At 52.3% G+C, this 57,671-nt stretch carries 54 protein-coding genes and 1 other RNA gene (2 of these 55 running past the window's edge); 29 read left to right on the top strand and 26 right to left on the bottom strand.

The window, feature by feature from the left end; all coding sequences use genetic code 11:
• The 5 genes from EDM54_RS03070 to EDM54_RS03050 form a co-directional block, all read right to left on the bottom strand.
• Nucleotides 1-1,187 carry the 5' portion of a S8 family peptidase gene (locus EDM54_RS03070; protein ID WP_122957753.1) on the bottom strand. 211 nt of this gene lie to the left of the window's left edge, so the window shows 1,187 of its 1,398 coding nt (coding positions 1-1,187); it begins with the start codon at nt 1,185-1,187; its stop codon lies off the left edge, out of view.
• Between the two features lie 145 nt (nt 1,188-1,332).
• Nucleotides 1,333-2,106: a Cof-type HAD-IIB family hydrolase gene (locus EDM54_RS03065; protein ID WP_122957752.1), complete on the bottom strand. Its 774-nt coding sequence runs from the start codon at nt 2,104-2,106 to the stop codon at nt 1,333-1,335.
• A 112-nt stretch (nt 2,107-2,218) separates the two neighbouring features.
• The gene (locus tag EDM54_RS03060) at nt 2,219-3,334 is read right to left on the bottom strand and encodes an ABC transporter ATP-binding protein (protein WP_003387467.1); all 1,116 of its coding nucleotides are present in this window, start codon (nt 3,332-3,334) and stop codon (nt 2,219-2,221) included.
• A 106-nt stretch (nt 3,335-3,440) separates the two neighbouring features.
• On the bottom strand, nt 3,441-4,439 hold the full coding sequence (locus EDM54_RS03055; RefSeq protein WP_031931736.1) for a PucR family transcriptional regulator: 999 nt from the start codon (nt 4,437-4,439) through the stop codon (nt 3,441-3,443).
• A 40-nt stretch (nt 4,440-4,479) separates the two neighbouring features.
• On the bottom strand, nt 4,480-5,430 hold the full coding sequence (locus EDM54_RS03050; RefSeq protein WP_003387465.1) for a metallophosphoesterase: 951 nt from the start codon (nt 5,428-5,430) through the stop codon (nt 4,480-4,482).
• 163 nt (nt 5,431-5,593) lie between these two features.
• On the opposite strand from EDM54_RS03050, the gene acsA reads away from it, so the two are divergent.
• On the top strand, nt 5,594-7,309 hold the full coding sequence (acsA, locus tag EDM54_RS03045) for an acetate--CoA ligase (protein ID WP_003387464.1): 1,716 nt from the start codon (nt 5,594-5,596) through the stop codon (nt 7,307-7,309).
• Between the two features lie 105 nt (nt 7,310-7,414).
• On the opposite strand, the gene EDM54_RS03040 is transcribed toward acsA, so the two are convergent.
• From EDM54_RS03040 to EDM54_RS03025, 4 genes are all read right to left on the bottom strand, one after another.
• Nucleotides 7,415-8,512, bottom strand: a complete 1,098-nt coding sequence (locus tag EDM54_RS03040; RefSeq protein WP_122957751.1) for a cation diffusion facilitator family transporter — start codon at nt 8,510-8,512, stop codon at nt 7,415-7,417.
• A 34-nt stretch (nt 8,513-8,546) separates the two neighbouring features.
• Nucleotides 8,547-9,596, bottom strand: a complete 1,050-nt coding sequence (locus tag EDM54_RS03035) for a flavin-containing monooxygenase (RefSeq protein ID WP_122957750.1) — start codon at nt 9,594-9,596, stop codon at nt 8,547-8,549.
• 164 nt (nt 9,597-9,760) lie between these two features.
• Nucleotides 9,761-11,137, bottom strand: a complete 1,377-nt coding sequence (locus EDM54_RS03030; protein ID WP_024985130.1) for a hypothetical protein — start codon at nt 11,135-11,137, stop codon at nt 9,761-9,763.
• Between the two features lie 225 nt (nt 11,138-11,362).
• Nucleotides 11,363-11,698, bottom strand: coding sequence for an ArsR/SmtB family transcription factor (locus tag EDM54_RS03025; RefSeq protein ID WP_051994747.1), 336 nt, complete (start codon nt 11,696-11,698; stop codon nt 11,363-11,365).
• A gap of 220 nt (nt 11,699-11,918) precedes the next feature.
• Between EDM54_RS03025 and EDM54_RS03020 the strand changes: the two genes are divergently transcribed.
• Nucleotides 11,919-12,923, top strand: coding sequence for a permease (locus tag EDM54_RS03020; protein ID WP_122957749.1), 1,005 nt, complete (start codon nt 11,919-11,921; stop codon nt 12,921-12,923).
• 11 nt (nt 12,924-12,934) lie between these two features.
• Nucleotides 12,935-14,035, top strand: coding sequence for a TIGR03943 family putative permease subunit (locus tag EDM54_RS03015; protein ID WP_024985132.1), 1,101 nt, complete (start codon nt 12,935-12,937; stop codon nt 14,033-14,035).
• A gap of 211 nt (nt 14,036-14,246) precedes the next feature.
• Here EDM54_RS03015 and EDM54_RS03010 read toward each other — a convergent pair whose 3' ends face one another.
• The 6 genes from EDM54_RS03010 to EDM54_RS02985 all read right to left on the bottom strand — a co-directional run bounded on the left by EDM54_RS03010 (nt 14,247) and on the right by EDM54_RS02985 (nt 19,954).
• A complete protein-coding gene (locus EDM54_RS03010; protein ID WP_003387455.1) occupies nt 14,247-15,128 on the bottom strand; it encodes a metal ABC transporter permease in 882 nt (293 codons plus the stop codon).
• Entirely contained in the window at nt 15,125-16,480 is a 1,356-nt protein-coding gene (locus tag EDM54_RS03005; protein ID WP_024985133.1) for a metal ABC transporter permease, read from the bottom strand. The genes EDM54_RS03010 and EDM54_RS03005 overlap by 4 nt, the downstream gene beginning before the upstream one ends.
• Nucleotides 16,477-17,268 carry a metal ABC transporter ATP-binding protein gene (locus tag EDM54_RS03000; RefSeq protein ID WP_003387453.1) on the bottom strand — a complete coding sequence of 264 codons (792 nt, stop codon included), beginning with the start codon at nt 17,266-17,268 and terminating at the stop codon, nt 16,477-16,479. Before EDM54_RS03000 ends, EDM54_RS03005 begins: the two co-directional genes overlap by 4 nt.
• Nucleotides 17,269-17,295: 27 nt before the next feature.
• On the bottom strand, nt 17,296-18,258 hold the full coding sequence (locus tag EDM54_RS02995) for a metal ABC transporter solute-binding protein, Zn/Mn family (protein ID WP_003387451.1): 963 nt from the start codon (nt 18,256-18,258) through the stop codon (nt 17,296-17,298).
• Nucleotides 18,259-18,485: 227 nt separating this feature from the next.
• Nucleotides 18,486-19,148 carry a response regulator gene (locus EDM54_RS02990; RefSeq protein WP_003387450.1) on the bottom strand — a complete coding sequence of 221 codons (663 nt, stop codon included), beginning with the start codon at nt 19,146-19,148 and terminating at the stop codon, nt 18,486-18,488.
• Nucleotides 19,145-19,954: a sensor histidine kinase gene (locus EDM54_RS02985; RefSeq protein WP_003387449.1), complete on the bottom strand. Its 810-nt coding sequence runs from the start codon at nt 19,952-19,954 to the stop codon at nt 19,145-19,147. Before EDM54_RS02985 ends, EDM54_RS02990 begins: the two co-directional genes overlap by 4 nt.
• Before the next feature lie 106 nt (nt 19,955-20,060).
• On the opposite strand from EDM54_RS02985, the gene thiD reads away from it, so the two are divergent.
• Nucleotides 20,061-20,855, top strand: a complete 795-nt coding sequence (gene thiD / locus EDM54_RS02980) for a bifunctional hydroxymethylpyrimidine kinase/phosphomethylpyrimidine kinase (RefSeq protein ID WP_122957748.1) — start codon at nt 20,061-20,063, stop codon at nt 20,853-20,855.
• A 134-nt stretch (nt 20,856-20,989) separates the two neighbouring features.
• Here the strand turns inward: thiD and EDM54_RS02975 are convergent, their stop codons facing one another.
• Both EDM54_RS02975 and EDM54_RS02970 read right to left on the bottom strand, forming a co-directional pair.
• The gene (locus tag EDM54_RS02975) at nt 20,990-22,417 is read right to left on the bottom strand and encodes a DUF4179 domain-containing protein (RefSeq protein WP_081607732.1); all 1,428 of its coding nucleotides are present in this window, start codon (nt 22,415-22,417) and stop codon (nt 20,990-20,992) included.
• Between the two features lie 4 nt (nt 22,418-22,421).
• The gene (locus EDM54_RS02970) at nt 22,422-22,937 is read right to left on the bottom strand and encodes a sigma-70 family RNA polymerase sigma factor (RefSeq protein ID WP_003387446.1); all 516 of its coding nucleotides are present in this window, start codon (nt 22,935-22,937) and stop codon (nt 22,422-22,424) included.
• Nucleotides 22,938-23,079: 142 nt separating this feature from the next.
• On the opposite strand from EDM54_RS02970, the gene EDM54_RS02965 reads away from it, so the two are divergent.
• The 10 genes from EDM54_RS02965 to EDM54_RS02920 all read left to right on the top strand — a co-directional run bounded on the left by EDM54_RS02965 (nt 23,080) and on the right by EDM54_RS02920 (nt 30,955).
• On the top strand, nt 23,080-23,289 hold the full coding sequence (locus tag EDM54_RS02965) for a hypothetical protein (RefSeq protein WP_003387444.1): 210 nt from the start codon (nt 23,080-23,082) through the stop codon (nt 23,287-23,289).
• Nucleotides 23,290-23,372: 83 nt separating this feature from the next.
• Complete coding sequence (gene splB, locus EDM54_RS02960) at nt 23,373-24,446, top strand: spore photoproduct lyase (protein ID WP_003387443.1); 1,074 nt, start codon at nt 23,373-23,375, stop codon at nt 24,444-24,446.
• Between the two features lie 290 nt (nt 24,447-24,736).
• On the top strand, nt 24,737-25,372 hold the full coding sequence (locus EDM54_RS02955; RefSeq protein WP_024985136.1) for a deoxynucleoside kinase: 636 nt from the start codon (nt 24,737-24,739) through the stop codon (nt 25,370-25,372).
• Nucleotides 25,373-25,417: 45 nt separating this feature from the next.
• Nucleotides 25,418-26,104, top strand: a complete 687-nt coding sequence (locus tag EDM54_RS02950; RefSeq protein ID WP_003387441.1) for a deoxynucleoside kinase — start codon at nt 25,418-25,420, stop codon at nt 26,102-26,104.
• A 113-nt stretch (nt 26,105-26,217) separates the two neighbouring features.
• A complete protein-coding gene (locus tag EDM54_RS02945) occupies nt 26,218-27,930 on the top strand; it encodes a hypothetical protein (RefSeq protein WP_003387440.1) in 1,713 nt (570 codons plus the stop codon).
• A gap of 103 nt (nt 27,931-28,033) precedes the next feature.
• Nucleotides 28,034-28,771, top strand: coding sequence for a class I SAM-dependent methyltransferase (locus EDM54_RS02940; RefSeq protein ID WP_024985137.1), 738 nt, complete (start codon nt 28,034-28,036; stop codon nt 28,769-28,771).
• 88 nt (nt 28,772-28,859) lie between these two features.
• Nucleotides 28,860-29,144 (top strand): 4a-hydroxytetrahydrobiopterin dehydratase, encoded by a 285-nt coding sequence (locus EDM54_RS02935; protein WP_003387438.1) that lies wholly within the window; start codon nt 28,860-28,862, stop codon nt 29,142-29,144.
• Nucleotides 29,145-29,244: 100 nt separating this feature from the next.
• Nucleotides 29,245-29,565, top strand: a complete 321-nt coding sequence (locus tag EDM54_RS02930) for a hypothetical protein (RefSeq protein WP_003387437.1) — start codon at nt 29,245-29,247, stop codon at nt 29,563-29,565.
• Complete coding sequence (locus EDM54_RS02925) at nt 29,562-30,335, top strand: DUF3109 family protein (protein ID WP_024985138.1); 774 nt, start codon at nt 29,562-29,564, stop codon at nt 30,333-30,335. Before EDM54_RS02930 ends, EDM54_RS02925 begins: the two co-directional genes overlap by 4 nt.
• A gap of 110 nt (nt 30,336-30,445) precedes the next feature.
• A complete protein-coding gene (locus EDM54_RS02920) occupies nt 30,446-30,955 on the top strand; it encodes an acyl-CoA thioesterase (protein WP_122957747.1) in 510 nt (169 codons plus the stop codon).
• Between the two features lie 43 nt (nt 30,956-30,998).
• On the opposite strand, the gene EDM54_RS02915 is transcribed toward EDM54_RS02920, so the two are convergent.
• The gene (locus EDM54_RS02915) at nt 30,999-31,415 is read right to left on the bottom strand and encodes a thiol-disulfide oxidoreductase DCC family protein (protein ID WP_003387433.1); all 417 of its coding nucleotides are present in this window, start codon (nt 31,413-31,415) and stop codon (nt 30,999-31,001) included.
• A gap of 94 nt (nt 31,416-31,509) precedes the next feature.
• Nucleotides 31,510-33,021 carry a histidine ammonia-lyase gene (gene hutH / locus EDM54_RS02910; protein WP_003387432.1) on the bottom strand — a complete coding sequence of 504 codons (1,512 nt, stop codon included), beginning with the start codon at nt 33,019-33,021 and terminating at the stop codon, nt 31,510-31,512.
• A 333-nt stretch (nt 33,022-33,354) separates the two neighbouring features.
• Between hutH and EDM54_RS02905 the strand changes: the two genes are divergently transcribed.
• Nucleotides 33,355-33,930, top strand: a complete 576-nt coding sequence (locus EDM54_RS02905) for a hypothetical protein (RefSeq protein ID WP_003387431.1) — start codon at nt 33,355-33,357, stop codon at nt 33,928-33,930.
• Nucleotides 33,931-34,278: 348 nt separating this feature from the next.
• Here the strand turns inward: EDM54_RS02905 and uvsE are convergent, their stop codons facing one another.
• Nucleotides 34,279-35,205 (bottom strand): UV DNA damage repair endonuclease UvsE, encoded by a 927-nt coding sequence (gene uvsE / locus EDM54_RS02900; protein ID WP_122957746.1) that lies wholly within the window; start codon nt 35,203-35,205, stop codon nt 34,279-34,281.
• A 124-nt stretch (nt 35,206-35,329) separates the two neighbouring features.
• Here uvsE and EDM54_RS02895 point away from each other — a divergent pair, with 124 nt between their 5' ends.
• The 6 genes from EDM54_RS02895 to EDM54_RS02870 all read left to right on the top strand — a co-directional run bounded on the left by EDM54_RS02895 (nt 35,330) and on the right by EDM54_RS02870 (nt 43,633).
• Nucleotides 35,330-35,674, top strand: coding sequence for a carboxymuconolactone decarboxylase family protein (locus tag EDM54_RS02895; protein ID WP_003387429.1), 345 nt, complete (start codon nt 35,330-35,332; stop codon nt 35,672-35,674).
• Nucleotides 35,675-35,791: 117 nt separating this feature from the next.
• Entirely contained in the window at nt 35,792-38,218 is a 2,427-nt protein-coding gene (locus EDM54_RS02890; RefSeq protein ID WP_003387428.1) for an EAL domain-containing protein, read from the top strand.
• A 206-nt stretch (nt 38,219-38,424) separates the two neighbouring features.
• On the top strand, nt 38,425-39,354 hold the full coding sequence (locus EDM54_RS02885) for a GGDEF domain-containing protein (RefSeq protein WP_170208358.1): 930 nt from the start codon (nt 38,425-38,427) through the stop codon (nt 39,352-39,354).
• 71 nt (nt 39,355-39,425) lie between these two features.
• Nucleotides 39,426-41,978, top strand: a complete 2,553-nt coding sequence (locus tag EDM54_RS02880; RefSeq protein WP_081607726.1) for a bifunctional diguanylate cyclase/phosphodiesterase — start codon at nt 39,426-39,428, stop codon at nt 41,976-41,978.
• Nucleotides 41,979-42,055: 77 nt separating this feature from the next.
• Nucleotides 42,056-42,859, top strand: a complete 804-nt coding sequence (locus EDM54_RS02875) for an ABC transporter ATP-binding protein (protein WP_003387424.1) — start codon at nt 42,056-42,058, stop codon at nt 42,857-42,859.
• 84 nt (nt 42,860-42,943) lie between these two features.
• Nucleotides 42,944-43,633 carry an MBL fold metallo-hydrolase gene (locus EDM54_RS02870; protein ID WP_003387423.1) on the top strand — a complete coding sequence of 230 codons (690 nt, stop codon included), beginning with the start codon at nt 42,944-42,946 and terminating at the stop codon, nt 43,631-43,633.
• 82 nt (nt 43,634-43,715) lie between these two features.
• On the opposite strand, the gene EDM54_RS02865 is transcribed toward EDM54_RS02870, so the two are convergent.
• Both EDM54_RS02865 and EDM54_RS02860 read right to left on the bottom strand, forming a co-directional pair.
• Entirely contained in the window at nt 43,716-44,402 is a 687-nt protein-coding gene (locus EDM54_RS02865) for a tetratricopeptide repeat protein (protein WP_003387422.1), read from the bottom strand.
• 76 nt (nt 44,403-44,478) lie between these two features.
• The gene (locus EDM54_RS02860; protein ID WP_122957744.1) at nt 44,479-46,518 is read right to left on the bottom strand and encodes a beta-propeller domain-containing protein; all 2,040 of its coding nucleotides are present in this window, start codon (nt 46,516-46,518) and stop codon (nt 44,479-44,481) included.
• A gap of 191 nt (nt 46,519-46,709) precedes the next feature.
• Between EDM54_RS02860 and EDM54_RS02855 the strand changes: the two genes are divergently transcribed.
• From EDM54_RS02855 to EDM54_RS02835, 5 genes are all read left to right on the top strand, one after another.
• Nucleotides 46,710-48,239 (top strand): fumarate hydratase, encoded by a 1,530-nt coding sequence (locus EDM54_RS02855; protein ID WP_122957743.1) that lies wholly within the window; start codon nt 46,710-46,712, stop codon nt 48,237-48,239.
• A gap of 205 nt (nt 48,240-48,444) precedes the next feature.
• On the top strand, nt 48,445-49,245 hold the full coding sequence (locus EDM54_RS02850; RefSeq protein WP_003387419.1) for a HipA family kinase: 801 nt from the start codon (nt 48,445-48,447) through the stop codon (nt 49,243-49,245).
• A gap of 157 nt (nt 49,246-49,402) precedes the next feature.
• Entirely contained in the window at nt 49,403-49,714 is a 312-nt protein-coding gene (locus EDM54_RS02845; protein WP_003387418.1) for a LysM peptidoglycan-binding domain-containing protein, read from the top strand.
• Nucleotides 49,715-49,861: 147 nt separating this feature from the next.
• Nucleotides 49,862-50,656, top strand: a complete 795-nt coding sequence (locus EDM54_RS02840; protein ID WP_122957741.1) for a carbon-nitrogen family hydrolase — start codon at nt 49,862-49,864, stop codon at nt 50,654-50,656.
• A 98-nt stretch (nt 50,657-50,754) separates the two neighbouring features.
• Nucleotides 50,755-50,943, top strand: coding sequence for a hypothetical protein (locus tag EDM54_RS02835; RefSeq protein WP_003387416.1), 189 nt, complete (start codon nt 50,755-50,757; stop codon nt 50,941-50,943).
• A gap of 72 nt (nt 50,944-51,015) precedes the next feature.
• Here EDM54_RS02835 and EDM54_RS02830 read toward each other — a convergent pair whose 3' ends face one another.
• Both EDM54_RS02830 and yfkAB read right to left on the bottom strand, forming a co-directional pair.
• Nucleotides 51,016-51,270 carry an alpha/beta-type small acid-soluble spore protein gene (locus tag EDM54_RS02830; RefSeq protein WP_003387415.1) on the bottom strand — a complete coding sequence of 85 codons (255 nt, stop codon included), beginning with the start codon at nt 51,268-51,270 and terminating at the stop codon, nt 51,016-51,018.
• 28 nt (nt 51,271-51,298) lie between these two features.
• Nucleotides 51,299-52,414, bottom strand: coding sequence for a radical SAM/CxCxxxxC motif protein YfkAB (gene yfkAB, locus EDM54_RS02825; RefSeq protein WP_039071079.1), 1,116 nt, complete (start codon nt 52,412-52,414; stop codon nt 51,299-51,301).
• Between the two features lie 76 nt (nt 52,415-52,490).
• Here yfkAB and EDM54_RS02820 point away from each other — a divergent pair, with 76 nt between their 5' ends.
• Nucleotides 52,491-53,177 (top strand): DUF1385 domain-containing protein, encoded by a 687-nt coding sequence (locus EDM54_RS02820; RefSeq protein WP_122957740.1) that lies wholly within the window; start codon nt 52,491-52,493, stop codon nt 53,175-53,177.
• A gap of 20 nt (nt 53,178-53,197) precedes the next feature.
• Here the strand turns inward: EDM54_RS02820 and EDM54_RS02815 are convergent, their stop codons facing one another.
• On the bottom strand, nt 53,198-53,728 hold the full coding sequence (locus EDM54_RS02815; RefSeq protein WP_039071080.1) for a gamma carbonic anhydrase: 531 nt from the start codon (nt 53,726-53,728) through the stop codon (nt 53,198-53,200).
• 160 nt (nt 53,729-53,888) lie between these two features.
• On the opposite strand from EDM54_RS02815, the gene rnpB reads away from it, so the two are divergent.
• An RNA gene (gene rnpB / locus EDM54_RS02810) (RNase P RNA component class B) lies at nt 53,889-54,274 on the top strand.
• A 72-nt stretch (nt 54,275-54,346) separates the two neighbouring features.
• Here rnpB and asnB read toward each other — a convergent pair.
• Nucleotides 54,347-56,200, bottom strand: a complete 1,854-nt coding sequence (gene asnB, locus EDM54_RS02805; protein ID WP_024985149.1) for an asparagine synthase (glutamine-hydrolyzing) — start codon at nt 56,198-56,200, stop codon at nt 54,347-54,349.
• Nucleotides 56,201-56,351: 151 nt separating this feature from the next.
• Here asnB and EDM54_RS02800 point away from each other — a divergent pair, with 151 nt between their 5' ends.
• Nucleotides 56,352-57,671 carry the 5' portion of a LytS/YhcK type 5TM receptor domain-containing protein gene (locus EDM54_RS02800; RefSeq protein ID WP_122957739.1) on the top strand. 432 nt of this gene lie beyond the right edge of the window, so 1,320 of the gene's 1,752 nt are visible here — the first part of the coding sequence; its start codon is at nt 56,352-56,354; the stop codon falls past the right edge of the window.

Below are 57,671 nucleotides of genomic sequence, written 5' to 3'. Positions count from 1 at the left end.
TTCATACCCGGACGGACAGAGCGGAGGAGCGAGGCCAACGCGGTGACGTGCGGACACGCCATTGAGGTGCCGGAAAGCACAGCGTAGTCGCTATAGATATAGGTACTGGGAATGTCTACACCGGGCGCAGCGACATCGACTTGAGCGCCAAAATTGGAAAAGTCGGCCCGTTCCCGATTGTGGTCAACAGCCGCTACAGACAGGACTTCCTTGTAAGAAGCGGGGTAACTGGGCTGTTCGCTGGCGTCATTGCCGGATGCGGCGACGAGGATGACATTTCGTTCAAAAGCGTATCGACAAGCCTCCTGCAGCGCGGCAGACGGGGTGTAGTTGCCGACACTCAGATTAATCACGTCGGCTCCATGGTCAGTAGCCCAGTATATGCCTTGGGCGATGTCAAATGCGGAGCCGGAGCCGTCCGCCCCGATTGCCTTGATCGGCATGAGCTTGCTGTTCCAGGACATCCCGGCAATCCCGTCAGCATTGTTTGTCCGGGCGGCGATTACTCCTGCCACATGGGTGCCGTGGCCGTTGTCGTCTTCAGGCGTATTGTTGTCTTCCAGCACATTGTAGCCTTCTACCAGCTTGTCCTGAAACTCGGGGTGCGTCATATCAATTCCCGTGTCAACGATGGCGACAACCACCTTGTTGCTGCCCCTGGTGATATTCCAGCTGTCCTCCATCCCGATCATCGGCAGATTCCACTGGTATTCCCGGTAGTAGGTATCGTTTGGAACGCGGTTTGGCAGCAGCAGATAGTTGGGCTCCGCATAGACGGAGTCGGGATGTTCGGCCAGCTTCTTCATCAAGTCTTTGGTCGAAAGCGAGCGAGATTTGATAATCATGGCTTGGCCGTAATCGCGTTTCACTTTTCCATCCAAGGAGGCGAGCAGCTTGTCGATCGTTTTCTGATCGGGGCGAGGGTGGAACCGCACGACAACTTCGTGTTCGACATAGTGACTCTTATCCTGTTCATTGTGGTGCAAGGTTTTGATATGGGCGCTCTTCTCCAAGTCTCGACGGACGTCTCGCACTTGTTCGATATAGTTGATCCTCGGGATGCTGGTGTTGACCGAGGTAAGGCGGGGGTGAGGCTCGCGCATTTCCTGATTCTGGTGCCAGGTCAGTGGGATGACCGCCAGGCCGACCAACGCGAGGGCTACGAAAATCGGGGGCAAGGCTCGCAAAAAAACTCACTCCCTCCATGCTTTTATAGATATAGCGTGTGCACGGAAGGAGTGATTATGAAGAAAAAAAGCTGACAGTTTATAGAAAGTCCTCTTTTTGTTTGCAAAAACGATCCAGCGGGCAAGCTCGTCCAACTGACCGGGATCAGATCAGCTTCAGCTGGCGAAGACCGTGGAAAATGCCGTCTGCATCCACATGCCGTGTGACCAGATTTGCCAACGGCTTTACATCTTCATGGGCATTCCCCATCGCGACGCCCATCCCTACAAAGGAAAGCATTTCCTTGTCATTCAATCCATCGCCAAAGGCAACCGCATCCTCAGGTGCCAGACCGTAATGGCGCAGCACTGCTTCAATGCCTCTAGCCTTGGAGCCGTTGGGCGGCAAGACATCGAGAACATTCGGATGCCAACGGATGAATGTGACCGGATGAGCTCGCTCCAGATATTCTTTTGCTTCCGTTTCCTTGCAGTACAAAAATGCTTGATAGATCGGCGTCTGCTCCCAGTATCGCTCATGGTAGCCAGGGGGAGACAGCTGTAAATAATGAAAAGAATCGATGACGTCCGGGTGGTCAGCCTTGTTTGCATAGCAAGTGTCAGCTCCCAAAAAAACCATCGGGTGCTGATTCGATTCTGCATGTGCTTCCAGAGCTTCCAGGGTAGCCGTGCTCATCGGCGTATGGTGAATACGTTTTCCCTCGACAACGACATAGGAGCCGTTGAAACTGACAAAGGTGTCGATATCCAATTCATCTGCGATCGGGGCCAGGTGGTAAGGGGCTCGTCCGGTTGCGATCGCGACGCGCACACCGTTCGCTTTCAACCTGCGGATAGCGGCTTTTGTATTCGGGGGAATGGTGTGCGCTGTGTTCAGCAAAGTGCCGTCAATGTCAAAAAAGACGATTTTGTATGGCATTCTCTCTCTTCCTCTCCAATACGCAGCATGCGCAATCTCGTTGTCTGCTTCCATTTGCGGACATAATAAAGAAAAGGAATGCCGGCGGGGACATTCCTTTTGCCACTCAAACCTAGAATACCGCCAATTCTGTCTCGCTGTCAAATACGTGGCACTTGGACAAATCCATGCCCAGCTTGACAGACATGCGCGGTTTAAAGCCTTCGCGGGCATCGACGCGGGCAACCATCTGGGTTTCGCCCACGTTGGTAAAGTAAACATACAGCTCCGATCCCATATTTTCCACTACATCAATGACAGCCTCGATGGAACTGTCAAACGGATTGGCTTCAATAAATTGATTGTCGCTGTATATATCCTCCGGACGGATGCCAAAGGTGACCTCTTTGTTGACATAGCCGCGCTCTTTCAAAAGCTTGGCTTTGTCCTCAGGGAAGCTGACATGGATGTGGGGGGCGTCGAAAACGAGGCGGCCCTCCTTTTCAGTAATGCGTCCTTTGATAAAATTCATCGCAGGCGACCCGATAAAGCTGGCGACAAATTGATTGACAGGGTAGTTGTATATGTCTGTGGGGGTAGCCACTTGCTGGATCAGGCCATCCTTCATCACGACGATCCGGTCGCCCATGGTCATCGCTTCAGTCTGGTCATGGGTAACGTAAATAATGGTCGTATTGAGCCGTTGGTGCAGCTTCAGGATTTCCGTGCGCATCTGCACCCGCAGCTTGGCGTCAAGGTTGGACAACGGCTCGTCCATCAAAAACACCTGCGGCTCGCGGACGATCGCGCGTCCCAGTGCGACACGCTGGCGCTGCCCGCCGGAAAGCGCTTTCGGCTTGCGGTCCAAAAGGTGGGAAATGTCGAGGATCCGAGCGGCTTCCTGTATCCGTTTGTCAATTTCCGCTTTGGAAAATTTGCGCAGCTTCAAACCAAAGGCCATGTTTTCGTACACGTTCATATGAGGGTAGAGGGCGTAGCTTTGAAAGACCATGGCGATGTCCCGGTCTTTTGGTGCGACATCATTGACACGCCGGTCCCCGATGTACAGGTCGCCCTCCGATATCTCCTCCAGGCCCGCAATCATCCGCAGAGTTGTAGATTTCCCGCAGCCGGATGGTCCGACGAGAACAAGGAATTCCCTGTCTTCGATTTCAAGATGAAAATCATTAACAGCAATGACATTGTTTCCGAATTTTTTGTAAATGTGCTGCAAGCTAACTTTAGCCACGAACGGCACCTCCCCGGAATATACATGCTGTCTGATACGTATGGTATCCATATCGTACCAGCAACAGAAAGAGGTGCTCTATGGTCAAATTGCACGAATTGTTTGGTTATTTTTGACGAAAGAGCAGAAGAAGCTGCAGCAGAACGGCTTCGGTGAACTGCCGCGGGTCCAGTCCGGTCTGTTCGGTAAGCTTGTCCAACCGGTACAGCAGCGTATTTCGGTGGAGAAAAAGCTGCCGGGCTGTCTCGCTGACATTCAGGTGCCTGGCAAAAAACGTTTCCAGCGTCTCAACCTGCTCCGCATTCAACTGAGGCAGAGGGATCATCTCTTCGATGGCCTTTTGCAGAGACTCCGTTGTCTCCGGGCCAAGCATCATCACCCAGCGCTCCAGCGGAAATTGGCGTACGCTGGCAACCATTGTTTTTGGCCGGAATTTACGCAAGGCACTGGACAGGGTTAAAGCCCGCGTCAGAGCGTCCCCCAGCTGTGGCGGCTGCCCGACTGGCTCGCCGACGATAACCCGCACATTTTCCATGCATTCCGTCGAGAACAGGTCATGCAAGCCGGATGCCCACTCCAAGCCCGTTTCCTCGTCGAGCTTTGAGCCAAGAGCAGACAAAGGGACTGCCAGCAACAGGTAGGGGAAAGGCAGGGGAAACTGGGAGAGGGAAGCCCCCTTGAAAAAATCCGGCAGGATCGGAGCAAGGGAATGCCATGAAAAGCCTTCCCGGCACTGCTCCAGCAAAAAAGGAACCCGCGGCTCTTGCCAATGCAGTTGTTTTGCCAACCCGGCAGGAGGGGGAGTAGGCGCTCCCAAAGCGATCTCGTGTAACCAGTTCGCAAGCTGTGACTGGTCCGAGGCGGCCTGCAGCTTCTCCGAAAACATGAGGGAGAGGAGCGCTCGCGGAACGCCTTCCCACGCTGTGCTCGGAATCATCACGATGCTGCATTGGCCGCTCGAGCTTGCTTGGGCGACGATCTCCCAGCCTTCCTCTTCCAGTCGCAGCGACTCCGCCCTGATCTGTTCTACGGTACCGCACAAATAGGAAATAGGCAGGTTTGTCGCCTGCCGGATTTTATCGACTTCGTATTTCCAATCGTTCATCTCCGCACCCCGTCTTTTTATCCGTTGGCCTCATTATACCTTAATCGAGAGCCAGGGTGGGAGCAGCTTCTGCTGCAGGTACCTTCTTTACAGCTTGGATGTCCTCTGCCGCATGCACCGTCTCAGAATTCACTTCGTGAGACTGAGCCAGGGCGAAATACGATGCAGGCGCGAGGGTGTGCAAAGCGATCTCGGGACGCGAGCGCAGGCGAATGTTCAACCCGGTCTGTCCCACGCCCTCGCTGATGTAGAAGGGACGGCCGTCGAACTGATGCAAGCCTTTCACCATGTTGAGCTTTGGCAGTTTCCCCATCTTTGCCAAATGGTATGGCTTGGGCCAGTGAATCTGCCCGCCATGAAAATGGCCTGCGAGCAAATAGTCGTACGGATAGTCCTTCATTTCCAGGACGAGGTTGGGGTCATGCGTCAATACAAGTCGCAGTCCCTCTTCGGGAACGCCGTTGAACGCCTTTTTCAGATCGCTGTGGCGGGTAGCGTAGTCGTCAACTCCGATAATGTGCAGCGGTTGGCCATACGCATTTACCGTTACGTGCTCGTTGATCAGGACCTTGCAGCCGATCCGTCTCAGCTCCGCTATTAGCTGGGCCAGTTTTGGAGAGGAGAGGACATAGTCGTGGTTGCCCAGAACAACGTAAGTGCCGAGACGGGGCTGAAGCGACATGACGGTTTCCACGTAGCGGACGGCTTTGGGGATATTTTTCTCGCGATCGAGCAGGTCCCCTGTGATCGCGATCAAGTCGACGTTGCGAGCAGCATAGTCACGGGCGATCTGCTCCGCCTTGATCGAAAGGTTTTCCATATGCAAATCGGAAAGGTGCAAAATGGAAAGCGGCAAATGCCGTTCTGCGTTTGGCACTCGTTCCGACTGTTTCAGTGCAATATCGACAAATGTGGTGTTTACTTTAAACGTATTGCGGTAGGCACGGGCAAAGAGGACAGCAATCAGCAAAAAAAAGAAAATCCAGGTCATCCCGGATCTCACCTCCGCATTATGATTTGTACGTCTATTATACCGGATAAAAGATTCGATAGGGGAAGTAGGTTTTTGGTAGGAGGAATTTGTCAAGAAGTGAAGAAATATTATGAAAGTTGAAAGAAAAAGATCCTTCAGCCACACAAGGAGAGTGAGAGGTATGAAAGTGGAAATGATTCCAACTACGGAAGGACAAAGCAACCTGACGAATTATGAGGAAGCATATGCCAACTTTGATTGGTCCGAAGTGGAAAAGCAGTTTACCTGGTACGAAACGGGAAAGGTAAACATGGCTTACGAAGCACTTGATCGACATCTTTTGACAGAACGTAGGGATAAAACAGCTCTGTTGTTCAGCGACGCAACGAGAAATGAAAGCTATACGTTTGCCCAGTTGAGCGAGTTGTCCAACAAATTCGGGAATGTGCTGCGCAATCTGGGAATTAAAAAGGGAGACCGCGTATTCGTCTTTATGCCGCGTTCCCCGGAATTGTATGTAAGCTTTTTTGGCATTTTGAAGCTCGGCGCTATCGTCGGGCCGCTCTTTGAAGCTTTTATGGAGGCTGCCGTCCGTGACCGCTTGGAGGACAGTGAAGCAGTCGCCATCGTCACGACTCCAGCCTTGCTGCCTCGCATTCCTGTAAAAGACCTGCCACATCTGAAGCACGTGATCGTAGTAGGGGCGGATGACTCGCTGGGTGAAGGGCTGATCAGCTTTGAAAAAGCGATGAGCGAAGCTTCCTCCGACCTGGAGATCGAATGGGTCGACCGGGAAGACGGCATGATTCTGCACTACACCTCCGGTTCTACAGGGAAGCCGAAAGGGGTCCTGCATGTACACAACGCGATGATTCAGCATCTGCAGACAGGAAAATGGATTCTCGATTTTCAGGAGGGAGACATCTACTGGTGTGCAGCGGACCCAGGCTGGGTAACGGGAACCGCTTACGGCATTTTCTCCCCATGGCTGAACGGCGTCACCAACGTCGTGCGGGGTGGACGATTTACGCCGGAGGCTTGGTACAAGACAATCGAGCAGTACAAGGTGTCGATTTGGTACAGTGCGCCTACAGCTTTCCGCATGATGATGGGTGCGGGCGATGAGCTCGTCAAGCAGTTTGACCTGTCGTCCCTGCGGCACGTCCTGAGCGTCGGCGAGCCGCTCAATCCGGAAGTCGTTCATTGGGGAATGCGGGTCTTCCAGAGACGGATTCACGACAACTGGTGGATGACCGAGACAGGCGGACAAATCATCTCCAACTACCGCTGCATGCCGATCAAGCCTGGTTCGATGGGCAAGCCGTTCCCGGGCATCTACGCGGCGATTCTCGATGATCACGGAAATGAACTGCCGCCCAATCGCATGGGGAATCTGGCCGTCCGCGCCGGCTGGCCGTCAATGATGCGGCAAATCTGGAAAAACCCGGCCAAGTATGAGGAGTATTTCCGCTTTCCGGGCTGGTATGTATCCGGCGACTCTGCTTACAAAGACGAGGATGGCTATTTCTGGTTCCAGGGCCGGGTAGACGATGTAATCAACACCTCCGGCGAACGGGTCGGTCCGTTTGAAGTAGAGAGCAAGCTGGTGGAGCATCCGGCGGTTGCTGAAGCAGGCGTGATCGGCAAGCCCGATCCGGTGCGTGGGGAAATTATTAAAGCGTTCATTTCGCTGCGGGCCGGCTACGAGCCAAGCGAGGAATTGATGGAAGAAATCCGCAAGTTTGTAAAAGAAGGGCTGGCTGCGCATGCGGCCCCGAGAGAAATCGAGTTCCGCGACAAACTGCCGAAAACCCGCTCCGGCAAAATCATGCGCCGAGTGCTGAAGGCTTGGGAGCTTGGACTTCCAACCGGCGATCTGTCCACGCTGGAAGATTAAGAAGCGCAAGCTTGCCTGCATCGCCCGACAATACGAAAAAACTCCTGACAATCGCGTCAGGAGTTTTTTGCTTTCCAGTTTTTTGCGATCCGTGGAAAGAAGGACTCAGGAAGTAGCTTTTGGATTATCGTGATGATGACTACGGCTGTGACCAGGAGCAGAGCCGTGGTCATCATGATCGGAGGGTGCGTGGCTGTGAACATGTCCGTGATTGCCCCCATGATCATGCCCGTGAACATTTGCCCATGGCTGCTTTTTCTGGTGGTTGTCGCCGTGATTTTCGCAAGCCAGCTCTGCGTGTCTGATCGAGGAGTTTTCCACCTGGATCGTCGTATGCGGAATGCCAAATTCATCGTGCAAAATGCGGATGGCTTCATTCAAGATCGGGTAGCTTGGCAAGCTGTCGTGAACGGTCAAGTGGCAGGTGAGCGAATCAAAGCCTGACGTGACTGTCCAGACGTGAAGATCATGGACCTCTTGAACGCCGCTTATTTGCTCCAAGCGTTCTTTTATTTTTCTCGTGTCAATCCGTGATGGGACTGCCTCCATTAAAATGTTGACCGATTCTTTTGTGACGCGCCAGGCGCTGAACATGATCAGGACAGCTACGATGATGCTGATCAGCGGGTCGGCCAAATACCAGTCAAACCACATCATCAAAAGGCCGCCGATAATGGCCCCGACAGAACCGAGCAGGTCGCCGAGCACATGCAAGAAGGCACTGCGAACGTTGACGTTATTTTTATAGTCGCCCCGCATCAGTACGAACGCAGCGGCGATATTGGCGAAAAGGCCGATGGCGGCGATCGCAACCATGGTGCCGCTGGCCACCTCAGGCGGATCCCACAGCCGCTGGTAGGCCTCCCACAGGATGACAAGCGAGATGACGACCAGTGTCACCCCGTTGACTAGAGCAGCGAGGATTTCAAATCGGTGCAGACCGTACGTTCTTTCGGCAGAAGGCGGGCGGGAAGCCATGATGAATGCAAGCAGGCTTAACAACAGAGCCATTGCGTCACTTAGCATGTGACCGGCATCTGACAGGAGGGCAAGGCTGTTGGTCATGAATCCGCCGATTACCTCGACGACAAGAAAGACGGTGATGATGGACAGGGCAATTCCGAGAGCGCGTTTGCTTGCGCCCTTTCCATGGTGATGGTGCGAGTGGTCGTGGGAATCGCCGTGGTGGTGATGGAAACCCATAAGATACGCCTCCTCTGTCAATGAGAGCATGAAATTAGTAATTGCAAATCCGCTCGATCAAGTACGCCGCGTCCAAGCCAACTCCCCCGAGCAAGGCAGAAGAGCGGCGATACTGCCAGGGCAGCCCCAGAAAATAAATGCCTTTTGCGGGAGAAACTCCACGAGTATGCAGGGGTTGACCCTTGGGATCGAGAACTCCCGGAACTTTTATCCAATCGTAGCGGGAATAAAAGCCTGTACTCCATATCACATTGGCTATGTCAGTGCGGCTGCCGTCTGCAAAAACTGCGGTTCGTCCCGACAAAGCGACGGTGCGTTCCTTTAGCTGGAGAGTTCCGGCCTTTTCCCATTTGCGCAGTTCACGCCTGTAGCCAAAGATCGGGTCTGGTTTTGATTGTAGCCATTTTCCCAAGCTTGAGGTTATCGGTGCCGTCAACAGGCCTGTAGCCTGAAAGTACCAGAACATGGGCTTCCCGAACAGGGAACGGGGAAGAAACATCCTCTTTTGCCCCATGGAGAGGTAAACGGTTCGATGGGAAGCAAGCTCTGCGGCGATTTGCGCACCGGAATTGCCGGAGCCGACGACGAGCACCGGCCCGTCTTGAAGCTGCGTTTCGTTTTTATAGTGAGCTGTATGGAGCTGCACAATATCATCGGCTGCCTGCGTATGCATCAGCGGAATGTTCGGAACCTGAAAGGGCCCGGTTGCAATGACGATCTGTCGGGCGCTATAAGTGCCGTCCGAGGTTTCCACGCGATAACCCAAGCCGGTTGGGATTAGGGTCTGTACTTCCGTATCGAGCTGAATCGGGAGAGAATGATGCGCAGCATACCGCTCCAGATAGTCGGCAACCTCATCCTTTGCAGGAAGGCCGCTCCGTTCGCCGGGAAAAGGAAGTCCGGGAAGATCGCTTTGTTTGCGCGGGGTGAACAGCACCAACGAATCATAACGCTCTCTCCATACATCCCCAATCCGCTTATGTTTGTCTATCAGGAGGCAGGATATTCCTTTTTTGACCAAGTAGTATCCCATCGCCAAACCGGCTTGGCCGGCTCCTACGACGATAACCTCGTATGTTTTCATGCAAAAACCTCGTTTCTTAGGGGAAAGCTCCCATTTTAAAGGTTCCAGATGAAGTACCGCATGCTGTTAGGAAAAGTATACCAAAAACAAAACAATAATCAAGCATATATTTGAATGATGAGAATAAAAAAATGGCCGCCAGGTTTCAGCGGCCCAGCAAAAGCTTATCCAGCGACTGATTGAGCAGCGGGGAACCGATAGGCGCGATGACGCGTAAGGTCGCCTCGATGCTTGACGTAGAGTGGTCCCCATGCAGGGTTGGCATCGTGCATCTCCTTGAGCAAGGCGAGCATGCCGGCAAAAATCGCTTCGATGTTTGCGTTTTTCTCCAGAGAAGCAGTGACGGAAGCCGCCACGACATGCGCGGCATACATCCCTGAAACGTAGCATTCATGCAGCTTTGACTCTGAGTGGATATGTGCCCGGATTTGGCTTGCGATGCGCTCATCTTCGTTATGCCAGTTCTGGATTTGTCCGAGTGAATGCTGTTCGAGGCTATTGAGACGTGATTCTGTTATCGCTTGAGCGACGACAGCAGCAGATTTCCGGGCAGTTTTGGCATCGACTGTCTGCCTTCCGAGCTGGATGGTAGTCAAATCCTTGTCGGTCTCGGCGGAAATCGCCTCTGCCCACGCTTCCGCCTGGTCAAATTGAAGCAGGCGAACGGTTTCGGCAGCAAGATAGCCGCGCAAAATATCGGCAGGATGGGAATCGTACTCAGGCCCCGTGTTTCGCAAGGTCGGCGTCCCGTTCCATGCACCGTTCAGCCCCCGGAAATAGCCGATCAGGCCGATACCGGCTGCGGGTCCCATGTTGAGGATTCCCAGTACATCGGAAGCGGTCTCATCCACTCGTTGCGACCAATAATTGGCCAATCCCAAGGTGAAATTTTGCTTCAACAATTGCTCGCGAATTTTTTGCGCCAGTTCTTTCAATAGGCCTGTGTCTGCGTGAAGAATGTCATGCCCCGCGGTTTCGTGGCTCAGCGCAGACCATCCGAGCAGGCCCCGTTTGGCATGAGAGGGCGGGAGATTGACAATGCCTGTTTCAAGGCCAAAGTGAGAGGCGGCCGCAATGGTCCACGTATAAGGACCGTATTCAGGCCGTCCCCACTTGACCAGCGGAGCTGTCACACTGAGGTCGGGAGGCTTGATTCCATTTCGGTCGGATGCACTTAGAAAGCCGTCATACAAGTCGCTGACCACTTCCTGGAAGGCATCGGTAGCGCGGTCTTCATAGCCTTCTCCGTTTTGGAGAATGGCCTGTGCGATGTCGAGCAGCAAACCGGCAGCCTGCTCCCGGTTGGGATCGCGGCGAAGCAGCTCGGCAAAGCCTTTTTCGGAAAGCTCGTCCAGTGCCTTGATGAAGGGCTGGTAGACGCGATCCTGATAGAGTGGCGGGAGCTTTTCCCGTGCGGCGACTAATCGAGTATACAGTTGTTGAAAGTCCGTAGGGTCTTCAGGTCCTCGGTTGTTGTCCAAGGCTGCCTCCATCACGTCTTTAATGCACAGATCCATATTCCCGATATCCGGTTGATTCATAGATGACGCCTCCTTTTGTCAAGAGTTTGCTCTAGACCAGTCAGCAACGTCAAACGGTGAATCTATATCGTGGGAAAAGCCGACCACCTCCTTTCCATGCAGTACACGGTAATCTGAAAACATAAAAGTGGAAGAAGACTGGCGTGAATGACAAGAAAGTTGTTGGCGGGATGATGGAAGTGCCCGGAGCAGGGGGAGAAAGGGGAAGGGCTCCGGGATATCAGGTCAGTTTTGTCTTCGTTCGGCTGCATGCTCAACGCCAGAGAGAATCAGATGGCGGACATGATCATCATCGAGGGAGTAGTAGACCAGCTTGCCCTCTTTCCGGTAACGAGCCAGCCCCATATTGCGCAAGAGGCGCAGATGGTGAGAGGTATTGGCGATCGTACCCTCTATCACGTTTGCTACATCACAGACGCATAGCTCCCCTTCGAGGGCGAGGGCGTATATTATTTTCGCTCTCGTATCGTCAGCAAGCGCTTTAAAGATGGTCGCTACGCCGTCGGTTTCCTGCATGCGCGGCTTCAAACGGTTTACCTTGGCTTCATCGACACTTTGCATTTCACATATGTGGGCGTCTTTTCCGAGCGTATCATCAGATGGCACGTCATCACCTCCCTGTTTAGGTATTATAAAACGGATTGAGCTGGAAAAAAAGTACAGGTATGCAATTCGTGCAAGCAATCTCTTTTTTACATTTCCCAATAGGTGGAATTGTTGTAAAGAATGCATATAATGAGTAAGGACAAGCAATTTTGAAGCTGGATTGGAGGAACGAGCTGTGCTGGCAAAGATACGGGGGCTGTCTCTGGAAATCATGGGGGCTCTTTTGTTGGGAACGTTTGTCGTCTTGTTGCTGGGCAGAGGTGGAAGTGGCGAGTCCGGCTTGCTTGGCTTTCTTCAATCCCCGAGCTTGCTTGATGTAAAAACACTTTTTCTCAGCATTCTTCTGGAAGCCATCCCGTTTGTATTGTTGGGAGTTTTCTTTTCCGCCTTTATTCAGACGTTTGTATCGGAAGAGCAGGTAAGGCGCTGGACGCCTCGGCATCCGCTTGCGGCGATTCCTTTTGCGGGCCTTTTGGGAATCCTTTTTCCCGTCTGCGAGTGTGCGATCATTCCGGTCGTCCGGCGATTGATTCAAAAAGGGATGCCGGTTCATGTGGGCATTGTCTTCCTGCTGGCAGGGCCTGTCGTCAACCCGGTCGTATTTACATCGACGGTGGTTGCTTTTCAACGCTTTCCTGATCTGGCCTACTACCGGGTCTTGGCCGCTTTTCTCGTCGCCGTGATCACCGGTGTGCTGATATTTTTGACCGTCAAAAAGAATCCGCTCCGGCTCGGTGTGGAGCAAGAGATTCGCCATGAGACGGCACATGCGGAAGCGGTCCGCGGCAAGCTCGGTGCTACGCTGAACCACGCGGTCGACGAATTTTTTGATATGGGCAAATACTTGCTGTTTGGCGCCCTGATCAGCTCAGTACTGCAAGTCTGGATCAGTCGGGAGACGTTGCTGTCTATCGGACAAACACCGTTTACTTCCCATTTGGTCATGATGGGCATGGCGTATGTGTTCTCGCTCTGTTCGGAAGCGGATGCCTTTATCGCGGCTTCCTTCGCAAATACGTTTCATGCCAGCTCGCTGTTGGCTTTTCTAGTCTACGGGCCGATGCTTGACTTGAAAAGCACGATGATGCTGTTTGGCTCGTTTCGATTCGGCTTTGTCGTCAAGCTGCTATTGACTGTGACGCTGCTGGTGCTTGCCGTCACATTGCTCATACCAGTGTAGGGGGGAGACAGATGGATGCGAATGCTGTAAAACGTCATTATTGGGTGCGCAGCTTTCTGTTGGCCGGATTTACGGTGCTGCTCGCGGAGCTGATCTGGTCGGGAAGCCTCAGTCAGTATCTGGCTCCGCGCCTGCATATGCTGAGCTATGTCACGCTCGGGGTTTTTTGCCTGCTTACGATTGCCAGTATCCGCCAGGCTGTCATTGGACCTACAGCCTATGAGTGTGACTGCGAGGACGCCCACAAGCTCCCTCGCAACCGCTGGATTTCGATTGTTGTGTACTCCTTGTTTGCTTTGCCGCTCTTGATGGGGTTTGTGATGCCGGACAAGATTCTCGGCAGCTCTTTGGCGGAAAAGCGGGGTGTTACGCTCTTGACAGGGGAAAGCCATTGGGTAAAGAAAGTCACCGTTGCTGCGCCTTTATCAGAGGAAGGTGCAGGAGGGGAGAGCGGAAGCGGTCGGTTGCCGGAGTCGTCCGGAACAGGCCAGAAAGCGAATGCCGCTGCAATTACAGGAGAAGCTGGGGATGCATCCAGCTCTAGGCAGGAGGTGGAAGTCGTCCCGATTGACTCGAATTCATCCGGAACAAACAGCATCGAGTCGAAAAATACGGACACAGGTCACGCTTCTGGCAATACAGCCGCAACAGACGAGGAACTACGCGCCTTGTTCAACCCTGAACAATTTGGCGGTTTTTATACCGATTTGGCAGTCAAGATGTACAAACAACCGGTAATTCTGCTGGATGACAAGCTGTTTCTCGACGGCTTGACGACGATGGATTTGTTCTCCAAGGAATTTGCCGGCAAAGAAGTGCAAACAATGGGCTTTGTGTACCGGGAGGCAGGATTTTCACCGGAGCAATTCGTCGTCGCCCGGTTCTCTGTTTCTTGCTGCACCGCAGATGCGACAGTCTTTGGCATTCTGGTCGAAGTGCCGGAGGCCAGCAAGTGGAAAACGGACAGCTGGGTGCAGGTTCGGGGAAAGCTGGAGTTGAGAAAAGTAAACGAGTACGACATGCTCGTGTTGAAGGCATCGAAGGTAGAAAAGGTAGAGGCGCCGAAGGACCCGTATGTCTATTACAATTTTGAAACGGCTCCCTCGCCTTGATCAGACTAGTTAACGCACCGAAGCGGGGAGCTTTTGCCGAAAAGAAAAAAGAAGCTGACGGTATCTGCCGTCAGCTATTTTTATGGCCCTAGACTTTGGGTAACTCAAGAAGTGGTTACACCAAAAAACATAGGCTCTTCCGAAAACAGGTCAGCGTTTCGGGGAACTGAATGAGAAAAGTCATGGGAACGACAACGACTCAATTCCCGGATCAATTGGTGCCCAAGCGCATCCTGCGGCGGGCCAGCATCCGGATAACCATCCCGTGGCGCGGCGAGAAGAGGAACGCCAGCAAAAACAAAAGACCGGAGACGGCTGTCATCGATCCGGCGATCGAGCTGTCCATCCAGGAGGCGAGCAGATAGCCAAATACCGAGCAGAGAACGCCAACCCCCATACTGATAAAAAGCATGACGTGCAGCTTTTCCGTCAATAGGTATGCCGTCGCGCTGGGCACGACCAGCATCGCCACTACCAGGATGGCCCCTACGCTCTCAAACGCTGCCACGGTTGTAAAGGAGACCAGTGTCATCAGCAGGTAGTGGAAAAATACGACGGGAATGCCGATCGCGGCAGCAAGGGCGGGATCAAAGCTGCACAGCTTGAACTGCTTGAAGAAAAGGCCGACAAGCAGCAGGCTGAGCAGAAACACACCGCCAATTCCCCAAGCGGCACGCGGGCCCATGTCGATTCCGCCCCACTGCCATGTATCCCACGGGACATAAGCGATTTCTCCGTACAGGACGCAGTCCAGATCGAGATCGACCTGCGCGGTGTACAAGGAGACTAGCACGACGCCTACAGAAAACAGAGCGGTAAACGTTACGCCAATGGCAGCGTCCGCTTTCACGCCGTTTTGACTGAGAAGCTGCACGATAAAGACGGTCAACAGGCCGACGACAGCAGCACCGATCAGCATCGGCAAAATATCGCGGCTCCCGCTCAGCAAAAAGGCAATCACAATGCCGGGAAGGATCGAGTGGCTGATCGCATCCCCGAGCATCGCCATTCTGCGAAGGATCAGAAAGCAGCCCAGAAAACCGCATGAAGCAGCGACCAATGCCCCGGTCAAAATGATCCAGAACGTATTCATAGTGACAATCCTCCCTGCTCGCGGGCGTACAAGCGGCTTATGGCCTGTGTGCCTTCCGTCAGCTTCGGCGTCAAATCATACGCTTCGAGCTGGGCCAGCATCTTCTCCAGCATTTCTTCAGTCAACTGCGGTGCCAGCTCTTCCTGAGATTGATCAATGTGAACGTGATGATACTCATTTTGGTTCATGTGGTACAGGTCCCACAGCCTTTGGTTCAGCACAAGCAGATAGGAGTTTTTCAACCCATCCGGTGTAAACGTCCAGGTTGAACTTCCATCCGCCTTGGCACGTTCGGCCACGATTTTTTGCCGAACCATCTCTGCCAAAGCGCTTTTCACCTGGGACAAGCTTTTTCCGCTTTTCAAAGCGAGCTCGGCCGAACCGATTCCGAGGTAGACACCTCCCGGACGAGAGCTGCCTGCTTGCTCCTCCAAACACTCGTACAAGGCCTGCTGAACATCCTCGATCAGAACCTTGCGCCGCAGCTTGAAAAAACGGAAAAGACGCGCCAGCACCCCTCTGCGGGGAGAGAACAGGATCGAAAGGACAAAAAAGCAGGTTGCGGAAAGGACGATAGTCGGGCCGGTAGGCAGGTTTTCCTGCTGGGTGCTGATCAATGTACCAAGCACGCCGCTAAGCGCACCGAATACTCCCGACAACACGACCATTCTGCTCAGCTTATCCGTCCAGTATCGAGCGGTCACGGCAGGGGCGATCAACATGGCGGCGACGAGGACGACTCCGACTGCCTGCAAGCCGATCACGACTGACATCAGCAGCATCAGCATGAGCAATCCGTCCAAGAGGCCCATCGGATAGCCAAGGCCGCGGCCAAATCCCGGGTCAAAGGAAAGCAGGGTGAACTCCTTGAAGAGGATCGCCGTCAGCCCGATCAGTACACTGGCCACGATCATGATCGTCACCACATCGCTTTTCACCAACGAAGCAGCTTGCCCGAACAAAAATTTGTCAAGACCGCTCTGATTTCCGCTGGCGCTGTGCTGGATGAACGTCAAAAGCACGATGCCGATGCCGAAAAAAACGGACAGGACGATGGCCAGTGAAGTATCCTCCTTGATCCGGCTGTAGCGGGAGATGGCCGTAATGCTGTAGCTGGCCAACAAACCGGCTACTCCGGCTCCGATGAGAAACAGTCCGATCGATTTGGAGCCAGTCAAAAGAAAGATCATGCATACACCGGGCAACGCGGCGTGGGCAAGAGCATCGCCGACGAGCGAACGCCCCCGCAGAAAGGCAAAGCAGCCGAGAATCCCGCTGCTTGTGCCGAGCAGGATGCATCCCATCAAAACCCATTGCGTATTGGGGTCTTGAAGGGCGAGAAGGAGATTCATGTTGCATCCGCCTCCCCGGACGTTTTGTCGTTGGTGAGGAGAACCTGGGTCCCCAGCACTTGCAAGCGGCCGCCATACGTTTTTTGCAGGTTTTCAGCCGTGAAGATCTCTTTGACGGGACCTGCGGCGATCACGCGTCTGTTCAACAGGATGACCCAGTCAAAGTACTCATCGACCGTCTGGAGGTCGTGATGGACGACCAGAACGGTTTTTTGCTGTTTTTTCAGATCGTTCAGAAGCTGAATGATAGCCCTCTCGGTGGCAGCATCAACGCCTGCGAACGGTTCGTCCATGAAGTAGAGCTGGGCTTCCTGGGCAAGAGCGCGGGCGAGGAAAACCCGCTGCTGCTGGCCGCCGGACAATTGGCTGATCTGGCGGTCGGCATAATCCGCCATTCCCACTTTTTTCAGGCAATCCAGGGCAAACTGCCGGTCAGCTTTGCCGGGACGCCGGAACCACCCCAATCGTCCGTATCTTCCCATCAAGACTACGTCGAGAGCGTCTGTAGGAAAATCCCAGTCTACCGACTCGCGTTGGGGGACGTAGCCCACCGATCTGCGCTGCTGGGAAAACGGCTTTCCATACACCTCCGCAGTGCCCGAAGCGGTCGGAATCAAGCCTTGAACCGCTTTGATAAACGTAGACTTTCCCGCTCCATTTGGTCCGATGATGCCGATCAGTTTTCCTTCCGGGACCGAAAGATTTACATTACGCAGTACCGGCTTTTTCTGATAGGCGACGGTCATATCGCGTACCAGCAGAGGTACAGCTCCAGTCTGGCTGCTCATCTGTCTTCCTCCTTTAGAAAAGTTAGTTTATTTTAAAGCGTTCACAATCGTATCGACGTTGTGGCGAACCATCCCGATGTAGTTGCCCTCCGGTGTGCCGGGCTCTCCCATGGCGTCCGAAAACAGCTCGCCGCCAATGGCTACAGTGTGATTTTTCGCAGCTGCACCTTGCACTACTGCTTCGATAGAGCGCTTGGGAACGGACGATTCCACAAAGACGGCTTTGATTTTGCGTTCAACCAGCGTATCTACAAGCGTCTGCACATCCTTCAGGCCATACTCGGAAGCGGTGCTGATTCCTTGCAGCCCCATCACCTCTACGTCATAGCCGCGACCGAAGTATTGGAAAGCGTCGTGCGCCGTGACCAAAACGCGCTGTTCTTTCGGGATCGAGCCGAGCTGCTCCCGTGCGTAATCATCAAGTTCTTTCAACTCTTGCAAATATCGCTCCGCGTTGGCCTGATAGCTCGATGCGTGAGCAGCGTCAAACGCGGCGAGATCGTCCCGTACCTGCTCGACAGCCTTCATCCATAGCGAGACGTCAAACCAGACGTGCGGGTCGGGGCTTTCAGGAGCAGCAGGGTCAGCCAGCAGATGCTCCCTTGTCAAACTGGCGGTAACCGCTTTTACCGGCTTCTTCGCACTCATTTTCTCGAAGATTTCGACCATTTTCCCCTCGAGATGCAGCCCGGAGTAGAAGATGATATCGGCCTGGTCAATCCGCTTGATATCTCCTTCGGACGCTTTGTACAGGTGAGGATCGACCCCGGCGCCCATCAATTGTGTCACCTCGACATGTTCGCCGCCCACTTCTTTTACAATATCGGCGACCATGCCTGTCGTTGCCGTGACTTTCCAGACAGTCTCACCAGCAGCCGGCTTTGTTGCCGGCTCCTCCTTTGTCCCGCAGCCGGTCAATAGAAAAGCAGCTGTCAAGACAGAGTAAAACGTTCCTTTCAGCACTCTTTGATATGTAGTCTTAGCACTCAAAAGTTGTCCCTCCTCAAATATTTTATCCTTAGACATAAATGTTTCCCTCGTGCAACTTTAACACAAAAAAATGGCACAGCGCAACACTATTTTCTCAGGACAAAAATGTTTCGCTTGTACAAGTTTTTTGATCCTGGAATACACGTGCTGTTGCTGTAACCATAATACACACGCAAGGGACAGCAGAGCGTGCCCGCTGGCCCTATCGCTTTCACCTGGCTGGGCAGCTAACGCTCGTCGCTTTGCCTGAGCATCAGATGATGCCTTACGGCGTAGGCTGCGAGCTGGACGCGATTGACCAGTTGCAGCTTTTCAAGAATGTTCTTGATGTGATTTTTTACGGTATTTTCTGCGATGATCAGGGCGTCGCTGATTTCCCGGTTTGTTTTGCCTGCGCCGACGTACATCACGATTTCGCGTTCGCGCGGAGTCAACACGTCGGGGACAGGCTCATTCATGCTTTCTTCCTGCCGGAAGCGGGTAAACAAGCGCGCGGCCATTTCTCTTGAGAGCTCGCTGTCTTCACCGAGAAGGGCGTGCAAATAGGTGATCCAGTCGTCCGGCTCCAGGTTTTTCAAAAGATAGCCTTGGGCCCCAAATTGTATGGCTGTGATCAGATCTCCCACATCATCAGAGATGCTGAGAATGACAACTTTTATATGCGGGTATGCCTTTTTTACCTCTCGCGTTGCCTCCAGACCAGTCCAACGCGGCATGTTGATATCCATCAGCACCAGGTCCGGCTGCAGTGCTCCGCACATTTGATAGGCTTCTTCGCCATTGGTCGCTTCACCGATGACGTAAAAGGAAGGGTCTTGCTCCAGGAGACTGCGGATAGCCAGCCTCGCCATATGGTGATCATCTGCAATCAGAACGCGGTACGCATTCACGCTTTGTTACCTCCTCGATCGAACACCAGGCGGATGGAAGTGCCGCCCTCCGTTCTCTGTGTAATTTCGATAGTGGAGCCCAGCTGCTTGGCTCGTTCCCGAACCATTTTAAGGCCGTATTTTTTCGCTTCATGCTCGTCCAGGCTGATTCCGATGCCGTCGTCTTCGACAGACAGACACCAATTGTCTGCACGTAACGCTTTTAATGTCAGCCAAGCGTGTCTGGCCCCTGCATGCTTTTGAATATTGGCAAAGGTCTCTTGGACAATGCCAAATAGCTGAACTTCTTCGGCAGGGGAAAAGAAGCCGTCAGGCACTTCGATCTGGTGAGTGACATCAACGCCGGAGAGGGCGCTCCACTGTGCCAGCCAGTTTTCCAGCCGCTGGGTCAGGCTGCTGCCTTCTTCGGGGAGAGAGCGCAGGTTGAAAATGGCGTGGCGTACGTCATTGTCAATCGCGGAGACTGCAGCGCGGGCGTCCTCCAATTGGCCCTGCTTCAGCTTGACGTTGAGGAAGAACAGTGATTGGGCAATACCGTCATGCAGCTCTCTGGCCAGCCGTTCCCGCTCTTCGTAGACGGCGCGGCGAGCTTGTTCCTCCACGATCCGGGCATTCATCCGGTCAATCTTGCGGAACATCCAGGTAGCGAAGAGAAAGGAGAGCAGCAGAGTCAATATTGTGATGTAGACATTGCCTGTTTCCATGGATAAATAAGGCAGCAAAAAGTCGTGGCGTACAAATTCAAAACCGCCGATGACGATTGGCGGGAGCAGTACAGTCAACCAGTATAAGACACGGTACGTCATAGTTACATCCCTTTCCTTTGACCAGATGGTACATTCCCAGTATACCGGAGGAGACGGGCTGATGATATACTCATAACAGAAGACAGAGAGGATAGGAGGAGCAGACGTGAACCGACTTGCAAAAGCGATGACAATCGCAGGATCGGACAGCGGAGGAGGAGCGGGGATTCAGGCTGATCTGAAAACCTTCCACCAATTCGGCGTTTACGGGACAAGCGCTATCACAGCGGTTACCGTGCAAAATACATTGGGTGTAACATGCGTGTATCCGCTGCCGACGGAAGCGGTAGCCCAGCAGATGCATGAAGTGCTCCGGGATATCGGGACGGACGCAGCGAAGACAGGGATGCTGTTTAACGCGGAGATCATTGAAGCAGTCTCCCGGGAAATCAGCCATTTTGACGTAAAAAAGCTGGTCGTAGACCCGGTCATGATCGCCAAGGGGGGAGCGAAGCTGCTGCAGGATGAGGCGATTGCGGCCCTCAAGCGCTTTTTGCTTCCACTGGCAGAGGTCATCACTCCCAACCTGCCGGAAGCCGAGTTCTTGAGCGGGCTGCGCATCGAAACCCCGGAGCAAATGCGCGAAGCGGCTAGAGCGATCCACCAGATGGGCCCGCGCCATGTGATGATGAAAGGGGGCCATCTTCAAGGGGATGCCATCGTGGATATCCTCTATGACGGCCGGGATTTTTTTGAAATGGAGCATGAACGGGTACCGACCCGTCATACGCATGGGACAGGCTGCACGTTTTCGGCGGCGCTTACTGCCGAGCTGGCGAAAGGCACGCCGCTCGTCGAAGCGGTGGACCGGGCCAACCGGTTTATCGTGGAAGCGATCAGAACGGCACCGCAGATCGGCGGCGGTCATGGGCCGACCAATCACTGGGCGGCTGTGAAATAAAAACAACGGATTTTGCAACAATTGGCAGGGGAAACAAAGCAAGAAAGCCCGCAGCAAAACCTAGATGCAAGAGGGTGCATCGGGGTCCTGCTGCGGGCATTTTGTGCTGGTGCAAAAGGTTCCCAACTGTTGCTTTACTTTATCTCGATCGGAATGGACAGATCCCCCTTCAATCTGGTCGGGTAGTAGTTGAGCGTAAATTTGTACGTGCTGGGGGTGCCCTTGCGAGCCGGTTCCGTACGCTTGAACAAGACGCCATATCTTTGAATGGTTTCGGTTTCTGATGGGGTGGAAGTCCCTTGGACAAATTCGTATCGATTTCCCAGATCGTCTGTCAGCTCTGAAATGTGCGAGCCGTACTCGTGGAAGTCCTGCTCATCGACGCGAAGGTGATAGTCCATGCCGACTACGTCATCATTCTGCCTAAGCGCTTCCAGCGATAGCCTGTCATCCGGCGCTTTCAATAGCACCTTGTTCTTTGCGTCGATTACCACGACCAGCTTGTCTTTGTCCAATGCCTGGATGCCGCTTGCTTTCAGATAGAGTTGCTGAGGAGTGTCGAAATAGTTGCTCTCCAGATGGTAGATCACCTCGTACTCGCCATTTTTATGGGAAGGAATGCCATTCCCCCAAAAGGCAAAGGTTTGTCCCTTTTCATCCACCAGCCGCAAATTGTCGAAACCGAAGATGTGCTTTGTATTTTCGGGAGCGAACCGAACCGTGACTTCCGCCTGGGTAGGGTAAACGGCGACCTGCGAAACCGTCAGTTTTTGTCCGTCGACAGTAATCGTCTGGTTGACCGGGTATATTTTTTCTTTCAGGTCGGCATACCTGGACTTGTCGATGGGGACAGTTACGCTGATCGGAGTATCCATTGGCAGGGCATCCACGTAGATTGTTGCCTTTACAACCAGATGATCCGGGAGCGGCAGACTTTCATCCGTCGGGTATATCTCAATCGCTTCCTGCGCATGGCTGACAGGTTTAAAGCTCCCGCTGGACAGCGAGTAGCTGAGCGGTATTTGGTTGCCCTTGTCATCCGTAATATCGATGCCCTCCAATCGAACGACATGCCCTGGTTCCCTGTGCCTGATCGTATACAGCAGCAGCATCCGCCTTTGATCCCCGATTACCCGATCAATCGTGAAGCTGACGTTATCCGCTTCCGCAAATGCGCCAATTTCTTGTGCCAGCCCGTGCTTCGCAGCCCTTTCCAAGCCTTTCTTCGCCTGGACCAAATTTACGATCGGCTCCATTCCGGGAATATCGCTCACATAAGCCGCGAAGGCGGGGGAGAGGCGGATCGTGAACAACAAGCCCGCAACAAGGGAGCACGCGGCAATGAGCGACCAGCGGATGCGCCATATACGCTGATGCTTCCGCAACTGCCCCTTTGCTTGGGTCATACCGGCCAGAATAAAGGCGTCTGCCTCCGGAGGAGCCTGAGTCTTTTCGTACTGTACCTTCTTCTCTGTTAATTGTTGCTCGATCCGATCCTCGCCGGGGCGCGATTCCGACTCTTCTCCTGAGAAAAAAGCGTCCGTTTCTTCGCGTCGATTCATCATCTCACCAACCTTTTCCCAAATCTTTGCGCAACGCGCCCAACGCCTTGTGAAGCCATGTCTTGATCGTTCCCTCGGGATGGTCGAGCAGGGCGGCGATTTCTCGTATGGTCAAGTCTTCGAAGTACTTTAAAATAATGACCTGTCGATGCATGCCTGTCAGCCGGGAAATCGCGTCTTCCAGCTCAAGCCGCAGGTCGGTTGTATCCGTGTCATCCCGAATTGGCGCATCGCTGCCCATATCACTTGCCAGCGACCGTTTTTTTCGTTTTTGCTCATCCACACAGACATGGATCATGATCCTCGTCAGCCACGTGGAGACATAGGCCGGCTGCTTGAGCTTGGGCAGCTTGAGATAAGCACGGCATGTGACTTCCTGCAGAGCCTCCAGGGCGTCGGTTTCATTGCGAAAGAAAGCGTATGCGACTCTGTACAGCTTTTCTTTATGTGTCTGCATCAGTTTGTAAAAGGCGTCATCATCCCCCTGCTGGGCAGACGAGACGAGTTGTTCCAGATTCACGCTCACCCCTCCTTCTTATTAGACGGCGACGGGGAAGAAACGGTTTTCAAAATCGCATTTTTCTCCTTGTCTGGGGGGAACCGGACGCCTTCTTTTCGCTTATCGTATCGTATAGCACCTAGAGAGGACGGTCAAAACGGGGATGTGGATCAAATGGGTGACGATTCATGAGTCGTACGGTTTGCCAAGAATGGCGAATGAGTGCAGGCACTACTTGGAAATGAAGGGCATTCGTGTCCGCCTCTTGTCACGGAAAACGCAGCGAACGGGGCACGTCTATGTGCTGCAGGTACCCGAGAAGCAGAGGGATCAGGCGTTGGAGTGGCTTCACCAGTTTAAAAACCGCCTGTAGCTGATCATCAGGACAGCGACAGCCATTTTCCTCCATCGAACCCCTCGCTCGGGTTCGGAGATACTATCTCTGGGGGGATCGACATGGCGACGACGCTTACAGAAAAACCGGAAACAGTTGCGAATAAAGAGTCAAAGCTGTTTCTGCCTGATTTTGTTTTCTTCGAGCCCGACGCACTCCATTATCCGTTAGGGAAAGAGCTTTATCAGCGGTATCAGGAGCAGGGCATCCCGATCCGAATGACGACCAGCCACAACCAGGTCCGCGGGATTCCCGGAGAAACGGACGTGGAGCAGTATCGCAATGCGAAGCGGACGCTGGTCGTGGGCGTGCGCAAGACGCTCAAATTCGAGCAGTCCAAGCCGTCTGCCGAATACGCCATCCCGCTGGCTACAGGATGTGCCGCGCACTGCCATTACTGTTATTTGAACACAAATATCGGCACAAAGCCGTATATCCGCGTATATGTCAATACAGACGACATACTCCGGCAGGCGGAAGCCTACATTCGCGAACGGGAGCCGGAAATTACCCGGTTTGAGGCGGCTTGCACCTCGGACCCGGTCAGTATCGAGCATATCACCGGAAATTTGCGGAGAGCGATTGAGTTCATGGGGAAGCAGCCGCTGGGACGGCTTCGTTTCGTAACCAAGTTCCATCACGTGGACTCCCTGCTGGACGCCGCCCACAACAAACACACCCGCTTTCGCTTCAGCATGAACGCTGATTACGTCATCAAGCACTTTGAACCGGGGACTTCCACATTCGCCCAGCGCCTGGAAGCGGCGGGAAAAGTGGCCAAAGCGGGGTATCCGCTCGGCTTCATTCTCGCGCCGCTGTACTGGTTTGAGGGATGGGAAGAAGGATATACCGACTTGCTGGAACGTCTGCGGGAACAGCTGGTGCCGGAGGCGATGGAAGACCTTACGTTCGAACTGATCCAGCACCGCTTCACCAAGGTGGCCAAGAAGCTGATCCTGCAGCGCTATCCGAAGACAAAGCTGGAAATGAACGAGGAAGAGCGCAAGTACAAATGGGGCAAATACGGGAAAGGCAAATACGTTTATCCGGACGTGCAGGCAAAAGCGCTCCGTGAGCATTTGGAAAAGGAAATCACCCGCCTTTTCCCGCAAGCGAAAATCGAGTATTTTACGTGAGAACGAGATGAACAAAAAAATTTTTGATCGATAGACCGTAAAACAATGAACCGCCAGCCCCCATGCTGAGCGGTTTTCTTGGTCGAACGGATTCCTGCGGACAACAGCCAAGCTGCGAGCACATTTCGGAGAGGAAGACTTGTCGTAATCAGGTGCAAATGTTCTGCGCAAAGCCTCAAGCGGCACAGTTTTCTGCGCCTGACATTATCCGAATCTTTTCGACAAAATTGACATGTCCATGCTACAATATGGAGGCTCTCATATCTGGGAAAGGATTTGTTGTGACAATTATGAAGCCCGTATTTGTAACTATCGAGGGACCGATTGGCATTGGCAAAACGTCGCTGTCCCGTGAACTCAGCAAAGCCTTTGATCTGAAACTGCTGGAAGAGATCGTGTATGAAAATCCGTTTCTGGGAAAGTTTTATGAAAACATTGCCGAATGGAGCTTTCAGCTGGAGATGTTTTTTCTTTGCAACCGGTACAAGCAATTGCAGGATTTGCACCGGGACTATCTGAAACAGGGGATATCGGCAGTGGCAGATTACAATATTTTTAAAAACACCATTTTTGCCAAGCGGACATTGGATGAGGAGAACCTGCCCAAGTATCTGAAGATTTATGATATCCTTACGGAAGGCTTGCCACAGGCGAATCTGGTCATCTACATGACAGCATCGATCGATACGGTGATGAAGCGTATCGAGATGCGCGATCGCGATGTGGAACGCAAAATGGATGTAGGCTATATGAAAAATCTGATCGCTGATTACAATGAATTTATGGAAGCGTTTGAAAGACGCCATCCAGATACGCCCGTAATCAAGTTTCAGTGCGACGAGCTTGATTTTGTACATAAGCCGGAAGATCTGCAGCATGTTCTGAAGCAAATCGAACCATATATCCGTTCGCTCCAGGGGGCTTAATCTTTCCATGCGCACGGCCTGATCATTTTAGAAGGAGTTACGTTCATGTCTGGGTTTAAAAACAGTGATTTGAGAGAAAAGTACGGGATACCTAGCAACGCTGTCATTACGATCGGGGGAACGGTAGGTGTCGGAAAGTCCACCTTTACATATGCTTTGGCCGATCTGCTCGGCTTTCGGGTATCCGTGGAAAAAGTGGACAACAACCCGTATCTGGGGAAATTTTATGAAGATCTGTCCCGCTGGGGCTTCCATCTGCAGGTATTTTTCCTCGCAGAGCGGTTTAAAGAGCAAAAGCGGATGTTTGAATACGGGGGCGGTTTTGTGCAGGATCGCTCTATTTACGAGGACACCGGCATTTTCGCCAGGATGCTGTACGAGCAAGGGCACATGACGGAAGAGGATTACCAAACGTATACGCAACTGTTCGAAGCGATGGTCATGACTCCGTATTTTCCGCACCCGGACATCCTGATCTATTTGGAAGGAAGCTTTGACGACATTCTGGACCGCGTCCAGGAACGCGGCCGTCCGATGGAGCAGCAGACGCCGACCGATTACTGGCTGGATTTGTACAACCGCTATGAAAAGTGGATCTCCTCGTTTTCGACCTGTCCGGTTCTTCGGATCAACATCAATGAATACGACGTCGTAGAAGATTCGTCTTCCGTCGAAGTTGTACTGTCCCGGGTAGCAGAAAAAATCAGACTCGGGCGGTCCTTCCACCGCTAATGCCATGCCCCTTTGATGATAGGAACTCTCGTCAGCAAAGGGGCTTTTATCTGATCGGACACAAAGGTTTATGATATCATGGAGAAAAGCGTGTTTATTCAGGGGGCGTTCAAGTGAAGCGGTGGATGCTGATTGTTACCCTCGGATCGGTTTGCCTGGCTTCCATCTGGATTATTACTGCCTTCTACCGGTCGCAAATGATGGAGAAAACGTTGAATTCCGTCACGGCCGGAGAAACGTATGCCTTTGAGCAAGCTTTTCAGCGATTATTGATTGGACAGCAAGACGATCAGGCCAGCTTTCGGATAGCCGAGTTTGAACGAGGCAAGATGCCAAAACAGCCGATTCAACTTGGACTGCATAAAAAAGAAGCCTTTATACATATTGATGTGACAACGAACCAATCCTTGGAGGCAGCGGAAAGCTTCCTTTCCCAAGTGGAGCTTATCGGCGATGTGAAGTACAGCACGTCCGTCCGCGAGGTGTCACGAGGCAATTATCAATTGACGATGACCTTTTCGGAAATCAAAGACGAGTTCGGGTTTCGTTTTGGGAATATTCCGACGATCACTCTCCGAAGAATGGCCCCCCTTGCTCTTACCATTCAGCCCGGCAAGGCAGAGGGAGCGGTGCTCATGCTTCCGGAGAGCAGAGAATCCCGATCCTTGTACATAACGGAAGGATTGGGAACGATTCTGCTGCGATTTTCAGAGCCTATGATCAGGAAGGAAGAAGCGGGACGGTCAGTCAACGGCTACCCGGCAGTCTGGCTGGATGATCGGACGATGTCTCTTGATGTGCGAAGGGTCAATCGGGCGGCGCTGGACTTGACGCAATTCCATTCGCAAAGCGGGAACTATCTGCCCGAAGAGTATCGCTATGTGGCATTATACAAAAAACAGCCGTTGTCCTGGCTCTCCTACCCTGACAGCGAGGTGGTCGGTTTTAGTCCCTATGACTCCTTTTACGACCGATTGATACTCTCTCCTGACCGCGAAAGCTATCTCGGCGTGATTGACAGAGGGCGAAGCAAGAGCAGACGGGGAGATAGACAGGTTGCCCTCGTTTTGGAGCAGAGAGGACGTGATCCGCTATTGATCGAGCCGATGCTGGAAGGCAGCGGACTCTCCCATGCGACAATCGATTGGCTGGATGCAGGGAGATTTCTCTATGTCGAAGAGAAGCTTGGAACAGTGTATCATTTGGCTACGGGAGAAAAAACGCCGCTTTTCGATGAGACGTCGACCGGGTCGATTGCGCTGGAAATGGCTGTAGACGATGTGGATGGCTATCTCTATATCGTGCTCGTGCGTCCAGCGGGCGACAAAAATTTGTATCGGGTGGAAAAACGAACGTATCGCCTCCATGATCTCGTACTGGAGAAAACGGAGTCGTTGGGAGAGGCATTGCTTCACCCTCGGGAGAAGCTGCCAGCCTTTCCGATCAGGGTACGAAAAGACGGCATTTATTACACAATACCGGGTCCTACGGAAAACAAAACCGTCTTTGTATCGCGCAAGGGCAAATCCTGGACGGCCGAAGGCGAGGTTGTCTGGGCCAATGACCACAGCCAGGCTGTCTTAAAGCGAAAGAGTGACGAGGAAGCCGGGACGTATACATGGTGGCAAATCGGAGGGAGACAGCGGGAGCTGCATGTGACCCGTGCGGAAGTGATGCCGTTTGGACCGTATCTTGTAACGAATGACGGTTTGCGGTATCAAATCTGGGATGATCGAAGGAAGCGTTGGGAACCGCTCGATTTGGCCGAGGGTGACATCCGATTGTCCGCGGCAGAGGGCAATGCTGTGTATTCGCGACAGCGGTGAAGACGGCTGCCCTTCCTGCACATTTCTGTCGCGGAAAACGGCTTCTGATCAAAATAGGCTGTGGTATAATAGGTGCATCTTGGAAGGAAAAAGGAGCACAGACATGGCAGAAGAATGGTTTGAACGAAGCTTTCGCGAGGACTACGTGTTGGTGTACAAACACAGGGATGACGCGTCAGCTGATAAAGAGATAGCCAACCTCCTGGAGCGTTTGCCCATCAAGCGATCCGGAAGAGTTCTTGATCTTTGTTGCGGGAGCGGACGTCATTCGCGTGCACTGGCCCGACGCGGGTATGAAGTTGTCGGGGTAGATTTATCAAACGTCCTGCTTCAGCTCGCCAATGAGCAAAAGATTCTCCCTAATCTGCATTTTTACCAATATGACATGCGACATATACCGTTTCGGGAAGAGTTCGATATCGTGGTCAATCTGTTTACCAGCTTCGGGTATTTCTCTTCGGACGAGGAAAATGCGCAGGTCGTTCAAAACATGGCCCTTGCCCTGAAATCGGGGGGAGAGGTGGTCATCGACTACTTGAATCCCGCGTTTGTAGAGGCCAATCTCGTACCGCACTCCGAAAAGGAAGTCGGCGGACTGCTGATCGAGGAGGAGCGGTGGCTGGAAGCAGGATTTGTGAAGAAGCGGATCGTCGTTAAGGATAAAGGCGCAGCGGAAACGAGAGTCTACCAGGAGCAGGTCCGCCTCTTTACGGTTGAGGAGATGACCGCAATGCTGCAGAAAGCTGGCTTTGTCAACATTCAGACGTTTGGCAATTACCAGTTTGAACCGTATCAAGCGGCTGACTCGCCTCGGATGATCTTTTTCGCAGTCAAAAAATAGGACGTCGCGGATAAGCGTGACTAACCCGCTATCAAGGTGAATATGATGGTGAAAACGATGTCATTCATCGATGATGGGGGTGCGCTGAGTGAGCAAGCTTTCGCTGGAACAAGTGAAGTTGTATTTGAACAAAGTGCCCGGCTGGAGACTGATGGAGGATCGGATGGCGCTGTCCCGTACGTATCAGTGCCGCGATTTCTCCACTGCCGTCAGCTTTGTCAATCGTGTAGCGGAATTGCTTGACCAGGATAGTCACCATGTCGAAATCCTGATTCGTCAATCGACAGTGACCTTTACGGTGACGACGAGAGAAGCGCACGGTTTGACCGGGAAAGACTTTGCCCTGGCACAGACGATCAGCAAGGTAAGCTGAAGAGGGGATTCCCGCCTTGTTCGGACGAGGCGGCTTTTTTTGTGCAAGCGCATCTGTCTGTTATCATAGAGGAAAAAGAACAAAGTGGAGGGATTTTTCCATGGACATCCATAAACACGATCAACTTCTCGGCTTGATCGAAGAGCATTATGCCAAAGGACAGATTCAGGCGCAATTTACACAGTGGGACTCGGACAGCGAAGATGAAGAGGTGACTCAGCTGCAAGGCACACTTGCCTCGTGGAAGCTGACGGACAACGAATTTGGAGAGAAGGATTTGCTGATCGTCCTGGAGTCCGATACAGAAGGAACCGTAGAAATTTTGATGGAGATCCCTGCGGATGAAGACAATCTGGCGGTATTTGCCGAGGGGCGTCTCTCTATCTTCGGAACGGAAGCGGAGCTCATCTTGTCCAAATGAATGGCAGAGGTCTCTATCGCTACCTGGGTACACCGGAAAAGATGAATGAACGAGAGGTGTACGCCTGCAAAAAGTACATCAGGAAGCATCGCGCTGCGATGAAACAAATGGGAAAGGTTCTGCTCGATCTGCCGGCGCTCTTGACGCCATTTCACTTGGATTGCGAAAATTGCCGTCTCGTTCACCGGGAGACTTGCTGTGAAGGCGGACAACCCTATGCCGTAGAAAACCAGCAGGCCGATCTGCTGGAGCGGGAATCGGGTGCGATCGCAAGCCAATTCTGGAGCGAGCGGGAGCAGCGAGGATGGGCTGCCGAAGGGATCTGGGACAAACACTATGGTCTGGGCACGATCCGGATGGACCACGGGAACTGCCTGTTCTATAAAGAGATGAACGGAAGGTACGGGTGCTCCATTCACGCATACGCCGAGAAGTCGGGAGTGGATGTTGTTTCACTCAAGCCGTTTAGCTGCCAGCTTTACCCATTAGAGGTCATTGATACGGGCGAAATAATACTTCTGACCGCTTTGACCGAGGAAACGGCTTCTTTCTCCAGATGGGGCACCGATTATTTGGAGCATTTCTACTGTGCAAGCATAGAACGGCGGAAAGCAGCAGTACATTTGGATGAGAATCTGTTTTCGCTAACGGGCTATAAGCCGGCCTATTTATGGAATCTGCCGTTGCTGCATGCGCTGCTGGGCCCGGATACAGCCCAGTCGCTGGAGCTCTTGGGATACATCAGCGAGCAGGAAAATCTCGTCACATAGGGGCAAGAGCAATTCCCCGCGTATGTTTCCGAGAGTTTTTGAACATCCTCTAGTAACGATGTGGTATGATGGCTAGGTCAGATAAGTAGATTGGCAAAGGAGCAACAGTGATGAACGCGAAGACGACAAAAGAATCCCGTACGATTCAGGCTTCCCTCGTACAACCTTCAGACACCAACTTTCACGGCACGATGTTTGGAGGGAAAATGATGGCCTATATTGACGAAGTGGCTGCCATTGCGGCGATGAGGCATTCCCGCCGTCCCGTTGTCACGGCGTCGATTGATTCGATCGATTTTCTTACTCCCGTAAAAATGGGCCATTCCATCTGTCTGGAAGCGATCATCTCCTCCACGGGAAAAACATCGATGGAGGTATTTGTTAAAATCATCTCGGAAAATTTGCGAACAGGGGAGCGAACCTTGACCGCTACCTCTTTTCTCACGTTCGTAGCGCTCGGTGAAGACGGCAAGCCGACTCCAGTACCGCCCATCATCCCGGAAACCGACGAGGAACGCTATCTGATTGAAACGGCAGAGGAGCGCAAAAACATGCGCAAAGAGCGGAAACGGAGCACGGAAGCATTTGTCAGCCAATTAAATATTACAAAGAATATATAAGGTTAAAACAAGAAGAGGCGATGCCATAAGGCATGCCTCTTTTTCAGTCCAAAAAGCGTGCTCGTATTTCGGCTGTGGGGAGCAGACATACGGTCGACCGGCCGAACCAGCGATAGCGGTTGCGAGCGATGAACCGATACAGTCTATCCCTGACAAGCCTTGGGAAGAAAAAGCCGATCGCTGAGAAAATCGGCCAGGCTCCGCGCAAAAGCCGGCCAACGCGCAGGATTGCATCAGAATAGACGTACACGGTTCCCTGGTCGATCAGTACGACAGATGACAGGTCGTGAGTCGCCAGTCCATACTGCTCCAGCAAGCTTTGGCCTGTCTCTGACTGCAGTGAGGCGAAGTGAATCCGCCCCGCCGGATCACGCGGGATGATAAAGCGGACAGCGCCGTTGCAGAAATTGCAGACGCCGTCGAATAACAGGATTGTGTCTGGATGGGAAGCAGTAGACATGGCGGACGCCTCCTGTTGAGCATGAAATCTGGCAATGTTACCTCCATCATAACAGGAAGGTCCGCCGGGTCAAGGGAGGAAAACGTTGAAGCAATCAAATTTCAGGGACGAGACAGCCGCTTGCCAAGAGCTCTGCCGCTTTTGCCATGTCCACATGCATTTCCCGGTCTTCGGAGAGTGGCGGTATGACCTCACGAAGCTTGGCATAAGCTTTCTCCGTGCCGATTCCCAATTTTCCTTTGCCAAATTCGATTGCTTGCGCAGCCGCCAAATATTCGATGGCGAGTACCTTCATGGAGTTGGCGATGACGGTTCTCAGCTTGCGGGCCGCCGTCGTTCCCATGCTTACGTGATCCTCCTGATTGGCAGAGGAAGGGATAGAATCGACGGAAGCCGGATGGCACAGCACCTTGTTCTCCGAAACGATAGAAGCAGCGGCATATTGCGTGATCATAAATCCGGAATGCAGGCCGCCTTTTTCCGTTAAAAAACCGGGGAGTCCGCTTAATTGCGGGTTGACCAGACGCTCGGTCCGCCGCTCGGAAATATTGGCAAGCTCAGCTATTGCTATGGCCAAAAAGTCGGCTGCCAATGCCATCGGCTGACCGTGGAAATTCCCTCCGGAAATAACATCGCCGGTCTCGGCGAAGAGAATGGGATTGTCGGTTACACTGTTGCACTCTCTGGTTACAGCAGCACGTACATACTCCCAGGCATCGCGTGTAGCGCCATGCACCTGCGGGACGCATCGGAGGCTGTAGGCATCTTGCACGCGGAGCTCCCCTTGCGCTGTCGTCCGTTCGCTTCCTGCGAGATGGGCAAGCAGCTTGCGAGCTGATTCCTGTTGGCCGGGATGGGCGCGGACGAGGTGAAGCTGTGGATCAAACGCTTTTGGAATCCCGTGCAACGCTTCCACGGTCATGGCGGCGATGACATCGGCATTTTCGATCAGCGCATGAGCATCAGCCACAGCCAGGCAAAGGAGAGCGGTCATCGCCTGCGTACCGTTGATCAATGCCAGACCTTCTTTTGCCTCCAGCCGAATAGGGGATAAGCCAGCGCTCTCCAAGGCGGCTTTGCCGGGCATTCTTGTGCCGTTTACCTCCGCTTCTCCTTTCCCGAGCATGACGAGCACCATATGGGAGAGGGGAGCCAGATCGCCGCTTGCTCCCAGAGAGCCCTGCTGCGGGATGATCGGATGGACGCCGCGGTTGCACATTTCGATCAGCAGGTTGATCGTCTCTTCCCGGATGCCGGAGTATCCCTTGGCCAGTGCATTGATCCGCAGGGCCATCATCGCACGGACCACCTCGGTCGGATAGGGATCGCCCATTCCACACGCATGGCTCATGATCAGATTTTCCTGCAACTGGCTGACGTCTTCTTGAGGAATCACTACGTCGGAGAACTTGCCAAAACCAGTCGTAATCCCATAAACGACCTGTTGGTTTTGAACCATTTGTTCAACCATCGAGCGGGATTTGCGGATTTTTTCAACGGCTTCCGGCGTCAGTTCGATCTGCTCGAATTTCCTGGCAATGGCAGCTACTTGTTCAATGGTCAGCTTATGTCCGTCCAGACGGATAGAAATTGTGCGTTGATTCATGAGTATTTTCCTCCTTTAGCATAGCAGAGGACAAAAAGGAAGAGGGGCTAGGATTGTTATCCTAGCCCCTCTTCCCATGCGGGTATGAAATTAACAAAACGAGTAAGCGTCAAGTTCTGCATTTTTTTCCCCGCTTCCGTCTGCTTATTATTCAGATGATTTTTTCTATTCCCTATTGTAATACTAGTTTATGAGCTGTCAAGTGAAAACGTTATCATTCGTATCTATTCTTTCACCCGGCAGAATGCGTTTTCCTGCCCAAACCAAAAAAGGGCGCTTATTTTTTTGAAATATGGGCAAGTGCGGTTTCTCTAGACGGGTGAATGTCATACCATGTACTGTGCTATTTCACTAGAAAGGACGTGTGAGTTTGGAAAGACGCCGAAATATGCCACCTATGCCTCCAGCGTTGCCGATGCCTTCACGCAGGCCCAAAGAGATGCCCAAACCTTCACCGAATTTGCCGTCGCCAAATGTATCACCAAACATTCCATCACCGAACCTGTCTCCGATCATGCCGTCGCCAAATATGCCATCGCGAAACGTGCCATCACCGAATCTATCGCCGAATATGCCATCGCCAAATATGCCGTATCGGGCGGTGCCAAGACCAAACAGGCCTTATCGGATGATGCCATCGCCAAACATGCCGTCACCGAACATGCCAAGACCAAACAGGCCGCATCGGATGATGCCATCGCCGAACATGCCGTCTCCGAATATGCCATCACCGAACATGCCATCACCAAACAGACCTTTCCCGAAAAGACCGTCAAACCGCAGACCGCCAGCTCCGCCGAGGAGAAGGGAACGCAGACCAAAGTCCGGGGCTCATGCAGACCTCGAAATGCTCCTGTTCAAGTACAGAATGCATATGGAGCGTATGCATCACTACAAGCAAAAATGTGAACAGTACCGTCATCACCGCAAAAAATACAATACGTACTACCGCTTTTACGATCATCATAAAAAGAGAATGCGCTACTACTACGATAGCTGCTATCCGCAGCATGACTCAGGGAGCAGTTCCTCCGGCTGCGGTTGTTCTGGCAGCGGTTCCTCCGATTATGGATCCTCCGGCTACAGTTCCTCCAAATACGGTTCCTCCAGATATGGAAGGTCAGGACATGGTTCCTCTTCCTCCGCATGCAATTGTGGCGGACCATGTTGTCAATAACAGCATACGCAATGACGCTGCTTGCTGTGAGCAGCGTCATTTTTTTATGCATAAGCCTGCGGGCAGAGGTTGTTGCTTTCTCAAACAGGCAGACCTTCGGGTGAAATGCCCGCCTTTTGCATGTCCCGCCGCAATGTGCGAAGAGCGTCATCTTTATTTTTGCATTCGAGCATCACATCGATGTCGTAGTCGCTGAGCTTTGTGACCCATTCGATGAACTTCACCGGATCGATCTTATCTGCATGGGAACGAAAATCGCTTTCCGATTTTGGAGAGGAAAAGTGCATCTTCGGAGTTCGCGTGCCCCACGTTTTGAGTATTCGGGGAATGTATTCAAACAGATCTTCGCCATTGTTGAGACAGTCGTGGTGATGGACATCCAGTACCATCGGGATGCCAATCCGCTCACAGAGTGTCAGCACGTCGATCATGGAAAAGGAGGTGTCATCATTCTCTACGACCAGCCTGCGCTTTACGTTCTCTGGGAGCAGCTCGAACTGATCGGCGAAGCGTTGAAGCGAGGCTTCTTTGTCGTTGTAGACACCGCCTACATGGGTAACCAGGACGGAGTTGTCGTCGAGGCCCATCAGATCGAAAACGCGGGCATGGTAGGAGAAATCCGCAATCGTTGCTTTCAGCACTTTCGGATTGTCTGTATTCAAAATACTGTAGTGGCCAGGATGCGAGGTCATGCGGATGCCGTGCTTTTTTATATAGGCACCGGCCTTGTCGAAATCCCAGCTAAACTCCTTGGCCCAATCCCAATCCTCCGTAACCTTGTGGGTGGCCAGCGGCACGAACTCGGAAGGGAGCCGGTAGAGAAAAATACGATTCTCTACATTGTAAGCAAGCAGGTCCATCAGGTTAAAAAAGTTGGTTTGCAAAACTTGCCTCAGCTTTTTTAGTCTCGCATCCGGCGAGAGCTTTTGAACCTGAGCTACCGTCGTTTTCTTATTGGGATTGTTCGGGCTGTCCAGACGGATGCATGCATACCCAAGTCGTATCATCCGGAACCCTCCATTTCGGTTTAGGCTTACTCCTAGTATTTCCCCGAAACGAGCTTGCGGGCGTGCATGAGCGTTTCCTTTTGGTGGGAAGCTAACAGCGATATTCCATCAGGAGGAGACGACCATGGAGCATTATTTAGCGGAACAGTATCGAGAAGGTCTGCAGGCATTTGGCCAAATGATGCCGGACGCACTGCAGGCGTATAACGATTTCACCAGCAAGTGTTTTTCTTCCGGTACGCTGTCTTCCAAGCAGAAACACCTGGCAGCCTTGGCGATTGCCTTGTACGCCGGAAATGAACACTGCATCGTGTTTCACCTGGAAGCGTTGTTGGAAGAAGGCGTATCCAAGCAGGAAATCGCGGAAACGGTCGCAGTTGCAGGGGCGTTTGGCGGAGGAACGACACTCTCTCACGGTGTCATTTTGATCCAGGAAGTAATGGAGGAAAAGAATCAGGGGATTCAGTAAACATCCCTTTGCAGCCCTTCCTGGTATTTGGGGAAGGGCTGCTTTTTCTTATATTGCGATAGGGAGGAAAAAGCTATAAGATGAGGAAGTCATTTCATCCGTGCTCGAGGGGTATTTATGAATACGTTATCACAATCGTACAGCATTGGTTTAGTCATCCTGTCCTATTTTATCGCTGTTTTGGCTTCCTACACGGCATTGGATCTCGGTGGACGCGTCAGTCATTCTCGGGGAAACATTCAGAGAATTTGGCTAATGGCCGGAGCAGGCGCGATGGGATTGGGAATCTGGGCAATGCATTTTATCGCAATGCTTGCTCTGCATCTGCCGATTCATGTTGATTACGATTTCTGGATCGTTTTGATTTCCATCCTATTTGCGATGTGCGCATCAGGTATCGCCTTGCATGTGGTCAGCAGCAAACACATGTCCAAAAAACGGCTGGCAATCGGCTCGCTGTTCATGGGAACAGGGATAGCCTTGATGCACTACGTCGGGATGAGCGCGATGAGGTTGGATGCGCAAATCGTTTACGATCCGGTTTTGTTCGCGATCTCCATCCTCGTTGCTGTCCTCGTATCTGCTGTTGCGCTGATGATTACGTATCGTTTGCGAAAAGCAGGAGACGTCCGCGGAATAGGACTGAAAATACTGGCTGGCATGGTGATGGGGGCTGCAGTTGCTGGAATGCACTACACAGGTATGCTGGCCACCTCGTTTGTAACGCATGGCAATCATCATCCGTCGCCATCCTCGGCTGTCAGCACGATCTGGCTGGCTTATGCGATCGGGATAGCAACTCTGATCATACTCGGGATTACGCTGTTATCGGTATATGTAGAAAAGCTCTTGATGACCAAGACATTGCGGATGATGGAGAGCGACCAGCGGTACAAATCGTTGTTCGAGTACAACCGGGATGGTGTCATATCGTATGGTGTGAACGGCCAATTGATTGGCATGAATCCTGCTGCCAAGGAGCTGACGGGCAGGGAATTGCTTTCGCTTTCAGACTTCGTGGACATGTGTGACCAAGCGGATGCGGAGATGATTCGGAAACATTTTTTGCAGGCCGTTCTCGGAGGAGCCAATACATACGAGGTAAAGCTGTATCCCGAGCCGGAAAAGCAAGTCATCCTGCATATGACCAATGTTCCCATTATCATAGACGGAGAGGCGGCAGGCGTGTTTTTTATTGCCCGCGATGTAACCGAGCAAAGGCAGGCTGAATCCAAAATCAATTACCTGGCTTACCACGATGCATTGACGGGTTTGCCCAACCGGCGATTTATCGAAGAACAGCTTGAAAAAGCGATCCGGAATGCAAAGAATCGTGAACAGACTGTCACTGTGATGTTTCTCGACTTGGACCGCTTTAAGCTGATCAATGACTCTTTGGGACATGACTTTGGCGATCTGCTTTTGCGAGAAGCGACGCATCGGATCGTCAACTGCGTCGGAGAATCGGGTATCGTAGGGCGACTCGGCGGCGATGAATTTATTGTCTTGATGCCGGAGGTGCCAGAGAGCGAGCTGATACAGATGGCGGATCAATTGATCCGGATCATCGAGCAGCCCTTTTTGATCGAGGGGCATGAGCTGTATATTACGACCAGTATCGGAATCTCGCGTTTTCCAGAGGACGGGAATGACTATCAGACATTGATGAAGACGGCAGATACTGCCATGTACTCGGCCAAGGAACGAGGCAAAAACGCCTATCACAAATACTCGGCCCATATGCAGAAGGCGGCATCGGAGAGGATGTACCTGCAAAACGAACTGAATCGCGCTTTGGTTCGCAACGAATTGCTGGTCTATTACCAGCCGCAAGTCAATGTCACAAACAAGAAATTGTCAGGTATGGAGGCGCTCGTCAGATGGAATCATCCGAAGCGTGGCGTTATTCCTCCGGATCAGTTTATTACGATTGCAGAAGAAACGGGGCTGATTGTTCCAATAGGGGAATGGGTCCTGCGGACAGCGTGCAAACAAAACAGAGAATGGCAGGAAATGGGGTATGCGCCGGTTCGCGTTGCCGTCAATTTGTCCGCCCGTCAATTTTTAAAAAAGGATTTTGTTCAGACAGTTGAGGGAATTTTGCGGGAGACCGGCATGCAACCCGAATATTTAGAGCTGGAAGTAACAGAAAGTACGATGATCGACGTGCAGCGGGCGACGCAAACCCTCTATGATTTGAAAAAACTGGGAGTGCACATTGCAATCGATGATTTCGGGACAGGCTACAGCTCTCTCTCCTACCTGAAAGATTTTCCGTTGGACAGGCTGAAAATCGATCGCTCCTTTATTCGTGACCTGAAAAAAAGTCCAGGCAATAGAGCAATCGTCGCGACGATCATCTCGATGGCCAAAAATCTGGATTTGCACGTAATCGCTGAAGGGGTAGAGACTTCAGACGAGCTCGATTTTTTGCAGGAGCAGATGTGTGAGGAGGTACAAGGATTTTTCTTCAGCCATCCGCTGACAAAGGAAGATATGGAAAGCTATTTGAAAGAAAAGTTCTCGAAGCCTGGTATCAGCTAGATGCCAGGCTATTTTTATGCCAGTTCGCTTTTCTGAGAATTTGACAATATCGTGTAGGTTATTGTCGAAATTTGGTATTTTTGTGAAGATAGGTTATGTTCGGGAGGAAAGAGGGAATAGGAAAAAAGAAACAGTCAAGCTGTCGGCCCATCTGATGATCGAGACCATATACACAGATTATGTTCGAGAGAGAAAGGAGGGGGAGCATGAAAGGTGACCAGAAATGGCCGGGTGGGTTCGAGACGGGCCGGAAATCGATCAGCACGATCCGGCAGGATGAGGAGCTATTATATCTCGTAGCGATTGCTTTTGAAACAGCGCCAAATCCACTTCTTTTAACCAATGCGAATGGAACGGTCTTGCTCGTCAATCAAGCTTTTTGTGAGGTGACAGGCTTCTCCAAAGAAGAGATCGTAGGAAAAAATCCGCGTCTTTTAAGCTCCGGGCGTCATCATCCGCATTTTTATCAAAGAATGTGGGACAAATTGACCAAAGAAGGAGAATTTCAAGGCGAGATCTGGAATCGGCGCAAGACTGGCGAGCTGTTTCTTGAATACATCAGCATACGTGCCGTTCGTGGGGAGAATGGCGACATTCAGTACTATACGGCGGCTTTCAGTGATATTACGGAACAGAAGAAGCACCAGGAAAAAATCAAGTACTATGCGTATCATGACTACCTGACCGGACTGCCGAATCGATTGCTGTTTCAGCAGAAAGTAGAGGAACAGATCAGAGTGGCTCAGAAGGAGCATACTTTTTTCGCGCTGCTCTTTCTCGATTTAAACGGCTTTAAACACGTTAACGACACATTCGGGCATGATGTAGGGGACCAATTAATCCAAGCAGTCGCCAAACGTCTTCAGGGTCATTTTCAGGAGGGAGTAACGGTCTCCCGGATGGCAGGGGATGAGTTTAACATTTTGCTTCCGAACCTTTCTTCAAAGCGGGAAGCAGAAAAAGTGGCAGATGATCTCATTCGCTTACTCGAGTCGCCCTTTATCATTGATCAGACCGAGATTGCGGTTTCGGGCAGTACCGGAATCAGTATATACCCGGATGACGGGGGTGACCTGAAAGCACTGCTTAAACGGGCAAACTTTTCGATGTATCAGGAAAAGGGGAAAAGAAAGTAGTCTTTTTTCACGGATGTGAAACGTGAACAGGAATCGCAAGTATAGCGCAGGTTTGGTATTGGGGTGAAGGTATGCAACAACAGGTAAAGAAATCGGCCGATGTATGGCCAGTTGATATTGAGAGGAAGACGATGGTGTATGCCGTTCTGGCTATCGCCTTGTTTATACTGGTTTCCCTGGTGGAGATACCTTTTTCTATGACGATGACGTCTGAAGAAGTTCAATCGTTGTACCGCATGCTCGAGTTTTTCAGCATTATGGTGGCCATTTCGATTGCGTTTCAGGGATGGATGCTGTTTCCAGTGACGATGTCCCGTCATCGCCTTTTGATCGGCGCCCTGTTCCTGGTTGTCGGCGTGTTGGATTTGCAGCACACGATCAATTACCAAGGGCTGTCTTTTTTTGGAGGCGAAAGCTCCGTTCAGAAAGCGACGTGGTGTTGGGTTTTGTCCCGTTTCATTTGTTCAATCTTTATCCTCGTCATTTTATCGACCAAGGACAAGGAGATCAGCGTATATCAAAGAAAGCCCGTATTCAGCTTCGTGATTCTGCTTCTCATTCTCATTTTTACATGGCTCGGCACGCAATCGGAGCGCCTGCCGCTTCTTATCACAGAGCAGCAGGAAGTGACTTTGCTGAAGGCAGGAATGGAATATGCAGCTTCGTTCTTCAACCTCGCCGGGGCCGTTCTTTTTGCGCTGCTTTATCGCCGAGACAAAAACCCGACTATGCTGAGATTTGCCACTGCCTCTGTTTATCTCATGCTCGGCGGTCTCGTCTTCACCCAGAATCAGACTGGAGATGACTGGTATACCATCATGGGGCATGTATTCAAATTTTGCGGGTACTACACCATTATGAAGGCGATCTATGTCTCCACGATCGAAGAGCCCTTTCGCCGCCGTCGCGAGGCAGAGCTCGCATTGAGCAAAAGTGAAAAGCAGTTGAAAACGATCACGAACACGCTTGGAGAAGGAGTCATCGTCGTCGACCGCGCGGGCAGCATCACATTTGTCAATCCGGAGGCGGAACGCTTGCTGTCCTGGATGAAGGAAGAGTTGCTCGGCCGGGATATCCGCTGGATTGCCCAGTACAAGCCACCCTGCGACGGAGCGGTTGCATACGAGACAAGTCCCATTTTGCAGGTACTCGCAAACGGAAAGAAACGGCGTGTAGAAGACGCGATGTTTTTCCGAAAAGACCGCTCTTCCTTTCCTGTGGCCTATATCACCTCTCCCATTATCGAGGACAATCAGGTGATCGGAGCTGTAACGGCCTTTCGGGACATCACGGACAGCAAAAAAGCGGAGGAGACCATTGAGAAGCTCGCTTTCTTCGACAACATTACCGACCTGCCAAACCGTTTTTTGCTGGAGAAGCAGTTGGCTGAAGCGATTAGAGAGGCTCGGGAGAAAAAAATGCTGGGCGCGGTTTTGTTTGTGGATCTTGACCGGTTTAAAACAATTAACGATTCCTTGGGTCACGGGATCGGAGATGAGCTGCTGAAAAGCGCTGCCGAGCGGATTCAGAAGTGCATAGAAGGAAAGTATAGCGTTGCCCGTTTTGGCGGAGATGAATTTGTCATCATGCTTTCAGAAATAGACCATGTCAATACAGTCATGCGCATATCCTCATCGCTTATCGCAGAGATGTCCCAGCCTTTTTTCATCAATGGGCATGAACTGTTTACGACGGTCAGCATCGGGGTTAGTCTTTTTCCAAAGGACGGGACAGATCCCCAAACGCTGATCAAGCTTGCCGATGTTGCGATGTACAAAGCAAAGCGTCTTGGCGGCAATCACTACCAATTGTACAAAGAAGAGATGAATACCCTTACCCCGGAGCGCCTCGCCTTGGAAAATGCCCTTCACCATGCATTGGAACGCAACGAGCTCGAGCTCTACTACCAGCCGCAGATTGAGACAAAAACGGGCAGGATTGTAGGGATGGAGGCGTTGATCCGCTGGAATCATCCGGAGCAGGGAGTGATTTCTCCGGGAGTGTTTATCCCGCTGGCCGAGGAAACGGGATTGATTATTCCGATTGGGGAGTGGGTTCTGGAGACGGCTTGCCGGCAAAATAAAAGCTGGCAGGAAGCGGGGGCGCCCAAGGTCCGCGTGGCTGTCAATCTATCGGCGGCACAGTTTTATCAGGAAGAGATCGTAGACAAGGTAAAGAGCGTTTTGGAAACGAGCGGCCTTGCTGCGGAATGCCTTGAGCTGGAAATTACGGAGAGCATTGCAATGCACAGCGTCGACCGCGTCATTGAGACCTTCCGGGAGTTGCATAAGGTAGGCATTCAAGTATCCATGGATGATTTTGGAACAGGCTATTCATCGCTCAGTTACCTCAAACATTTCCCGATCAAGCGTTTGAAGATCGACCAGTCGTTTATCCGGGGAATCCCGAGCCGAGCAGATGATGCGGCGATCGCTTCCTCGATTATCGTGATGGCGCACAGCCTGGGGCTGCAGGTGCTGGGAGAAGGGGTGGAAACGGAGGAACAGCGGCAGTTCCTTGCAGAGCGAGGGTGTGACGAAATGCAGGGATATCTGTTCAGCAAGCCGGTGCCGGCCAAGCAGGCGGAGGAACTTTTGAAGAAGCAGACTGTCGTGAACAATTGAACTCGTGCCATTTTTCTGAACTCCATGTATACTCGTAGTAATCGTTTCAATTGGAGTATAGGGAGGAGTGAGGGGACATGCTAGATCAATTCGTCATCGATATCAGCGATGTTTCCTGGCAGAGAGAAGAGAAACATATTTTGCGCCATATTCATTGGCAGGTAAAAAAAGGGGAGCACTGGTGTCTGGTCGGCCAAAATGGTTCAGGTAAAACGAGCCTGCTCAATCTTATTTGCGGCTATACTTGGCCGACAAAGGGGCAAGTGTCTGTATTGGGTCACCGATACGGCGAAGTGGACCTGCGCGACATGCGCAAATCAATCGGCTGGGTCAGTTCCTCGCTGATGTCTCAACTGCATGAGAATGAGACTGCCGAGAGGGTGGTGTTGAGCGGACGCGAGGCTACGATCGGGCTGTACACAAAACCGTCGGCAGAGGATATTGACCGGGCCGATGCCTTGCTGAAGGAGTTTGGCTGCGGGCATTTGCGTCATTCGCCATTTCGGACACTATCCCAAGGGGAGCGGCAAAAAGTCCTGATTGCCCGTGCTTTGATGGCTTCTCCGCGCCTGCTGATCCTGGACGAGCCTTGTACAGGCCTGGATCTGCTGGCACGGGAACAGCTTTTGTCCATGATCGCACGGGTCGCCGAGCAGTCGGACGGTCCCACTTTACTGTATGTGACCCACCATATCGAGGAAATTCTGCCATGCTTTACTCATACCCTGCTGTTAAAGGCAGGGCAGGTCGTGCGAGCTGGACAATCATTGGATGTATTGACAAAAGAAGTACTGAGCGGTTTCTTTGGCGTTCCTTTGGAGCTTCGCGAGGTTAGCGGACGGGTGTGGGTGAGTCTGGGTGAAGCTTCGCCTGCCAGGTAAGCGCGACTTTTCAGCCACACCCTCGGGCATTCGTGTATAATAAGATTAGGAATATACTCTTGGAAGGAGAGGAGAGATGGTAGCTTGACGAACGTAACGGAACAAATCGCCGAGTCCACGTGGGCGATCCTGACCTATGAAGAAGCGTGGAAAAGCTATATCAACAGCTATGTGATTGCGAAAGACGATGCGTTTGTGCTGGTGGACTCCCATCTTCGCAAGCACCGCCCCTACTTCCAGCAGGCACTTGTGGAGATCGGAGTCAAACCGGAGCAGATTGCCTATGTATACTTCACGCATCGTCATGCTGACCATATCGGAAACGCCGATCTTTTCCCCTCACGGCATAATTGGATTCATCTCGAAGACTACTATGAGCTAGACGATTTTTCCCAGACTTTTTTCGGTCATACGTTCACGGGGACTGGAGGAGACCTGCCGTGTCTTCGATTTCGGCAGCTTCCCTTCCATACGGAGGGATCTGTCGCCTTCTTTGATCCGGATACGAAAATTTGCTTTATCGGGGATCACATCCACTTCGGCAGTACGCCATGGGAACAACTTGTCGACTACGGCACGCTGCAGCGTGACGCTTGCAGGCAATTCATCCAGCGATGCAAGGACGAGGAACCGGAAAAGGCCGCAGGCTTTGCGGAAGGATTGGAAATTCTGCTGGACTGGCCGATTGAGTATTTGGCTACAGGGCATGGCCCGATCCTGCGCGGCGACATTGCCCCTTTTTTTCAGGAATTGATCGGGATTGTTCGGGGATAACAAAATGGCATGGAAATAAAGAAGAACCGCGCAACGGCAAACGTTGGTACGGTTCTTCTTTTTCGATGACGCCTATCACTAGTTATCCAGCTTGTGTGGAAGCTTTCGTCCATTCTTCCAGACGCTTCTCCAGTTCTGCGCGATTCAGGCAAAGTGAAAGGCCGGATTTTGTCATGAGCTGATGCAAATGAGTAATTGCTCTCTCGTAGTTGCCTTTGGCTGCTTCGATTTCGGCCAGGCAGAGGAGCTTCCATTCTCGGGTTGAACGCTTTCCTGGTATCAGGCTGTAGGCTTCGATCGCGCTCTCGATCTCACCCAGCCGGGCGTGTGAGCAGGCAATCAATCCAAGCGAGTCGGTCATGCCTTGATCCCGCTGATAGACGCGAAAAGCGATTTCCAGCGCTTCCGAGTACTTGCCGCTCGTAAAGTAGACAAAGGCAAGGTTGTAAAAGAGGTAATGCACCATTGCCTGATTAAACAGGGACGGGCGTTCCTTGCATACATTCAGGCCCTGTACAATATATTTCTCTGCCAATTCATAGTTTCCCGACAGGATTTCCAATGTTGACTTATCTAGCATGGCGACCGTCCGCGTGCGATTGCGCCGATAGGAAGCGTCTAGCCAGCGCTTGCGTCTTTCCGGATTTTGCCTGAAAAAATGTCCGATGTATTGGTAGCGAAACGGCCAGTGCAGTCGCAAAAAGGCTACTACCAGCACGACGGCCACGCCTGAAAGCGTCGATGTCAGATTTAGGTCCAAATATTCCAAGCGGGTGACACCCTCTCTCTGCTGTGTCTCTTTTTTATCTTAGCACAGAATGGACAGCCTTGACAGATGGTTGCTTCTATTTGGACAACATCAGTGTGTTCGTTTCGGTCAGGGTTTGCAGGCTGTTTGCCTTCACCTGATCTCGTGAGATCGTGTACAGCGTATCGCCGATGTAGACGATCCGCTCTACGTTTTTTGCGCTGTCGTACCAATCCTGGCCGGCTTTTTTCATATCGTCGGAATTCAGATGGGTAATGGTCCCGCGCAAGACAAATCCATCCTGCTCATTCAGCCCGTAAACATAGGCTCCTTGAAAAGAGAAGCTTCCGTAAGCGCGAATATCTTTTTCCGCCTTTTGCTCCGCTGTCAGCTCGTGAACCGACACAGGGAAGGCCAAAAGCTGTTTCTCCTTGGAGAACAGCAGCGCTTTGTGATCATACAGCAGCTCGGAATCCGTTCCGCGATCCCCGATGACTGTCTGGAATTTCTCCACCGGCTTGCTCACATCCGTGACATCGAATAAAGCCAGCTTCATTCCTTGGTAAAAAGCGGTCTCTTTGTCGGCCACGGCGTCTTTGCCAAATCCGATGATATGGTTTTCATCATACGGGTGCAGGTAGTCGCTGTAGCCGGGAATTTTCAGAGCGCCCAAAATTTTGGGAGAATCCGGCTGTTTGACATCGATTACAAACAGCGGGTCCACTTGTTTAAAGGTAACCATATAGGCTCTGTCCCCCATAAACCGCACAGAATAGATTCTTTCGCCAGGGGCGATTCCTTCCAGCTTTCCTATTGCTTGCAATTGTGAGTCGAGCACATACAGGTTGTTTTTGGAGGTATTCTCGTCTGTTCGCCACATGTCTCCCGTGGTTGTCGCGATACGCAGATAGCCGTTGTGCTCATCTAGGGAAAACTGATTCAGCATGCGGCCCGGAACAGTCCCTTTTCCCGTATAGGCAAGATTTCCGTTTTTCATGGAAAAGCGGTAGAGAGACGTTTCGCTCTTCATGATTGGAACGGGGCCGCCGGCGATCAGCGATTTCTTTGCTTTGCCCGCTGACTCCACCTCTTGCTGAGTGACTGCCACGTACAGGTTATTCGGTGAAGCGTAGACATTTTCGCCTGAGCCCAGATACGTATGGATGGAAGCGGCTTGCTTGGGGTTATCGAGATTGGCTCCCGCGACGATCAGGTAGCCAGGCTGAATCGCTTCAGGAAAGTAGCGAATCGCCGAGTAGCCGATCGTCTTGTAATCATCCCCTTGTGCTGTATCCCGGTAACGCGGTCCGGGGACTTCCTGAGACTGGTTGGAGAGCGCATACCAATCAATCCCCTTGTTGGTCACCAGATAGAAGCTGGAGCCGATCTTCCGGGAGGACACGTAGTAGCCGTCTGCTTCCAGTGCTCTGGTCAAACGGGGAGAGTGCTTATCCGAGATGTCGTAGATGAGCGCCTGCACCATTGTATTCGAGTGGCCGTGCATGAACCGTTTTTCATTGGTTATGATATGGTCGCGCACGGCTTTCGGACGCGATTGTCCGATCACAATCAGCCGCTTTTCATCGATGTACATGTCCTGCGGGGAGAATTCATCGCCGGAAAAGCTCAATCTGCTGACGAGCTCCATGCTTGTTGCGGGTTTTGCCCGAATGATCCGCACTTCTTCGGGGGTCGCCTGATACAAATACGTCCCGTCCGTTTTGACAATATCCGCTTCATCGACTCCCTGTACCTGAACGTTGGTAGAGGAGTAGGAAGAGGAATCCGGGGTTGGAGCCGCTGCCGTTTTTGCCTTGAGCACCGGTGCTCCCTCCATCGCCGGTACGGCTTCCATCGCTTCTTTCACGGCTACCCCATACTGGATGCCATGGCCTTTTTCATAGTCTTTCAACAGCTTCTTTAGCTTCTCGTAGGAACCGACGACCGGAAGAGGCTGGTCGGACTCCTTTGGCAGTACTGATTGATCGGCAGCAGGAGCGACTTCTTTTGCAGAAGCGACAGCCACTTTCGCTGAAGCCGCCGCTTCCTTTTCCCCCAGGCTCTCGAAACTCATCCAAACAGGTACAGCAGCTATGGCGATTACGCCTGCCAACATTCCACTCATCCATTTTTTCATTTGAATACGCCCCTTATCATTCGTTCCGGCAAACCGGCAGAACCAGTTTTTTCTATCCTTTAGACGGAAGGTGGGGGGAAATGTTTCACACCCCGGGAAGCACATTCTACGGACGAAAGCGAAGCAGTGTGATATAATGAGAGGCGGTTTAGGATATCGATACTACAGATGGTTAAAAAGGAGCGACAAAGATGGATACATTGAAGCAAAGCATCCTGGAGCTGATTACCGAAACCTCGACGAACCTGCCTCCGGACGTGCGCCGCGCCATCAACGACGCGAAAGCAAAAGAAGACATGGGCACACGCGCTGCTCTGTCATTGTCAACCATTGCAAAAAATATCAAGATGGCGGAAGACAACGTTTCCCCCATTTGCCAGGATACTGGAATGCCGACCTTTGAAATCAAGACCCCGGTCGGCGTAAATCAGCTCGTTATCAAAAAAGCGATTTATGAAGCCGTCGTGGAAGCGACGAAAACCGGAAAACTGCGCCCCAATTCTGTAGATTCGCTCACTGGTGCGAACAGCGGGGACAACCTGGGACCGGGAACGCCCGTCATTCACTTTGAACAGTGGGAAGAAGACGAAATCGAAATCAAGCTGATCCTCAAGGGCGGCGGGTGTGAAAACAAGAATATCCAGTACTCCCTCCCCTGTGAGCTCGAAGGCCTCGGAAAAGCAGGCCGCGATCTTGACGGCATTCGCAAGTGCATCCTGCACTCGGTTTACCAGGCGCAAGGACAAGGCTGCAGTGCCGGCTTCATCGGAGTGGGCATCGGTGGCGACCGGACGTCCGGCTATGCGCTGGCCAAGCACCAGCTGTTCCGTCGCGTCGACGATGTGAACGAAATTCCCGAGCTGGCCGAGCTGGAGAAATACATCATGGAAAAAGCCAACGAGCTCGGTATCGGTACGATGGGCTTCGGAGGCGTTTCCACGCTGCTCGGCTGCAAAATCGGCGTTGAAAACAGATTGCCAGCCAGCTTTTTCGTATCTGTAGCCTACAACTGCTGGGCGTTCCGCCGTCAAGGTGTCCGCCTCAATGCAGAAACGGGCGAAATCATTCGTTACCTGTACAAGGATGAGCCGGTTGCCATGAACCTCGATGCGGAAACCGACCAGCCAAAGGCAGAGCGTCGTGAGGTTGTGCTTCAGGCACCAATCACCGAGGAGCAAATTCGCAGCCTGAAGGTAGGGGATGTCGTCATCATCAACGGTATCATGCATACCGGACGCGATGCCCTGCACAAATACCTGACGGATCACGATTGCCCGGTTGACCTGAATGGCGGCGTCATTTACCACTGCGGTCCTGTTATGCTGAAAGACGAGCAGGGCGAGTGGCACGTAAAAGCAGCCGGACCGACAACATCTATCCGCGAGGAGCCTTACCAGGGCGATATCCTCAAGAAATTTGGCATTCGGGCTGTCATCGGAAAAGGCGGCATGGGCGCAAAAACGCTGAAGGCGCTGGGAGAGCACGGTGCTGTATACCTCAACGCGATCGGGGGAGCAGCTCAGTATTATGCAGACTGTATTGAAAAGGTTGAAGGTGTCGACTTTATGGAATTCGGTATTCCAGAAGCGATGTGGCACCTTCGCGTGAAAGGCTTTGCTGCCATCGTTACGATGGACTCCCATGGAAACAGCCTGCATGCAGATGTAGAAAAGAGCTCGATGGAAAAACTGGCACAGTTCGCGGAGCCTGTTTTTAAATAAAAAGAATACGAGTATGGGACAAAAAGTCACCAGCAGTGGAAACGCTGCCGGTGACTTTTTTGCTGGATTAGGAACCGTGTAGAAAGGAAGTGACAGCGTACACAGACGGAACTGGTGCTTTTTGAAATGTATGCCCGGTTCAAATCTGTGTAAATTCCATATTCTGTATCAGTACCTATGATCAGCAGAAAGGAACATTTACCGAATGAGGTGGAAATATGCAGGGCGCATGAAGAGAGAAACGAGAAAAAAAGTCTGGAAAGTTCGCGATAAACGAGGAAACATCGGTTTTTTTAAGTATCCATACAAAAGGACTAAAAAAAGCAGGAAGCATCGCCAAATGATCGTGAACGAATACCTTGCGAATTCCCTTGCAAAAAGCCTGGGATTTCCGGTAGCAAACTTTAAACCGGCCATGGTGTCAGGCCCCGACAGAAGGAAGGTGAGGGGCTATATTTCAAGGCGTGTGAACGCAAAAGAAGTCATCACGTGGGAGCGGGCAAAAAAAGAGGTGAAATACTGTCCGGAGTGGTTTGTGAACGATATCAAGCGTTTGGCTCAAGTGATCGTGTTTGACGCATGGATATTGAACAAGGACCGCACGAGTGTCAATCTCGTACTCTATCGGGACAGTACGAAGGAAAAGTACAACTGGTATTTAATCGACCATGGGAGCGCACTGCTTGGCTCGCCTACCAATTCTCCATTTGCTCGTGTGAAGGGATTCAAGCACCCTCAGTTGAAAAAAAGCATGAGAATTCCCACTGGCATGAAGAAGGTTGTTTTAAGCAACAGGTCGGCTGTAGACGAAATGGTAAATAGAATTCAAGGGCTGCCTGAATCGGAGATTACTCGTGCCATCGACACTGTTCCCAAACAGCTCGCGTTGACGAAACGAAAAAAGGAATTTCTGCGAAGATTATTGCAATATCGTCAAAAATGCATAGATTTGATCATGCTGGATATTCTCGATCAAATCAAGCAGAACAAACCTGGTTTGCTGTAACCCTGTGGCTCTCTGAATGTTTTAATGCGTAAGAGCCTGTCACGGCGAATGGCGTAGGTGTTTGACCAATCTTGGGAAAATGGGTGATCGCTTATTTCACAGGCAGGCGGGCGGGCATAGGTTAATAACGAATCAAATACAAAAAGGAGTGGTTTACGTGAACTACGTAGTCCAACCCGGGGATACATTAAATGCGATTGCCGCCCGCTTCGGGGTTCCCGTACAGGAACTGATTCGAGTGAACAACATCCCCGCCCCGTACTACATCTATATCGGTCAAACGATCTGGGTGCCCGTTCGACAGCCAGGTCCGCCTCAACCGCCGCGCGACGATGTAGATCGCCGTATCCGCCGTCTCAATGAGCGCATGGACCGTGCCGAGCGCAATATTCGTGAACTGGATCGGCGCGTCGATCGTCTCGAAACACGGGTAACTCGTCTGGAGGCACGGCCGCGTCCACGCACGTAATCTTTTTCAAGCCCGCCCGGGGTTAGCCTCGGGCCCTCTCTTTTCTTTCCGGTTGCCCGATGGCACCCCTGGCAAAATCGACAATTATGCTTGAACTCCTGTGGAGTGAAGGCTACGATTAAGAGAATAAAGTCAGGGGGGAAACAGATGAAGTGGAATGTTGCCTTGCTGCAGATGGATATTGCTTTTGGACAGCCGGAAAAAAATGTAGAGGCGATTCGGAATTTTGTCAATCAACTCCAATCGTCAGACGAAAGACCGGATGTGGTCCTCTTGCCGGAGTTGTGGGATACAGGCTATGATTTGAAGCGGCTGGATGAAATCGCCGATAAAAACGGCGAGCGAGCCAAGCAATTGCTGAGCGATGCGGCAGAAAAGCTGCAGGCCCATGTAATCGGCGGTTCCGTCGCGGAAAACAGGGGTGGTCGGATGTACAATACAACGTTTGTGTTTGATCGCAGCGGGAAACTTGCAGGCAGCTATTCAAAGGCGCATTTGTTTCGACTGATGGAAGAGGAAAAGTTTCTTGCCGCCGGAGATCGCCCAGGCGTTTACATATTGGATGGTCAGCCAGTCAGTTCCGTCATTTGCTATGACATTCGCTTTCCGGAGTGGGTGCGGGTGCATGCTTTGCAAGGAGCACGGGCTCTGTTTGTTTGTGCCCAATGGCCCCATCCCCGGCTTCATCACTGGCGCCAGCTTTTGATTTCACGCGCGATTGAGAATCAGATGTACGTCATCGCCTGCAACCGCGTCGGGGAGGGCAACGGAAATACATTTTGCGGGCATTCCATGGTGATTAACCCCTGGGGGGAAATTATCGCCGAAGGCATGCAGCAGGAAGAGATCATCAGGGCGGAGATTGACCTCTCCCTCGTAGATGAAGTGAGAAGCCGAATTCCTGTAATTGCTGATCGCCGTCCGGACCTGTATCGCCTCTAGAATTTCTCAAAAAATGGGCGGATGGACCGGCGTTTCCCTCTCTCCGTTGACGCCCGTATCGCATACGGTGGTAGGAGAGGAACAGAGGAGGTGCGGTCATGTTTCGGCTGAATGGAAAAAACGTTCGTCACCATTTTGACGGTGTATACGGAAAAGTGGTGCAGGTACGGGAGCTGATCGAGGTCCTGGACCAAATGTTTGATTCGTTTCACAAAGTAAACAACATCAGCCGCTCCATGCTTGGGCCGAGAAAATCAAGCGTCAAGCAGTTAGATCGGCTTCGCTGAAACGAATAACCAGATGATGAAAAACAGCAGAACCGCATCTGCATACGATGCGGTTCTTTCTTTTTGGTCAGGTTATTTGCGGGGAAGCTGCTCCATCGCCATTCGAACCAATTCCTTTACCATGCCCCCGCCCAGCTGACCGCCGATACGCCCTGCATCATGAGCGGACAACTGGCCGTTGTATCCGTTTTGCAAAGGGACATTCAGCTCCTGGGCAACCTCAAATTTCGCCTGCTCGGGTTGATTGACACCGGCCACCCTGGCCTTCAACTGGTCCAGTCCTGCCTGTGCTTGCGGTACGAGAGGACGTCTTCTACGCCTGCTCATGCAAATCACCTCACAGGTAGTTTGCCCATTAAATCAGCGCTTTTCTCTCTTTAAAGTTTTCATTTGCATAGTAGGTGTTGGCAACCAGCAGGTTGGGGCCGGCACAAGAGGCAGCCGGACAGTAGCAGTTGATGTTTTGGTTCAGCGGGTGCTCCTGCCAGCGGCTGAACATGGTATCCAAACGGTCGGTCTGGATGTTGCCCAAAGGAGCGACATCTCCGAAATCAGTGACGATGACGTCTCCGGTAAAGACGTTTACGTTTAGTCTGTTTCGGCCGTCCGGATCGTTGCGTACCGTTACGTTTTTGGCCTCCCGCAGCTTCAGGATCAGTTCTCTGTCCGCCTCCAATGGACTGCAGGCAAAGAACGGCAAGGTGCCAAAGAGCATCCACAAATTCTCATTGCGGATTTCCAGCATGTGTGCAACAGCTTGACGAAGCTCATCCAAAGTCAAAACATCCAGTTCACGTGCGAAATCGCTGGCGTACATGGGATGCACTTCGTGACGGAGGCAGCCCATTTCCTGAATCTGCTTGTGAAGGATATCCAATTTCTGGTATGTTCGGGGGTTTAGCATTGTTTCGGCAGAGACAAAAACGCCGGCGTCGGCAAGCTTCTGCGCATTGGACCACATCGTGGCAAACTGCTGTTCAGCCTGTTTGGAAGAAACCATCTGCCTGCTTTTTGCGTAAACAATGGTACGGAACTCTTCGGGCGTCGCCCAGTTCCAGGACATGTGCATCACATCTATGTAAGGCAATATCATTTCATACCTGGAAAATGGCATCGACAGATTGGAGTTGATCTGGGTGCGAAGGCCTCTGTCCGTCGCGTAGCGAAGCAGCGGGAGAATGATTTCCTTGACGGTGCGCTCGCTGTACATTGGTTCTCCGCCTGTTATACTGATAGTAGCGAGGTCCTGCGCTTCATCCAGACGATTCAGGATGGTCTGGATCGGCAGGGCAGGATCGTCTTTGAAACGAAGGGTGTCACCAACTGCACAATGCTCGCAGCGGAGGTTGCACAGGTTGGTAACCGTAAACTCGACACTTGTCAGCTTGTAGGCAGGCGGCGTCGCATGAAAAAGCGGCTCCCACGGGTCGTGCTGAGGTGTAAGCGGTGTAGTTGGTACCATACGGATCATGGATTGACCCCTCCTTCATTCTGCGTACATTCCTCTAATTATACTGATGATGGAACGGAAGGAGAATAGATAAAACATGATTATGGGGATTTCTTTTGCTCGCGGTGTCCTGTTTCATGATCGGAACGTCCTGGCTTGTGCAGAAGTAAAAAACGGCGTGATAGAAGTATGGGCCGAGAAAATCAGCCTGCGGACGATCGGCAAGCTGTGGGTGCGGATCTTTTTCTCTTTCCCTTGGTACTACCAAATATTGCATCTGGGTCTTGTCTTGTATGTGCTCGCCGCGCTGGTCTACCCGGAAGCGGCTGTAGTCGATCCGTGGTGGGCAGCCATTTATGTGGCTGGTTTTCACTTCGTATTTCCGCGTGAATTGAAAAAGTTTCACGGTGCCGAGCATAAAGTCTTCAGCTACGGAGGAGAAAAACGGCTGGAGTCGTGGGAGGAAATCGCCCGGGCGGACATCGTGAACGCCGGGTGCTCAACGAACCTCGTCGTCTGTTTTTTTGCCGGATTTCTTCTGGCCATTCCGTTCGTTCCGCTCGCTTTTGGCGTAGCTGCCGGATGTGCGGGAATTTTTATCGGGATGGTAGGGGATAAGCTGCTGCGAAAATATTGCGGCTTCCTGTACCGCATTTCGGCTTTCTTCCAGCGGTACTTGACCACCAAAGAACCAAACCGCCTCCATCTGGAGACAGCCATCCGCTCCTATCGCCAATTTGAGTACATTCGCAGCAAGGAATTGCAAGCAACCGAGGCAGCATAAGAAAAAACCGCTCTCCATCATCATCTGGAGAGCGGTTGTTCTTCCAATTTGCGGTAAATCTTGCCCTTGTCCACGTAAGACTGGCGGATGCGCCGAAGCTCCTTGAAGTCGTCTTCCGTGAGCTCGCGCTTGATTTTGGCGGGCGAGCCGATGACGAGAGTGCGAGGAGGGACCTTCATACCCGGTGGGACGAGCGCTCCCGCTCCAACCATTGCTTGCTCGCCGATCTCCGCTCCATCCATCACGATAGAGCCCATGCCGATCAAGGCGCCGCGGCGAATCACGCAACTGTGCAGAACGACATTGTGTCCGATCGTCACTTCGTCTTCCACGATCAACGGGTTTCCCGGACTTTGATGCAGCGTGCTGTTGTCCTGCACGCTTACCCTGCGCCCGATGACGGTGGGAGCAATATCTCCGCGGATGACGGTATTGTACCAGATCGACGTATCCTCTCCAATCGTAACATCGCCGGAGATGACGACGCCTTTTGCAAGAAAGACAGACTCATGAATGCGGGGGACGTGATTCTCGAAAGGTAACAGCAGCATCGAAATCTCTCCTGTCTTGGGGTATGGCTTGCAAATGACATCCCATATTGTACTACAACGCTGCTGCATTAACAATTTCCAGTGCTTCCAGCGGCTTTCGGTTGACCGGGAAACACAGATATGGTACATTATTTATTGCTGATTCATACGAGTGGGCAAGGAATGCGGGTAGTCGCTGCCGCGGCCTTTATGGTCGGCGGTAGAGGAAAGTCCAGGCTCGCCCAGACTGAGATGTCTGGAGTGTTCGTACCTGGTGCAAACCAGGGCAGCGAGGCATTTGCTTCGCTGACGGCGTGGAAAGGGTTCTCTTCCAGAGACCCGAGTACGCTGAAAGTGCCACAGAAACGTAGCTTCCCTGGCGACAGGGGAGATGGAACGCGGTAAACCCTGCGAGCGAGAAACCCAAATTTGGTAGGGGAACCGTCCCGAAGGAACTGAACGGAGGGACGGATGGCATCTCGGATGCCATAGATAGATGACTACCGCTCTTGGTGCGAGGAGCAGATCCGTTTGCAGCACGGGAGAGACAGAACCTGGCTTACAGCATTCCTTGCTTATCACGAAACAACGAAAACCGTCTGAGTTCATTCAGACGGTTTTTTTGGCATTTGCGCTAATTTACGAAGAAATGGTGATGTTGTACTCTCTCATCCACAGGTCAATCGATGCCAGGTAGGCAAACATCTGCGGGCTGCCCATCAGTTGGCCGAAATAGGGTTTTCCCGAGGCCTGAGCTTCTGACATCGCGAAGGCTTTGACCCGGGTTTGGTCAATGACTTGATGCAATGGCGAGGAGCTGTCCTCCAGCACGTTCAAGAGCCAGGAGCGCGTTGCTTTCGTATAGGCCGGGTTATGTGTTTTCGGGTATGGACTTTTTTTGCGGTACAGCACTTCTTCCGGAACGATTCCTTCCAGTGCCTTTCTGAGAATCCCTTTTTCGCGATTACCCCAGTTTTTTAGCTCCCAAGGAATATTCCAGACGTATTGCATCAGTCGATGGTCGCAAAACGGAACCCTCGCCTCCAGGCTTGCCTTCATGCTCATTCGGTCTTTCCGATCCAGCAGGGTATTCATAAACCAGGTGAGATTCAGATAAAACAGCTCCCGTCTTCTAGCCGCAAGCGGGTTTTCGCCAGGCAAGCGGGGCACCTCGTCGAGCGTCTCCTCGTAGCGTTGGGCTACATATTCCTCGGGCCTGATCCAGTCTCTCATCTCGGCGGAAAGCCAGCCGGCACGCTCCCGGGTAGCTTGCGCCCAGGGAAAGGTATTCGCGCCAAGCAGCTCTTCCCGATGGAACCACGGATAGCCCCCGAACATTTCGTCGGCGCATTCTCCCGACAAGACGACAGTTGTCTCTTTCTTGATTTCCCGGCAGAACAGATAGAGAGAGGAGTCGACATCGGCCATCCCCGGAAGATCACGGGCGAAAAGTGCGGTATGCAGGGCGCTGACCAATTCAGGGGTATCGAATTCGAGGGTGTGGTGAACGGTGCCGAACCGTTCGGAGATCAAGCGGACGAAAGGAGCGTCATCGGTCGGCTGGAAGTCGCTTTGCTGGAAATGAGAAGCGTTGTTCACATAATCGATGGAGTAGGTATGGAGAGCGCCTCGGCCTTCCTCCTGAAACACAGCTGCAGCGACCGCCGTGATTGCGCTGGAATCAAGACCGCCGGACAGCAGTGTGGCGATCGGGACATCCGAGACAAGCTGCCGTTTGATCGAGTCGGCCAAAAGCTGGCGCACGGTGGCAGCCGTCTGTTCGACATCATCCTCGTGAGGCTGGCTCTCCAGGCTCCAGTAGCGCCTGATCGAAACGCCTTCGCGAGAAATGGTCAAATGGCAGCCAGGCCGCAGCTCATGGACGTCATGAAAGACGCCATGCCCAGGGGTGCGCGAGGGTCCGAGCACAAAAATTTCTGCCAGCCCTTCCCGCGACAAGACGGGTTTTACCAAAGGATTAGCCAATAAAGCTTTCAACTCCGATGCGAATAAAAAAGCGGTTCCCCTTTTCGCGTAAAAGAGCGGTTTTACCCCTAGACGGTCACGCGCCAAAAACATCTGTTGCCTCTGCTCATCCCAAACAGCGAAGGCGAATATGCCATTGAGCTTGTGCACGCAGTCTGCTTCCCATTCGATATAAGCGGCGAGCAGAACCTCTGTATCCGAGTGGGAGCGAAACGAATGGCCGCGGGCAATCAGCTCCCGTCGAATATCTTCCGTGTTGTACAGCTCCCCATTGTAAACGAGCGTATACGCCCGCCCATTTTGCTGTCGTGACATAGGCTGACGCCCACCGGCAGGGTCGACGACGACCAGACGGCGATGACCGAAGGCCGCATGCTTGGAGTCTGCCCACCAATATCCTTCTTCATCCGGTCCCCGATCCGTTAAAGTCCGCGTCATTGCTTGCAAAACAGCGTGTTCTTGGGTAAGATCCTTCTCCCAATCGATCCAGCCGGTAATTCCGCACATTCGTCTTCACCCTTCCTGCTGTAGAAAATTTAGGCAAAAGCTATCATATGCAAATCACCCGTCCCGTTTGTCTGTCCCGGCAGGGAAAGCGGGGGAAAAAGCGGAATTGTTAGAATATGCCTATTTATGACTTTTTTCGGAGGTAGGGGCCTTGGAGCATTTGACGCTGCTGTTGATCGAGAGGATGGGCATCCTGCTTACCATCGCCTTTATCCTGACGAGAATTCCGCTGTTTCGCCAATTACTCGACCGCGAGCTGCAATTATGGACGTCGGTGGCGTACTCTTTATTATTCGGACTGTTCGGCATTGCGGGCACGTATGCGGGCGTGGTCGTCCACGAGGAGACGTACAACCCGGCTTTTTGGATTTTTCCGCTTCAGCCAAGTGAAGTTATTGCAAACTCAACTCTTGTCGGTGTTGTGATCGGCGGCCTTCTCGGAGGGCCGTTCGTAGGACTGGGTGCTGGCCTGATCGCGGGCTGCCATTTGTTCAGCTTGAGTGGTCTTGGCGCCTGGGCGTTTGGCTTGTCCAGCCCGATTACGGGCCTTCTGGCCGGATACGTTGCCCGCTTTTTCTCGCAAGAGCGCGTGATCTCTCCGTCCAAAGCGCTGTTTATCGGAATGTTTGCCCCGATCATACAGATGTCGCTTTTGCTCATACTGGCCCAGCCTCCCGAGCTTGTCCGAGCGATTGTGAATATTATCGGAATTCCTATGGTGCTTACCAATAGCATTTCCATCGCTATTTTCACAACGATGATCCGCGTCGCTCTCCGCGAAGAAGAACGCTCTGCCGCGATGGAGGCGGAGCGGGCCTTCACGATTGCCGAACGCATCCTGCCCCACTTGAAGATGGGCTTGACTCCGCAGACGGCCCAATCCGTAGCGTATATCCTGCTCAGAGAGGCGAAGGCCAGCGCAGTCGCCGTGACAGACAGAGAGCAGCTTCTAGCCCACGTAGGCGCGGGATCGGACCACCATGTAGCCGGGGAGCCGATACGCAGTGAGCTGGCCCGCCTCGTCATCTACACCGGAGGGATACAGACGAGTCTTTCCCGCGAGCATCTTCCGTGCGAGCGAAATAACTGTCCGCTGCAAGCAGCCATCGTCGTTCCGATCAGAGAAGGGGAGAGTGTCGTCGGGCTGATCAAGCTGTATTTTAGACGGCCGCAGCAGATCGGCAAAATTCAGGAAGCGCTGGCAAAAGGTCTGGGAAACCTGTTATCCAACCAATTGACGTTGACGCTCGCAGAGAAGATGAAGGGTTTAATGAAGGACGCGGAGCTGCGAATGCTTCAGGCTCAAATTCATCCCCATTTCCTGTTTAATACATTAAACTCGATCGTTACGCTGATTCGGATCAACCCCGATCTCGCCCGCCACATGACGATTCAGCTGGGGGTTTTCATGCGGCTCAACCTGAAAATGACCTCGACGCCGCTCGTATCCGTCGGGCAGGAGCTGCAGCAC

This window comes from Brevibacillus borstelensis (assembly GCF_003710865.1).
Taxonomy (GTDB): Bacteria; Bacillota; Bacilli; order Brevibacillales; family Brevibacillaceae; genus Brevibacillus; species Brevibacillus borstelensis.
This window is presented reverse-complemented; position numbering and strand designations above follow the sequence as displayed.

Bases quoted from the DNA above. Each gene is read 5' to 3' on its own strand.
- EDM54_RS03065 (WP_122957752.1), bottom strand. From the start codon at position 2,106: ATGCCATACAAAATCGTCTTTTTTGACATTGACGGCACTTTGCTGAAC.
- EDM54_RS03055 (WP_031931736.1), bottom strand. From the start codon at position 4,439: ATGAACGATTGGAAATACGAAGTCGATAAAATCCGGCAGGCGACAAAC.
- EDM54_RS03050 (WP_003387465.1), bottom strand. From the start codon at position 5,430: ATGACCTGGATTTTCTTTTTTTTGCTGATTGCTGTCCTCTTTGCCCGT.
- acsA (WP_003387464.1), top strand. From the start codon at position 5,594: ATGAAAGTGGAAATGATTCCAACTACGGAAGGACAAAGCAACCTGACG.
- EDM54_RS03040 (WP_122957751.1), bottom strand. From the start codon at position 8,512: ATGGGTTTCCATCACCACCACGGCGATTCCCACGACCACTCGCACCAT.
- EDM54_RS03035 (WP_122957750.1), bottom strand. From the start codon at position 9,596: ATGAAAACATACGAGGTTATCGTCGTAGGAGCCGGCCAAGCCGGTTTG.
- EDM54_RS03030 (WP_024985130.1), bottom strand. From the start codon at position 11,137: ATGAATCAACCGGATATCGGGAATATGGATCTGTGCATTAAAGACGTG.
- EDM54_RS03025 (WP_051994747.1), bottom strand. From the start codon at position 11,698: ATGCAAAGTGTCGATGAAGCCAAGGTAAACCGTTTGAAGCCGCGCATG.
- EDM54_RS03015 (WP_024985132.1), top strand. From the start codon at position 12,935: ATGGATGCGAATGCTGTAAAACGTCATTATTGGGTGCGCAGCTTTCTG.
- EDM54_RS03010 (WP_003387455.1), bottom strand. From the start codon at position 15,128: ATGAATACGTTCTGGATCATTTTGACCGGGGCATTGGTCGCTGCTTCA.
- EDM54_RS03005 (WP_024985133.1), bottom strand. From the start codon at position 16,480: ATGAATCTCCTTCTCGCCCTTCAAGACCCCAATACGCAATGGGTTTTG.
- EDM54_RS03000 (WP_003387453.1), bottom strand. From the start codon at position 17,268: ATGAGCAGCCAGACTGGAGCTGTACCTCTGCTGGTACGCGATATGACC.
- EDM54_RS02985 (WP_003387449.1), bottom strand. From the start codon at position 19,954: ATGACGTACCGTGTCTTATACTGGTTGACTGTACTGCTCCCGCCAATC.
- EDM54_RS02975 (WP_081607732.1), bottom strand. From the start codon at position 22,417: ATGAATCGACGCGAAGAAACGGACGCTTTTTTCTCAGGAGAAGAGTCG.
- EDM54_RS02965 (WP_003387444.1), top strand. From the start codon at position 23,080: ATGTGGATCAAATGGGTGACGATTCATGAGTCGTACGGTTTGCCAAGA.
- splB (WP_003387443.1), top strand. From the start codon at position 23,373: ATGGCGACGACGCTTACAGAAAAACCGGAAACAGTTGCGAATAAAGAG.
- EDM54_RS02955 (WP_024985136.1), top strand. From the start codon at position 24,737: ATGAAGCCCGTATTTGTAACTATCGAGGGACCGATTGGCATTGGCAAA.
- EDM54_RS02950 (WP_003387441.1), top strand. From the start codon at position 25,418: ATGTCTGGGTTTAAAAACAGTGATTTGAGAGAAAAGTACGGGATACCT.
- EDM54_RS02940 (WP_024985137.1), top strand. From the start codon at position 28,034: ATGGCAGAAGAATGGTTTGAACGAAGCTTTCGCGAGGACTACGTGTTG.
- EDM54_RS02930 (WP_003387437.1), top strand. From the start codon at position 29,245: ATGGACATCCATAAACACGATCAACTTCTCGGCTTGATCGAAGAGCAT.
- EDM54_RS02925 (WP_024985138.1), top strand. From the start codon at position 29,562: ATGAATGGCAGAGGTCTCTATCGCTACCTGGGTACACCGGAAAAGATG.
- EDM54_RS02920 (WP_122957747.1), top strand. From the start codon at position 30,446: ATGAACGCGAAGACGACAAAAGAATCCCGTACGATTCAGGCTTCCCTC.
- EDM54_RS02915 (WP_003387433.1), bottom strand. From the start codon at position 31,415: ATGTCTACTGCTTCCCATCCAGACACAATCCTGTTATTCGACGGCGTC.
- hutH (WP_003387432.1), bottom strand. From the start codon at position 33,021: ATGAATCAACGCACAATTTCTATCCGTCTGGACGGACATAAGCTGACC.
- EDM54_RS02905 (WP_003387431.1), top strand. From the start codon at position 33,355: ATGTACTGTGCTATTTCACTAGAAAGGACGTGTGAGTTTGGAAAGACG.
- uvsE (WP_122957746.1), bottom strand. From the start codon at position 35,205: ATGATACGACTTGGGTATGCATGCATCCGTCTGGACAGCCCGAACAAT.
- EDM54_RS02895 (WP_003387429.1), top strand. From the start codon at position 35,330: ATGGAGCATTATTTAGCGGAACAGTATCGAGAAGGTCTGCAGGCATTT.
- EDM54_RS02890 (WP_003387428.1), top strand. From the start codon at position 35,792: ATGAATACGTTATCACAATCGTACAGCATTGGTTTAGTCATCCTGTCC.
- EDM54_RS02885 (WP_170208358.1), top strand. From the start codon at position 38,425: ATGAAAGGTGACCAGAAATGGCCGGGTGGGTTCGAGACGGGCCGGAAA.
- EDM54_RS02880 (WP_081607726.1), top strand. From the start codon at position 39,426: ATGCAACAACAGGTAAAGAAATCGGCCGATGTATGGCCAGTTGATATT.
- EDM54_RS02875 (WP_003387424.1), top strand. From the start codon at position 42,056: ATGCTAGATCAATTCGTCATCGATATCAGCGATGTTTCCTGGCAGAGA.
- EDM54_RS02860 (WP_122957744.1), bottom strand. From the start codon at position 46,518: ATGAAAAAATGGATGAGTGGAATGTTGGCAGGCGTAATCGCCATAGCT.
- EDM54_RS02855 (WP_122957743.1), top strand. From the start codon at position 46,710: ATGGATACATTGAAGCAAAGCATCCTGGAGCTGATTACCGAAACCTCG.
- EDM54_RS02850 (WP_003387419.1), top strand. From the start codon at position 48,445: ATGAGGTGGAAATATGCAGGGCGCATGAAGAGAGAAACGAGAAAAAAA.
- EDM54_RS02840 (WP_122957741.1), top strand. From the start codon at position 49,862: ATGAAGTGGAATGTTGCCTTGCTGCAGATGGATATTGCTTTTGGACAG.
- EDM54_RS02835 (WP_003387416.1), top strand. From the start codon at position 50,755: ATGTTTCGGCTGAATGGAAAAAACGTTCGTCACCATTTTGACGGTGTA.
- EDM54_RS02830 (WP_003387415.1), bottom strand. From the start codon at position 51,270: ATGAGCAGGCGTAGAAGACGTCCTCTCGTACCGCAAGCACAGGCAGGA.
- yfkAB (WP_039071079.1), bottom strand. From the start codon at position 52,414: ATGATCCGTATGGTACCAACTACACCGCTTACACCTCAGCACGACCCG.
- EDM54_RS02820 (WP_122957740.1), top strand. From the start codon at position 52,491: ATGATTATGGGGATTTCTTTTGCTCGCGGTGTCCTGTTTCATGATCGG.
- EDM54_RS02815 (WP_039071080.1), bottom strand. From the start codon at position 53,728: ATGCTGCTGTTACCTTTCGAGAATCACGTCCCCCGCATTCATGAGTCT.
- asnB (WP_024985149.1), bottom strand. From the start codon at position 56,200: ATGTGCGGAATTACCGGCTGGATCGATTGGGAGAAGGATCTTACCCAA.